Source organism: bacterium, from assembly GCA_016708025.1.
In the GTDB taxonomy this organism is placed as follows: domain Bacteria; phylum Zixibacteria; class MSB-5A5; order GN15; family FEB-12; genus FEB-12.
This window is the reverse complement of the sequence record JADJGQ010000002.1, coordinates 173,015-230,685: the sequence shown is the minus strand read 5'-3', so window position 1 is coordinate 230,685 and position 57,671 is coordinate 173,015. Positions and strand designations below refer to the sequence as shown.

Sequence of the window (57,671 nt, the reverse complement as noted above, 5' to 3'; positions counted from 1 at the left end):
TCGTCAGCTTCTGCGAAATAAACTGGAAGCCAACCATCAGCACGACCAGGACGATATACGGATCGGTAAATCCGGTGGCGCCGCGCGAGAGATCATCGATAAACCAGATCCAGGGAGCATCGCGCAGCAGAATGGTCTGACGAAAAACAGCAAAGAGGCCGAAAAAGAGCGGCATCTGCAAAAGCATCGGCAAACAACCGGAGAAGGGATTCACCCCGACCGTCTTATAGAGCTTCATTGTCTCCTGGTTTAGCGCCTGCGGATTGTTTTTGTGCTTCTTGCGCAGTTCATCGAGTTTGGGCTGAATATCCTTCATCGCCTGCATGGATTTGAAGGATTTCAACGATAGCGGCATGGTGACCAGCTTGACCAACAGCGAGAAGAGAATGATCACCCAGCCGTAATTAGGAATGCACTGGTACATCAGCGGGAGCAACCAGATGACCGCCAGCGCGAACGGCTTGATGATCCATCCGACATAGGCGGTCGTGCCTATACCGAGCATATCCTCGAGACCGATCTGGTAATCCGACATCAGGTCGTAATCGAGAGGACCGACAAAGATGGTGAAGCTGTCGGTGACTGCGCCTGCTCCGGCGAATGGCAACTCCAGGCCGAGCGTCAGTAGTTTGGCGGTAGTGTTCCCGAGAGAGGAAACAACCGGCTTGAGCTGTCCTTTGGCGAAAACGCCCTCGGCCGGACGGCTGCGCGGGATCATCACGGCGGCGAAATATTTGGCGCGGAGTCCCGCCCACTCGGTACTGCCGGTCAGCGACTGATTCAGCGTGTTGTCATCGAAATCATTCAGGTTGGTCCGCTGCTTTGACATCATCGCGACCGCTTCCATTGCTTCATAATCAGAGGCGGAGTCAGGCTCGGTCGGCTGCAGCGGTGTATTCCAGACAAGGTCATACTGTCTGTCGAAGCCGAGAGTACTCAAATTGGGGAGTTCGATCGCAAACCCGTAATCATACCGATCCGGGGAAAAATGGAAGCGTTTGATGATCTGGCCACCGGACGGAGTGGTATGTGTGTAGATGATATCCAACGGAGAACTGGTGGCATCGTACTTCCCCGGCGGCAGGTTGCCGACAAAGTTCATGCGACCGGTCGAAACGGTCCCGCCGGCAAACAGCGCCTCTGGCGTGGACGGAAGATTCCCGACCAGCATCTCCACCTGCTCCTGATTGCGGTAGGTGTGCTCCCTAAGTTGCAATGAGACCGGACCGCCGCCATAGCTGGAAAGGGTTACCAGATACTTCTGGGTCGTGACAACAATTGTGTCATGCGTGATGACCGAATCACCCACAGTCGGTGCAGCAGCAGTCAGGGTATCCATAGCGGCTGAGCCGGGAGGGGTGGTGTCGACGGCCGTACTTTCGGTGGCTGCCACCTGGCTGGTGTCGGTCACTCCGGCTGGGACGACCGGTTTCGGTTTCACAAAGCCAAGCCACTGCATGGCCGGCCAGAAGACCAGAATAGCGATAACCAGCAGGATGACAATCGGGAGAGTCTTTTTATCCACAGGAATTTCCTTATTCGTGGCTTCGAGTCATTCGACCGGGTCGAAGCCTCCTTGGTGCCAGGGGTGACATTTCGCCAGACGTTTCATCGCCATCCAACTGCCGCGCGCGGCACCATACTTGCGGAGGGCATCCTCGGCATAGTGTGAGCAGGTCGGATAAAAGCGACAGGAACGTCCGATAAACGGCGATAATGTGAAGCGATACAGATAGATAACTGCGATCAGGGGATAGGCAAACAGCGATGTTCGCTCAGGCGTTGCGATCGATCTGTTCGAACAGTCGTGTGACATCAGCTTTGATCTCATCCAGCGTCGGTAACTTCACTCCCGCTCTCGGGAGAATTGCCAGCGTGACCGGGAGGGTCAGGCCGGCGCGGGTCAGTCGGATCGCCTCACGGAACATCCGCTTGATACGGTTGCGGTCGTGGGCTTTACCATGACGACGCCCCAGGAAAATGCCGTATCTGAATCCTTCCGATGGGAGCCAGACCGCAGTATAAGAGGGGCTAGAATGACGACGGCCCTGTTTGAGCAGGACCGATACTTCTACCCGACTTTTCAGGGTCAAGCTTCGTGGAAGATTATTTCTTACGGCCAACGCTGACGGTCAGACGCTTACGACCTTTGGCGCGGCGACGACTCAACACCTTTCGGCCGTTCTTGGTCGCCATCCTGGCACGGAAGCCGTGGTCGTTCAATTTCTTACGATTGGACGGCTGAAATGTTCTTTTCATCTTTACTCCAAAATACTTTCTTACTTAGCCGCCTAATATAGCAGTCTGAAAGGGGAGGTCAAGGGGAATGTGGAGAAGTTGGAGCGGGGCTTGTGACCAATTTCCCCTCACCCGTCCGCCCAAGGCGGACACCCTCTCCCTGGGTGAGAGGGGATTATTTCAGCAGAATCAGCTTCCTGGTCTCCGTTTTGTCTCCAAAACTAGCCTTCATCAGGTAGATGCCTGAGGGGTGGCCGGTGGCATTCCAGCTAAGTCGGCTCTCCCCCGACGATAATCGGCCGTCTACCAAGGTCACAACCGTCTGGCCGAGCAGATTGTAGATCTCAACTTTGACATGTGCGGCGTTCGGGAGACTGATCGGGATAGACAGCTCGGCATTAAACGGGTTCGGATATGGTTGACCAAGAACGAACTGATCTGGCAGAGAGGTTGGTGGCTCATCTTCGACCGCGGTCGTAATATCGAGTGAATAGATGTCCACCTGATTCCCGTTCATGACGACCAGACGCGGGATGCTGTCCGGCCAATCAGTTTCCCAATAACGCTGACCGTGTGGAATATCTGACATTTGATATCGAATCGATCCATTCTCTCCACGGAACATAAACAGCGTATCATCGGCAATCCCGAAAAAATAGCCTGGGAGATTTGGGTGGATCATGAAATTGCCGAGACCAGGCAATTGATTCTGATATGAAACTGACCAGAGTTCGTCGAACGGGCCGTTCGGGCCAATTGACGATTGGCCGAATAGAACCAACTCAACGGTCAGCTCTCCTGCAGGGGGAGCAGGACAAAAAAGTGAGTAACCTCGAAGGCCAATCACCTCGTCACCCTCGGATGAGCCGATCAGATTGCCACTTTCCCAAGCGTAGTATACGCAGTCTCGAAATCCTCCTCCACCACAGCCAGTGTCGACACATTCCGGAGAGAGGGTTGTTAGTTGGCCCAGAGAATCACAATCAACCAATCGTATTTCAGTGTTTGATTCATCGCTAGTCTCTAGAGAACTACCATCCAATTCGCGACAAATCAGTCTGCGAGAATTGTTGGCTCGTTCAATGCTCAGAGCGTCCATGGCCATGAATGGCTCGGTCCACTGAATGGAATCCGGAAAACGCGCGTACAGAATGGTAAACCCTCCTTCGAAACTTGACCACTGGTCAAAGGAGAGGTAGCGGTGCGAATAGAAAAGCTCGCACTCGCCATCCCCGTCGATGTCTTCTATCATAAGAAAGTCCAACCCCTGTGAATACTCAATTGGGCTCCAAGGTGCCCACGAGTGGTGGACAGCGAATGTGGAATCAGTGAATCCTAATGCACCATCAAAGCAGATTATTTGCCAGTCTGTCGGGACAGGAATTAGATTGAGATAGGCTGTGTCAGGAACTGCCACCACCAAAACCAGATCAGGAATGCTATCCCGATTTACATCACCCACAACAGCTCGCGTGTGCGGATGCAATGTATCTGTTGCATGGCTGAATATCACGGAATCACCGGTGATATCCCAGAGTACCACTAGTGTGTCATTAACCGCCAGCAATTCAGGCTGACCGTCGCTATTGTAATCGACAAAGTTAACACGAGAAATGTCCGGTGCAAACTGCGGGAAAGTGAAGGTGCTTTCATGCACAAAGCCGACTGAGGCCACTGCGGTTGCCGACATCGTCAAGAGCGTTAGTAGTGCCGCAAACCAGATTCGCATACGTTCTCCCCTCACTTTAAGAGCATCAATTTGCGGGAAACAGAACCCTTTAAGGATACCGCCCTGACCAGGTAGACCCCCGATGAGTGGGCCGAGGCTTCCCATGTCAGCTTGTTCTCCCCGGCAGGAAAGTCCCGATCGGCCAGGGTGACGACAGATTGCCCGAGGAGATTAAATATCTCAACTCTCAGATGACCACCCGTTGGAAGACTAAATGGAATTGTCGTCTCGGCATTAAATGGGTTCGGATACGGTTGACCAAGAACGAACTGATCTGGCAGAGAGGTTGGCGGCTCATCCTCGACCGCGGTCGTAATATCGAGTGAATAAATGTCCACCTGATTCCCGTTCACGACGGCCAGACGCGGGATGCTGTCGGGCCAGTTCGACTCCCAGTACCGTTGGCCAGCTGGGATATCGGTAGTCGTAGTCCTGATCGAACCATTCTCTCCATTGAACATAATGAGAGTGTCGCCGGCAATCCCGAAAAAATAGCCGGGGAGATTCGGGTGGATCATGAAATTGGCGAGTTTAATGAGGTGAGCAGGATAGGGGATCGACCAGATCTCATGCATGACGCCGGTTGGAGACGATGCATTGAGCCCCAAGAGCACCAGTTCAATGGAACTACTTGAGCCGCCATCGTACGGACAATAAAATCCACGACTGCGATCACAGAGCAACTCTTCACCGGCGTATTGGTTCGAAATATCCCCTATCCTTTTCGGTCGATAGGCGCACGAATTAAAACCGCCTCCGCCATCGCACCCAGTATCAATGCAGGCTGGGCTGATCTGGTTCAACGATCCGTTGTCGCCCAAAAGCTCGATCGCCCAGTCTGTGTGCTCAGTGTCCGGACCAAATTCCATGTGCCAGAAATAGTACGTGAGCAAGAGGCTTTGGGTGGCGTGATCAGCGTCTTCGATCTCGTAGTCCCCCACTGTCATGTACGATCTTGCCCAGCGCAGGGAATCGGGGAAACGATCGTAGACTTTTGTATATCCACTGACAGTGACATCGAAACTCACATCCACTGTTCTAGTATATGCGAAGAGAAGTTCCGCCCGGCCGTCGAAATCAAGATCTCTCGCTGAAAGATAACAGGCAGCACCCGTAGCCGCGACCGGCGAAGGAAATGTGCTGGAGACAAAAGTGATTGAGTTGGAGTCGACAAGTCCACTCTCACCGTCGAAGCAAGTGAGGCGCCACTTGGTGGAATCTGTCATTATGTCCTGCACAAAGGCTGCAGCGAGATCAACTGCACTGTTACCGGTGAAGTCACCAGTGACAACCGACATGATCATTTCACCTGAATCTGCCGTGTGGTGGAAAAGGACGGAATCATTCGCCGGATCATACAACTGAATCTCACTTTCAGTAAATCGAAGGAAGCCCAGAGAGCCAAGACTATCCAATTGAACCAATCGTGAGTTGCTGGTCGAAGGACTAAACGGCGTGACTGAAAACCCGCTCTCATGCACAAACCCGACTCCCGCCCAGAGCGACAATGGCAACAGCAGTAGAAACGTGGCAAGAAATAGCGTACGCATGATCCCTCCCAGGGATTGGTAGTCTATTGGAAATCTATTATCCGAAGACGAATTCAGCTACAAGAATGTGGAAAGTGGGAGTGAATTGGTGGTGGATACGGGAGAAGAATAGATCCTTGCCTGCGCAGGATGAGGTTTGGTGCCGTTAGGTGCGATTTCGATGGAGAATCAGTTTCGCAACTTTGGCGGAGGAGAAATAAATTACGGGGAGAGCATATAGCCGACACCGCGGATCGAATGGATCAACGCCGGATGTTTACCATTGTCGCCAAGTTTTCGCCGGAGGCGCGCGATACGGATATCGATCGCCCGGTCAAAGCCGTTGTATTCGAAACCGCGTAGTTGCTTGAAGACCTGCTCGCGCGGCACAACTCTCCCCGCCTGTTCCGCCAGCATCCAGAGAAGATCGAACTCACCCGAGGTAAGCGGGATCATGTTCTCCCCCATTTTCACTCCCTGTTGCGCAGCATCGATAGTCATCGAAGTGAGGCGGATCCGTTGAGGTGTGCCGCCGATACGAATGCAGCGGCTCAACAGCGCGTTCACACGCGCCAGAAGTAAGCGGGGCTGTACCGGGAGGTCGAGGAAATCATCGGCGCCGGACTCCAGCGCATCCATTTCAACCTCCTCCGATCGTTGCGAGCTGACGATCAGGAGGGGACGGTCGATTTGCGGGCGAAGGTGACGGCAGAGCGCGAGGCCGTTGCCGTTGGCGAGGGAGGTATCAATGATCACCATATCAGGTTTGAGTTGGATCGCCTGGTCGGCCGCCGACTGGGTATGCTCGCAACTGAGCACGCGGTATCCGGACTCGCGAAGAAGGCGGCGCATTTCGGTGCAGAGAATAGTGCCGCTTTCGACCAACAGGATGATTGATTCCGTACCGACCATAGGTCCTTTACTACTCCCACGCTGACTGTGACGGTAAGACCGGTGGTCGGGGTAGTTGGATTAATTCTTAGCGGCGGAGATTGTATCGAATTGTTGCCTGGGTCGGTCGGAACTGGAAAGAGGCCGAGCCGGTGACCCGGCCTCAATCGCGCGGGGGATCAGCCGAGCAGATCAAGAAGCTGCTTGCTGAGTTGGGCGGAAGACTGGTCGTACCAGACGTTGGCCGTGCTGTCCTCTTCTTCCTCCTGATTATTAAGATAATCAACCAGAGAGGGTTGCGAGGATGACTCGGTCTGTTGAGCGCGCATCTCTTCCATCCGTGCACGCATCGTCTCCTCATGGGCCGACATCTCAGCCTTGGTGATAGAGCCGTCGCCATCGGTGTCGATCTCGGCGAAGATCTCTTCGGCGGTAGGTCCGCCGGAGGGGGCATCGGGTGGGGTGGGGCGGTTAGCGTGCATCGCCGAAAATTCGGCGATATCGAGTGCGCCGTCGCCGCTGGTGTCGGCATCCGTGAACATCTGTTCGCGACGCTGCGCCATCTGGGTTGGGTCGAACTGCCGCTGCATCAGTGCCAGTGATCCGGACTGAATTGAGCTGACCATGGTACTTTCCTCCTGAGTGAACGGTTAAGGTCTGCGAAATCATTTCGCATGTAGGATGCATCGGTCAGTCAAACGTGGACTTAATAGACAGGACAGTTACGGTTTGTTTCGAGATGGGATACGGAGTTGATACGAAGAGAGAATTTGTTGTAGGTCAGGCGCGGTTGACAAGAGTTGCGCAGTCAATTATCTGCGCGCCTGACGTTGTGATTTCTGAAAAGTAAGATGTCAGGCCCGTTCGCTTCGCTCACCGTCAATCTGGCGATTGCCGGAGCGGGCCTGACCTACAACGAACCTTTCAACGCGATCTTACATCGTCATTGGCGGAGTTTCAGGCGGTACACCCGGCTGAGTGATCGCTTCCGGATGCATCGCACTGAGCTTCACATACATCCGGCCAAACGCGACAAACAGAAACGGCCCAAAAATGAGTGCCGGGATTATCAGGGCAATGAACAGTGCCACCATAATGAACCAACTGGCGATAGCCAGCAAGATGACATTGTGGCTGTTGTATTTGGTGATATCGGCGCTTCGCTGTAACGCATCAAACAATCGACGGCGCGGGTCATCCATGATGACAAAATAAGTCAGCCAGTAACGGACCAGGCCGAATATCAGGAGCATACCATTGAGGAAAGCGACCAGGAAAAGCGACCATGGAAAGTTCTCTGGACCGATCTCATTGTTGAAGATCTTGATGAAAACGGTGAATCCGTAGATGATCGTGGGGAGCATACCGATGATGAAAATCCCCATATAAAGGAAGTTCATTCCGATGATCGTACCGTAGCGGTTGAAGCCGGCGAATAGATCTTCGATCCGTGGATTGCTGTCCCGTGCGACATTGAGAAAAAGGAGATAAAGTCCAGAACCAAAAACCGGGGCAACCAACAGGCTGAAGAGAAAACCGATAAAGGGGATCATGCCGATCAGACCGCCGATGATGGCAATGACCAGATAGATCACGAGTGTGCCGATCGTCAGCCAGAAATTACGCTTATAGTATTCCCAGCCTTCGGAGAGGCATTCGCCGACAGAAACTTCCTGGATCATGTAAGCACTCCGCCCTAATGATGATGTCTGGTTTGATGAGCAATGAATACGACGTTCAACGCCAGAGCGCAAGGGGGATGTTGTTTTTGGGGGCAGCCAGGGCAACGAGCCGAATGATCCAGTAAAAGAAGTGAGCCAACGTCGGAAGGCTCACGACGAACAGAGAAAAGAGAATACCAGTCTTCAAGAGTGATGGCCCAAATTTGACTGACCAATCACCACCAAATTTGAGCACAAAAATCTCGACTATCCATCCGGCGGTATAGAAAACGTTGGCCATTGCTAAACCGAGAAAGATGCCAAGCACAGCCAGACCCTCTACAGGGTACTCGTCAAGTTGCGGGGGGAGGTAATAAATCGCAGTTAACAGAAGGAGGCTTATAAAGCCTCCCGTAACGAGAATCAAGTTGTATACGATACGGCGCATCTCCCACCAGATTATTGGATACCACCATTTGGCGGATTCCTTTCGATGAAAGAGCCGTCCGAAAGTCGCTTTCACTCTTCCCCCCTACATCCTCTCGACGCACCCCGCGATCAAGTCACGCAATTTCGGTTCGGTCCGCGAGGCTGTCCCGATCACATCCTCCAATGAGCAGGGATGCATATTATCCGCCAACCCCATATCGGTCACGATCGAAAATCCAAGCACCCGATTCCGCTGATGGTGCGCCACCAAAACCTCAGGGACAGTCGACATCCCGACTGCATCGGCGCCTATGATCCGGAAGAACCGATACTCCGCCGCCGTCTCCAGGCATGGTCCGGTCAAACCAAGATAGGTTCCGGTCTGCATCGGCAATTTCAGCTCGAGCGCTACCTGCTTGGCTATATCCTGCAGCGCGAACGTGTACGTCTCGTACATATCCGGGAAACGGTCACCCCAGTCGTTGTCGTTCGGGCCGATCAACGGATTGCCGGGGAAGAAATTGATATGGTCTTTGATCAGCATGATATCGCCGGGCTTGAAATTCGGGTTGAGGCCGCCGGCAGCGTTGGAGACGATCAGCGTTTCCATGCCGAGCGCTTTCATCACGCGGACCGGGAATGCGATCTGCTTGAAGCTGTACCCTTCGTAATAGTGGAACCGCCCCTGCATGCAGACGACCGGTTTGCCGCGAAGGTTACCGAAGAGGAGCCGTCCGGCGTGCGACTCGACTGTCGAGACCGGGAAATGCGGGATCTGATCGTACGGGACCGTGTCGACCAGCTCGATCCCATCGACCAGCGAGCCGAGGCCGGTGCCGAGGATGATACCGATAGTCGGTTTGAAATCGGTCCGTGACCGGATGAAGGTGACAGCGTTATTCAGCTTCTCTTTGAATTCAGCGATAGTCTCCATACGTGACTCCCTATGAGATGGTCGATTTGTTTCAGTGGGGGGAATATATACGATTAGAGGAGGTGGGACAAGTGGCTCTAATCCCCACCATAAATGGTGGGGTACGCAGGTAAAGGTGGGCCCGCTCTCGCAGAGGCGGGGGATGACCAAGTGAAAAAAAGCTATGCTGCTTTGGCGATCGGGCTCTTGCTTCTCAGCAGTCGGACACTAGTCAGCAGAGCAATTGTCACAGCACTTGCCGCGAAGAAATACTGCAGATGAATGCCCGACAATTCCCCTGTAATCGGATCACCTGATCCGACAAGCCAGGTGCCATGCCCGATAAATGGGGCAAGCAGAAGCGAGATAAGCGACACAATGGCAGCCAACCAGAAGTTAATCCGGTGTAACCCTGTACCAACGAGCAGTCCAGCCAGAGCGCCGGTTACCAATGAAAGAATCAGGCTGATGAGATCAATAGACGGAAACATGAAGAACCTCCCTATTGTATCGTGGACACCGTTAGCCACGCATGAGTAAGATATGCCTGCTTGTCGTGAGGATGCAAGGGGAAATTCAAGCGTCAGTGAACTCCATCTGGATACCCGCCTGCGCGGTATGAGGCGTAGCTGGTGTTGTCAAATTCTGCTGTGCGAACGGCTCATACCGGCACACAAGGGGGAAGGCTCTGTGCAGGTCTGCTATCGCTTACTGCGTTTTCCCAGGTACCCGCCGAGAAGTGCGCCAAAGACAATTACTCCTCCGCCCAGAATCCAGTTAGAGAGAATCGCGAGGCCGATCATGCCACACGAATCCAACCGTGGAGCGATCAGATAAAACGAGACGGCCAATGATGCCCATGAAAAGACGGCTCCAAGAATGGCCCGACGCGGATCGATTATGGCAAAACAGACTGCACCTAGAAAATACAGATACAAGGGCATGAAAGCGGGGTCAAAGAGCAGAGGAGTATTGTACCCCATTTGCTCGCCAAAATAGGATGGGGTGAATAGTCCGATAGCACAGTAAAAGAGTCCAACACCGACAGAAATGAGGAAGAAAACGAGTGTAGATGCAGACTGTAGAAAGTTCATGTGCAATCAATCCCCGTGATGCCGCCGCTAAATTCTGTCCTACGGCTTCCCCAGTATCTCCGCGACCGACTCATGCAACTGCGCGCGGTAGTGCAGGCCGGCGGTGTCGGTCGTTCGCATGATCTTCCCATACTCCGCAAACTGCTCCCAGTCGACTACCTTCACTTCGCGGATTTCATCATGATCGGTGTAATTGAAATCACCGTCGAGATAAGTCGCAAGAAAAACCCAGGAGCGCCAGTGGATGGGCGTTTGATTTGCATCAGTCGGAGTAACCGGCTCGAGGAAAAACTCAACATCGGTTTTGAGCAGAAACCGATCCACTCGTATTCTGCATCCCAACTCTTCCGCCACCTCGCGATTGATCCCAGTGAGAAAATCCTCACCCGGATGCAGCCCCCCCGAGGGAGACCGAAAGAGCCCTTCCGGATAGGCATGTTTCGCGATAACGATCCACTTCTCCCCCATCTGCACATAGAGCGTCACATCATGATTGCGGCCGGATTTCTGCGAAGACGCGATCCGCTGAAGTTCCGTGGTAGTCGAAGGAATGCGAAACGATTTTGCGACCGGCACGCCAAAGCGCTCCTCCATCTCGCGGATCAGCTCATCAGTGACAAACATCAGAAGAGCGCCGTGATCTCGGTTTGCAGCGGAAGCGTCGTTACTTCGATACCGTCATGGCCGATCAATACATCGATCTCTGTCCGGAAGCCGCAATCCGCAAAATAAACTCCCGGTTCGATCGAGAAAAGGTGTCCCGGTTGCAGCAGGCGACGGTCCTCCGTCTCGAGATTATCGATATTCGGCCCCGGACCGTGTGTGGCGACATGGATGGAGTGACCGGTCCGATGAGTGAAGTACTGCCCAAGGTTCGCATCGACTATCACTTTGCGCGTGGCATCGTCAACATCGTAACCGTAGACCGGATGCTTCCCGTAATTTTCGCGAAGATATGCAACCGCGCGATCGCGGGCATCGCGGATGACATTAAAGCGCGTATTGTATTCGGCGGGGATTGCGGGCTTGGCACCGGCGAATCCCATCCAGGTGATATCCGCATACACCGCTTTGTCGGTTTTGAGTTTGGCCCAGATATCCAAAAGGACCAGTTGGTCGCGCTGAATAATCTCAGACTTTTCCGGCGTCGGTTCGTAGTGTGGATTGCCGGCATTGGCGCCAACCGAGCAGTTCGGACCGGCATCGGTCTCCATATCGGTCTGCTCGAACAGCTTGAGCATGTACGCGCAGACATCCCATTCGGTGATCTTCTTGCCGGCGGCGAGAGAGTCGCGGATCAGCGCAAACGCTTTGGTTTTGATCTCGATCAGGTTACGCGCGGCGATACGGTGGCTGGCCATCTGCTCAACCGTCAGCCGAGCCTGAAAATTGGCGACCAGATCGGCCGAAGAAACAATCTCATACCCCAGGCCGCGGACAAATTCGATCGTCCCGGCATCCACCAGGCCGATATACGGCAACCGCCCAAAGGGGGAGTATTCCATGGCGATCCGTTTGGCTCCGGTCAGCATCTTGGCGACTCCTTCCTCCAGCATCTTGTAGCTGGAGAACGGGGTAAGGCGGCCCGGAACATGGCCGAACTTGGCCTTTTCGATCTGGTGAACCAGACCGGTTGGCTCCCCGTTTGCCGGTATATAATAGAAGAACCGGCGGGTCAGATGGGTCGGCAGGCTGAGCATCTCAACCGCGACCGTGTTGCGGGAGTGGAAATCGGCCATCAGCCAGCCATCGAGCTGGTGATCACGTAAATAGCTTTGAATTGCTTGGATATTCATGCGTGCTCCAACGTTTTAGATAACATACGGCATTTGCGGGGCGGATTCAACCAATTTGGGTAGTGAATCCCTCACCCGTCCGCCAAAGTCGGACACCCTCTCCCAGAGGGAGAGGGGATATCCCTTCTCCCTTTGGGAGAAGGGGTCGCGAAGCGACGGATGAGGGTTTGATTCAATTTGGCCGCCTTGACAGCCAGTCTTATGAAGAATAGATTCCCTGCATTGAACCAGCAAACGACTATCCCCCGCATTGTCATTACCGGAGCACCCGGCTCCGGGAAGACCGACTGTCTGGAACGGATCCGGCAGGATGTCGCATTTGCACAGTTTGTTTTCATGGATGAGCTGGCGCGACAGCTACTGGAAGAAGATCCTACTTATCGTCAACGCTGGCCCGAGTTTCATCGCGAGATTTACAAACGACAAACCGCCCGCGAGCTTGCCACGGCTACCCGGCCATTTATCAGCGATCGTGGGACGGTCGATGCCTTCGCGTTTCATCCGGAGACGGCCGCCGATGTCGGCACCACCGTCGAGCGGGAGTATAACCGCTACAGTGGCGTGATCCATCTTGGATCGGCAGCATCGCTGGGCGAGCAACACTATCGGACGGACCGGATCCGGTTCGAGTCAATCGAGGAAGCACTGGTAATTGAGCGGGCGATCGGATCCGTCTGGAATCGGCATCCGGGGTATCACTGGATCGCGGCAGAGATTGATTTTGAGTCAAAAGTTCGCCAGTTTAGACAGACCATAGAACGATTGGCGGGAATTGTCCGCCAGCGGGTATAACTTTAGAGATGACAGTTGGTAATAGACGGAGCAATGACATGACAAAACTACTAATGCTGATCTTCTGCGCGCTGTTAGCGGGGAACGCGGGCGCGGAATCCAGTTTTTTCAAGCAGTTCAAGGATGATTACACCACGCTTGATCAGGATCTGCTCAATAACCCCGGCGAGGTCGGAACTATCCGCGATTTCGTCTACCAGAAGGATGTTCTCACGCTGACTCTCACCGAGGGTCAGATCTTTTTCCTGCGGTATGTGAACAATCGTCCGACAACGGCTATTTTCATCGGGAAAGGGAAAGCGACGATTGCGGTTCCTTCGCATGTCGAGCGGCAGTCATTGATCTATGCTTCGGGCGATTCAACCGTCAGCAATGAGTTTGAGATCTGCTTCCTGCGCTTTGCCGATGACTTCGACATCCTGCTCAAAGAGAAATTCCCCCTGACCCAGAAGATGCTCGGCTGGAAAGATTTTACGGTGGCCAAGCAGGCGCAGGGAGAGTTCTTCTTCCGCCCCGTCATCGGCCATACGTATGATAACTACTTCGAGCTCTTGCGCTCCTGTTACGAGCGATCGGCCGATGGCTTCTTCTTCTGCGACTTCAACCGCTACACGTATATTTTCGATCCGAACCGCCCGGAAGAAGTGATTGTCGGCTATGAAAAGGAAGGCGGCGCGGCACAGATCACGGATGCCAGTGTATTCCAGCGACAAGAGCATGCGATCTACGACGACTCGCTGATGTCGAGCATTCCATATTTGAACACGATCGTCAGCCAGGATGCAACGTTATACCTGAGCGGCGCTGAAGGAAACAATATCGACAGCGCTGTGGCGGCGCTTTCACTTCAGGTCAAGCGCGACAGCGCCAGGTTTGTCAATGTCTTCCTCCATTACAATCTGGATCTCGATTCAGTTTTACTCGGCGACGAGCGGATCGATTTCCATCGCCGGAAAGATTTCTCCTGTGTGGGACTGATCTTACCGACATATCACCGCAGGAATGACACACTCGCGCTCAAGCTGTACTATCACGGCAAAAACTACCTGTCACCGCTGCCGTATACTGCCGACCCGACTCCGGCGCCATGCAAAGTTACGCTGGTCGCGCCGAAGGACTTCAATTACGTTGTCGCCGGAATGGGGACGCCGGAAGAGATCGGCAAGGGGAAACAGAAGATAGTCTGCGAGCCATCTCAGCCGATCACGATGTTGCAGATCAGGAGCTATGCGAAGTCATATACCGGCGTCGAGGGATCATCGCTGAGCGGCCTGTCACTGACATTTCTCAAGTCGCCACAGATAACCAAGAAGAACTTCGACTGTTTTGTGCCGGATGAGATCTACCAACCGGCGGTGACCGGTGCGCTCGATTTTGCGGCCGCGAGACTGGGGAATCCGCCGAATGCGTTTGCGATGTCTGTGCACCCGGAAGGAAATATCTCCATCCCAGGTCATGCCGAAGTGAGCCAGGTCTATTGTCTCCGTGACGGTACCGGCGGCATTCAACTGGTAGCCGGGACGGAAATGGGGCGCCAGTGGTTCGGACCTTCGGCGCGTCCGTCGACAGATCGTGAATCCTGGTTGGCTGATGCTGCCGCACTCTACCTTGGGCTGATGTATACCCAGAACTCGATTTCCGGGTCGACCTTCTATGCCGAGCTGTTGTATCGCCGCGATGTTCTCATCACGGAATTGGATCGCCAGCGCGATCAACCGCTGGCCACCGGCGATCGGGTCGCGGACAGCGTGCGCGTCTACAAAGGGGCCTGGGTGATGCATATGCTTCGGCAGATGATGTTCGATCTGGAAAAACGCTCCGATCGGGTATTCATGAAATTTTTGCAGGAACTGTCCAGCCTGATCAATACGGGGACGTTCACCAACGCGGATTTCATTCGACTGGCCGAAAAGCATGCCGGGATCGATCTTGATCCGTTTTTTGCGGTTTGGCTGTATGGAGTCGGTGTGCCGGAGTTTGATGTCATCTATACGATCGTCCCACAGGGAGCCGAATGGAATGTGAATGTTTCGGTCACAACCACCAAGGTGCCGGAATCTTTCACCATGCCGGTAACGATCCAGGTGGGAAGTGAAGACGGGACGCGGCAATTCCTCCGACAGACGGTGAACGGCAAGCAGACCTCGTTTGTGCTGGGTCCATTTACTTCTCAGCCGAAGGAAGTCGTTTTCAACGAGTTTGCCTCGATTCTGTCCAAAGACAAGGTCTCCAAAGGAAAGGGATGAAATTGCGACAGATGTATCGGCCGGGAGGGACATACCTCCGTCAATGGTGATCGAATATGGAAAGCCGGAGCGAGAACGGGCAATCCTGATCGGTTTGGCGCTTGATTCGCGCAAGCGTTCCGAGGTTGCTGAATCGCTCGATGAACTGGCGCAATTGACAATATCGGCCGGAGCGCAAGTGGTGGGACAGCGGATCCAGGTGAAGCCGCATCCGAATCCGGCGACGTTTGTCGGTAAAGGTTTGGTAGATGAACTAAAGACGCAGCTTGCCGATCTCAACGGCAACTGCGTCATTTTCGATGATCCCCTCTCCCCTGCGCAACAGCGGAATCTCGAGGAAGCGCTTGAGATAAAAGTCATCGACCGTTCGATTCTTATCCTGGATATTTTTGCGACGCGCGCCCGCACAGCGTCGGCGCGACTTCAGGTGGAACTGGCACAACTTGAGTATACGCTCCCCCGTCTGACCGGCGCCTGGGTACACTTCTCCCGACAGTACGGCGGTATCGGCGCAAAGGGGCCGGGAGAAACGCAGCTCGAAGTGGACCGTCGACAGATTCGCACCAAGATCGCGCACCTCAAAGAGAAACTGAAAAAACTGGCGACACAACGTCAGACGCAGCGATCCTCACGGCAGGAGCTTTTCAAGGTTGCATTGGTCGGATATACCAATGCCGGCAAGTCGACACTCTTTAACCAGCTTACCAAGGCAGAGGTACGTTCGGCGGATCAACTATTCACGACGCTGGACTCAACAACGCGCCTGATGGCTATCGATCACCCCAAGCAGATCGTCCTTTCGGACACCGTGGGGTTCATCAAGAAGTTGCCGCACCAGTTGGTCGAGTCGTTTAAATCGACGCTGGAGGAGGTGCGGCAATCTGATCTGTTACTGCACATTATAGATTCTTCGGATCCGCGGATCGAGGAGCGGATCAGTCAGACGCGCGAGGTCCTCAAGGAGATCGGTGCGGATGAGGTGGATTACCTTATGGTCTACAACAAGATAGACCTTTGCCCGGAGTTCCTCCCACCCCCCTCAAACGGCCACAAGGCGATCACTATTTCTGCCCAACAGAAGCTCGGTTTGGCGGCCCTGAAGGCCGAGATCGTGGCGATGGCGGACCGTTTTCAGCAGGTTCGTCAGTCCCGCTAAACTTCGTCTAAGTTTTTGCCGATACAACGCTTAGAGGAAGGTACTATGGCCAAGAAGATTCTGATCGTCGATGACAATCCCAACATGTCGTCTCTGTTGTGCGAGATGCTCGAAGTTTTTGATTATGAATCTGTCCGGGCGAATGACGGTCACCAGGCGCTTGATGCCCTGGCCAAAGAGCCGTTCGCCATGGTCATCACCGACATGCGGATGCCGAACATGACCGGACTGGAGTTGCTCAAAGAAGTCAAGGATCGACATCCGAAGATCCCCGTGGTTCTGATCTCCGGCTATTCTGTCGCGGAGATCGAGGCCGGCGCCAATGGACTGAAGCCGGATGGCTTTCTCGGCAAACCGCTGATGATGTCGGATATCGAGAGACTACTGAACACGTTGCTGTAAAGCGACCCAACGTTACCGAGCCCGCGATGCAAGTCGCGGGTTTTTTTATTGGGAAAACGGGGAGCAAGATGTATATTATGGGCGGAGGGTAAGAATGAGATTCCGACTTTTCTGCTCGCTTTGGATTCTTCTGTTGGTTCCCGCCGCCTTTGGTGCCGATGTCCGACTGGTCTATTCCGGAGTAGTTCCAAACATACGTATAGCCAAACATGTGGAGCCGATTCTCGATGCCAGTAGGCAATTGGAGGGGTTCGCGCTCTCAGACACAAGCAAGGCACTTCGACTGATCTGGCTGGATGGCCGACCTGAGGATACAATTCCGTTGACTGCCTGGCCGCACAGGACGATCAACTATCGTTCCGACGATACTCTGTACCTTTATGTCTACGGAGAGAGAAGCGAGAACTATGATTACTCCGGCACACTTCCCCGAGTTATCCGAATAGCCTATACTGCGGGCAGTTGGACAATCAACGAGGTCGATCCGCTGCTTTTCAACGGTGTGCCGTGGGAAGAATATGTGAGCGACTTCCCCATGTCAGAAGCGCTCGACTTTGAGTACGATAACCTGGGAGAAGTTGTCGGCGTCGTTTTCCAGAGTAGAGTCTATTGGAATGGATATATATTTACGATCGGCTCGCATGCTGAAATTGTCGGCACAAGTATTGTCTACACCCCTGATCTTTCGACGCGGCTCCTTCGAACCTCGAACGATATCGCTATTCCCGGCCACTTTACTACCGAATCAGAGAGGGAATACCTAACAGCCAGTGTGCGCTATTCTTACCGGGATGCATGGTGTGATGGTTGTCCACCATCGGTCGGAGACTGGGCCACAATTTCAATTCGCGATTGGACAGGGGTTCAGCAACTCGCCTATGCACGATCGTCTGCAAGATACGAGAATATCTTTGTAGGAAACTTCGCGCCGGAAGAGCCAGAGGACGAAGTGGTCATCTACGGCAGTACGCCGATCATTGATACCTTCCTCCCGACACAGAATCACCTGATCTGCTACAACTTCGTCAACGGCGAACGAGAGCAAGTGTGGTACCGCCCGATGGAAGCGAGATTCGTTCAACGTCATTTATACCTGAGATTCTATTCCCGGAAACTGAACGTCTTGATCGGAACATCTAACACAAGCGTCTTCTATTTGAGCGGCCGCACAGGCGAACTTGCCGATTCCGCCGCCCCTGTCAGTTATCTCGCCACAGCTCAATTTTATGAGAGTGAACTGGATTCTTCGAAGTTGGAACTGCTTACCAAATCTTACGATACTGTATTCATCCATCAATTCGACGCTATCACCGATGCACCGGAGGATCGGGCTGATCTTCCCTCCTCCTTCACCCTCTCCCAAAACTACCCCAATCCGTTTAACTCGTCGACAGAGATACGGTTCTCACTTGCGCGTGCCAGTGAAGTCTCAGTGACGGTCTACAATCTGCTGGGCCAGGAAGTGAAGAGATTAGTCGATGGGCAGGTCACGGCGGGGGAACATCGGGTGACATGGGACGGGACCGACAGGAACGGAGCAGACTGCGCCTCTGGGATCTATCTCTGCCGACTCTCGACAGGAAATAATGAGCAGTGCCGAAAGATGGTTCTGCTGAAGTAGAGAAAGAGGGATGGATCGATGATTCGCACTATCGCTACATTCGGACTGTTGCTTTTTGCGACAGCATTTGGGGCGGACATACAGATCACGCACCAGCTTTCGATCCCGAACTCGAATGATTACGGCATTCTGGACCCGATTCTCGATTCGGATCTTGTGCTCAAGGGATTCGTACTTGCCGATACGGCGAACAAGTCGCTGGCGATCGGGTGGCTGGATAGCGACTCTCTTGTTCGCATTGCACTCTCAAATAGACCGACTTCAGTGGCGAACTATTTTTCCGGTGATACGTTGGTGATCTTCTGTCTGCAGCACGAGTACACTGGTCAATATCTACTTACGCGCTTTCTTTCGGTAGCAGGTACACTGAGTACCGACACGGCGATCGTGCCTCAACTCTACTATGTAGGGCTGCTGGCCTCCGAAGAAGCGTCGAAGCTTCGCCTTGAACGAAATGAAGCAGGTGCGATCAGCGGTGTTGCGCTCGAAGCCATGTTCGTGGACGAGTCTGATTTCCATATCTGGATCACGTACCAGAATATGTCCACCTCTGTTGTTTACTCCCCCGATCTGCGTGCCACGCTATTTCGACGTCAACTGACACAGTGTGTAGCCGGCGATTTCACCGATTCAAACGGAGTCGAACGAGCTGGAGTTCTGGATGCGGACGGCTACACCTATGACATGTATACATACGAGACCACCTGGAGTCAGGATATTACCTACCTCCGCGCCTATAGACAGGATACCGCAAGATTCGTCAATGTCTCGGCTTCAATTGCCAGGACCCATGAATTGTTCGCCGGAGATTTCATGTCGTGGTTGCCTCATGATGAGATCATCTACTTTGGATCAGCCCCGGACTTCACCGGAGTCCATTCGAATTCCACATCCCACCTTGCGTGTTATTCTCTGGCCGACGACCAACTCACGCAGGTCTGGTACCGGCCATTTTCCGGCGCGAGCCTCTGTTATGCGCATAGCGCCGGTGAAGTAATCGCCGGATTCAGGAACGACAGTACCGCGTTGTTTGTCAATGTCGCGCATGGCGAGGTATCAGACAGCGCCTCCTTTGGGCGTGACCTTCGTTTAATCACCTACTTTGAGACAGGTCAGAACGGAAATACGCTGAATGCCATCGGAATTGCGAATGACACTTTGTTTGCCTACCAGTTCGATGTCATCACCGATATTCAGGACGACGAGCCGATAGTCCCTTCCGCTTTTACCCTCTCCCAAAACTACCCCAACCCGTTTAACTCGTCGACTGAGATACGGTTCTCACTTGCGCGCGCGGGTGAGGTGACGCTGACGATCTACAATCTGCTTGGTCAGGAGGTGCGGACTCTGATTACTGGAAGACTCACCGCAGGGGAGCATCGTGTCAGTTGGGATGGGTTCGCCAACAACGGACATACGTGCGCCACAGGCATTTATCTATTTCGATTGGAGGCAGAAATCGGGTCTCAGAGTCGCAAGATGGTGTTGCTAAAGTAATTAGAGGGGAGCACAATGATCGTTCTGTACACACTCTTGGTTTCGGTGCTTTGTCTTCCCGTGGTTTCCTTTGCCACTGAATATCGAGTGCTTCATAGCGATTGGATCCCGGAAGCCAATTATGTGCAGGCAATTGACCCGATCCTCTCCCCGTCAGAGGAAATGCTCGGAGTTGTCTGTCTCAAATTCGACCGACTGGAAATTCTCCTGTATGATCGGGACACGTTGATCACCATCATCTTCAACCCCGATCCGTATATCTCTGAATTCCCTGCATCCATGGCCAATCTGGTGCGAGGGGATACGATAGTTTTCTACATCGATTATGACATCGGCTTCTACGATTCAGACAGTACCATTCTGGAAAAGGTAACACTGGTCGGCAACTCGGTCTCTTTTGACACTGCGAGCTACACCATTCCGGTCATGTGGAACTGTCGCGGCCGACAGCCGCATCGCCAGGTGGTTCGATTTGAAAAGGACGAACAGGGCAGGCCGATCAGACTGATCGTTGAAAAACATATGACATACTATAACTTCAGTTCCGGGGGTGCCGAATGGTGGGAGGAAGACATGTCGATAAACCTGTTTGTCGACCTCAACTCTCTGGACCTGCTAGAACACTTTTCTTTTCCATTCATGGAACCCGCCACGCTTAGCGCCTCGCCAAATCGGCAGTTCGCCGGCTTTGGCATGCACTATCTGAACTTTAACGAGCCGTTCAGTTCCGGCTACTACAAGTTTTCATCCATGCAGTTACTCGATTCAATCGGACAGACTGTCTTTCAGGTTGTCTTTACTTACGGCGACCAGTGGTTGGCGGTTCTCGATGCGACCAGTCAATATTCCTATGACGAAGTTATCTACTATGGAGTCAACTCCGGTCTGGATGGAGCCCATCCCCCTGCCGAATGGAATTTGAGTTGTTACAACTTCTCCTCGGGTTCACCTGTCGAGGTATGGCACCGACCGATCTCCGGCATTCAGCCGGACTACATTTTCGAACGGGCCAGTGTTTTAATGGCCTGGCGCGGCGATAGTACGTTGCTTTTTGTTAATGCGTCGAACGGCGACATCTTTGACTCCACGGTCATTTTGAGTCATCCATCGATCAAGAAGGCATTTGGTTATTGGAGTGACTCGCCGCTCCATGCGGCGGTGCTGGTCGGCGACTCGGTGATGGTGCTGGAGTTCGATGCGATTGTTGACGTGCCTTCTGATGAACCGCTGACTCCATCCGCTTTCACCCTTTCCCAAAACTACCCAAACCCGTTTAACGCCACGACCGAGATCAGCTTCTCGCTGGCGAGAACCGGCGATGTTCGCCTGACTGTTTATAATCTTCTCGGACAAGAGGTGAAAACGCTCCTCGATGAAAAAACCACTGCTGGTGAACATCGAGTGACATGGGACGGAAGAGATAACTCGAGTAACCTCTGCGCCACTGGCATTTATCTCTACCTGCTGCAAAATGAAAACACGACGCAGGCGCGCAAAATGGTGATGCTCAAATGATTAACCAAATCAGATTCTCTTCGTCATTCTATGGTATTGTAATCTCAATTCTGCTTGTCGGCGTCATCCAGGCTACCGAGCTAAGACTTGTCCAGACGAACTATGTTCCAAACGCCGGCCGCCTGACCCACTTCAAGCCGTTCATCGACACACGGGGTGTGGCAACTGGATTTGTCGCGTGTGACGCGAGCACCCAAGCGCTACGTATAGAGCGATTTGATAGTCCTTCGCTCTCGAGGATAATACAGCTCCCCGGCGAACCGTACGATATTACCTACTATTTCAGCGGTGACTCTCTGATAGTCTATGCCGCATACTATACGGTGTACAATCTGCGCATTGGTCGTTTTGTATTGGCCAATGATACCATAGTACAGAATGATATTCCCGTTCAGTATGTCAACCATCCTGAGTATTGGTCGGACTTCTTTGAAATGGAATATCTGAGCATTCATTTGGACAGCAGTAACGCACTGGCTCCAGTTTCTGTAGTTCTCGAGTGGTATTGCACGTACAGTTGGTATGACGCTACACAGGGATATGAGGATATGACCAAGTCGCATTCTATGGTCACATCGCTTGATCTAAGCCAGGTATTCTCCAAGGGGTCGAATAAATACCATTTGCAGGGGGAGTTTCTGCCTCGCCCTGGCCGAGAGACATTTGGAATAATAGCTTCGACAGGAGTTGGTTCCTACTGTGACCCTTGGGACTGCCGGTCCTGGTATTATGTCAGAAACTCGGTAATCCTTTGGGACGCTGCTGACAGTGCTATATATGAGAGGTATTTCGACACTAGTATCGTCTCCGGGGCGCTGAGCGGCGATCTGGACGATTCGCGCGATGGGGAGGAAGTAGTCGTAGCAGGGTATCACAGAGGTCTTGATAATGAGGCAATAAGTGGCGACAATTTTGTCGCCGCGTATTCGTTTGCTTCTGGCAGACCACAGGAGATCTGGCGAAAGCAGCCGATGAACGGACAGGTCACTTTCACCCCTCTCTGCTTCTGGGAAGGCCCAGACTTACTGCTCCTTCAACGCCCAAGCATTCCGCGGGTCATCCTGATCTGGCATGCCGATACCGGTGAGAAGTTTGACTCACTCTATTTCTACGGACCGCTGGTGCCCCGGGATTTTCTCATTCTACCTGATCGTCAATCCGGGTTTTCCGTTTTCGGGGGTGCAGGCGACAGCACATATTATTATGTGTTGGACATCATGACTGATGTTGATGACGACCTGCCGCCTCTCCCATCCGCTTTCACCCTCTCCCAAAACTACCCCAACCCGTTTAATGCGTCGACGGAGATATGCTTCTCGCTTGAACGGGCGGCTGATGTGACGCTCACCGTCCATAATCTCCTCGGTCAGGGAGTGAAAACGCTGGTTGACGGGAGAACCAGCGCCGGTGAGCATCGGGTTACGTGGGATGGCACAGACGACTCGGGAGAATCTTGTGCTACCGGTGTCTATCTCTATCGCCTGCAGACCGAAGATCGGTCGGAATCGCGGAAGATGCTGCTGCTCAAGTAAATCAGGCGTGAGAACTTCGCGGCCACTTGATTCCCCGCGTCAACCTGCTATCTTCCGGCATGCGCCAATACCTCAGACAATCCCAGTTGTTCGCCCAGCTTGATGACCGTTCGCTTGAAGAGATCGGCGCGGCAGCCTCGCTCAAAAATAGCGCCAAAAACGAACTGATCTTCTATCAAGGGGATGTCGCGTACGCGTTTTTTATTGTCGCCACCGGCAAAGTGAAGGTCTTCAAAATGTCTCCCGAGGGTAAAGAGCAGATCCTGTTGATCGCCAATCCGGGTGATTCGTTTGCGGAGGCGGCGCTTTTTTCCGGCGGACGATTCCCGGCCTCGGCTCAGGCGCTCGAGGATTCCGTGCTGATCGTCATCAGCCGGGAACGGTTTGTCGCGCTGATAGAACATAATCCGGATATAGCGGTTAACCTGATCGCGAGGCTGGCCGGACTGCTGCGCAAAATGACCTCGCTGGTCGAAGAGCTCTCTTTGACCGATGTTACCACTCGATTGGCGCACTATCTGGCGGATCAGGTGGATGGTTCGCCGAACGGGCCGGTGACAATTCAGCTTGAAGAGAAAAAGGGGGTACTGGCGGCGCAGTTGGGGACGATCCCCGAAACTCTTTCCCGCTCCTTTGCCAGGCTGGTCCGGGAGAAGATGATCGTGATGGAAGGCGCGGAGATCAGGATACTCGACTTACAACGGATGCGCGAACTGGCCGGCATCGATTGACCAATCACAAGAGGCAACAGATCTATGGAACTCGGCAATATTAAGATCAGAATCAACCAGAACGGCTCGGCCAAGATCGAGTGTCTTCAGGCGGAGATAACGCTTCCCGATGGCTCGGTCGTCGTGAAAGAGGGTGCCTTCTCGCTCTGCCGCTGCGGCCTTTCAGCGAAAAAACCATTCTGCGACGGCACACACAAAACGAGCGACTTCCAGGGCTGATCGTCGCTAACCGATCAATTTCTCCAACGCGGCTTTGAACCGTGGGTGACGGTTCATCAGCGTCACGTACTCTCGTTCCGCGGTTCCCCCCTTGGCGCGAATAAGATCGATCGTCAATTGCTTGTCCGATCTGCTCCAGCGCGAAAGATCAGGTATCAGGTCAATTAGTGGAGCCAACCGGCTCAACGCGAGTTTCTCCCCATCGGACCATCGAGCAGTATGCTGAATGCCGAGCTTTCGGCCGACAGAAGCGACGGCTGACTCAATGCCCCGCGACCGGTCACCATCGTATAGTTTTCCATATGATTCAGTCACACGGTAGCCGAGCTTAATAATGGAAAGTTCGCGGTATTCCTTCATACCCGACGGATCGACCGTCTGAAATACATCGGTCATGGAAAGCTTACGCATAGTCGAGGTAGGAACACGGAATGCGGGATTGCGCAACATCCGCTGGGCCAACTCATCGGACAGCTTGCGAATCCGCTTGTCGACCGCGCGGAACCCCATTTTATAGTAGAACCAGAAAGCTCCGGAGAGGAGCGCTTCATCCTCGCCATACCCCATCTGTCGCGCGCGAACCACAAAGGTGCGTGAGCCGAAATGATGGCAGAAGATCCGGAAGAACTGCTCGAAGAAGTATGGCGACTCACCGCCACGGTAGGTCGGAAAGATATTGATAGCGATCTCGGCGCGATCGAACAGAAGTGCCGCGACCCCATAGCCAACGGGCATGCCATTTCGAAGCAATAGCGCGCCGAAATTGGATTCGAGCGGAAGGCGTGCTTCGGGAATTGAACCGTACAAAACGATGCCACATCCTCTTCCCGGCTGAACGACATAGACCTCGGACGGACTCCCAAACGTCAGCGGGAAAAGCTCTCGATTCCGGATCCCCAGTGCCTCATTGATGTCGGATAGCAGACGCTCTCCCTCACGTCGAGTGACATGGCGGAGCGGTGATGGAGATGCCGCGATCTCCTGCCGGAGATCCCGCGTGCGCGGTCTGAGCGGTTCGGTCTGGTAAAATCGGGGAGCAGTACCGACTCGATGCAGATTTCGGGCAGACGACATGCGCGTGAGATCCCAGTCGATCAGCAACCCAAGGCTCTCCCACTGGTCGCGGATCACTTTGAGGGGCAGGGATGATCCAGCAAAGAGGTTGACCAGCGTTTGCAGTTCGTTTTTGTCTCCGCCGGAGGATCTGAAAAATTGCTCGATATCAAATTCTTCGTCATTGTCAATTGGGTCATTCTCCTGCCAACTGACCAACAGGCCAATGAGATTGCTCAAACGACTCCAGATGTCTTCGGCACTGTGCTCCCAGTTGATGCGAATGGAGTTGGGATAATGAGCGAGCAGATAGCGCGTGATATCGTAGTTAAACTGGTAACAGGTGACCGAGCCTTCAATCCCGGTGTCATCGAGTTTGCCTGCCTTTTTGTCGCGAGTGGATCGCTTGTAATCGATGACCCGACGGCCAAACGACTTCAGTTCTTTCTCGGCAAGCTGGAATATCGCTGGATCATCAGGATATGCCCGAACGACACAGAGCAGGTCGTGGTAGCGGATCAGGTCAGCCGGACTGAGGATCTGTCGGCGGGCGAGTTGCCGGATGAGCCGCAGTCGTTCGGACGCGGCCGTTGCTCCGAAGACCGAGCGCAATCGCTCAAGCTGGTTGAGCAATGCATGGGTCGAGAGTACTGGTTTTGCGGTCTGTCGTGAAGTTGTCGTCTTGCGCATGCCGTCACAGTCCTTTGCCTGAAATGATAGAGATAATGTAGGAGATTGTGGGCCGATGCACAGTAGAATTTCGGGCCGGGAGGAAACGGCGAGGTCACGGGCATATCCCGTATAGCCTACCGCATAAAGATTCCGGGATCTTGAACGGCAGAGACCGGCTAGACCAATCCGGCCTGTTCATCGGCGAGCGTCATGATATCGCTGACCAGCACCGGCTCTACCGCATAAAACCCCTGGCCATATTTGCAGCGAGCCTGTAGACCAAATGATCTGGCCATGGCAGTCAGGTTTTCGATATAGTCGCGCGACTTTTCCGGATTAAGAAACTGCGATCGATGTGCGGAGAAGGCCGCGATCCACTGCTCGAAATGCGGCGTGATATTTACCACGAAATTGGGCGTCACTCCCGGCGGAAGGAAGTAGTGGAAGATCCTGGTCACGAGGTGTGGCTCGCCCGGGATGTCGACTTTCTTCAGTGCCGCCAGGTTGGCCGCATTAAGCGCGATAACCCCGCTGGCGACATGATCAGGGTGTGATTGACGCCGTCCATGTCCGACATGGGGGTATGGAGCTAGGATGATCTTGGGGCGGGTTTGCCGGATGATCCGGGCCAGTTCCAGCCGCTTATCGTAGCTGTCTTCCAGTCGGGTATCTCCCCAGTCGAAAGTCTGGACGATATCTGCTCCGAGAATAGCCGCAGCATCCTTGACTTCCTGCTTCCTGATCTCAACCGTGCCTCCGGTCCCCATCTCCCCCTGGGTCAGGATCACCAGGCCGCACTTGTAACCCCGCTTCTGCAGGTCGATCAGCACGCCACCGGTGCCGACCTCCACATCGTCCGGGTGTGCCCCGATCGATAACAGGTCGTATCTGGAATTCTCGGTCATGTTTTACCTCACGAATAGAAAACCCGGAGAATCATCTTCTCCGGGTCTTAACAATCAGGTCTCTGAAAAGGTTCAGCTACATATCAGCGCGGAAATGAGCGGCGTGATACTGTATCATCTGGCGAAGCAGGTGGAACAGGTATTCGTTGTCATGCGCCGGATTTCCGGGATAGCCTTCATAGCTGACGGTGTCGATCGCCAGATCCATATCTTCAGTCAGGAAACGCTCGAACGAAACGGTCTGCTCGTGGAACGAGTAGCGGGCTTCCGGAGTCGAGGCGATCCAGATACTGGTGTTGTCAAGCGCGGTGCCACCCTGCTTGACCAGGAGTGTATCCAGATTGTTGGCCAACCACCGGCGCCAGGTCGGCGCGTGGGTCTTGGAGATCGAGTCGAACGGCAGGTGGAAGCTGAATTCCAGAGCCGCAGTCTTCGGGAACGGTCCGCCCAGGCGCTGGCCGGTCAACAAATGCGTGATCAGCGTCGTGCTGTCGGCGAGTTGCTCACGTTCGATGATCTCGAGATTGCCGAAATGACGAGCGCCGGAAATAGTCAGGCCGGTATCATGCGGCGAGAAAGCGACCGAGCCGCCAATAAACATACGAGTGATCGGATTGGCCGAAGATGAATCGATCTGGCGAGCCGTATCCAGGCGGCTGTAACCGGTCGTCAGATTCAGACCATTCTCGTACAACGCATCGTTGAACAGGGTCATAAAGCCGCTGTTGCCGTTGGCGCCGTCGAAGTCAAGCGGACCATCAATGGCGGTGATCGACGTAAACGTTCCCGGATTCTGGATCGCCGCGCGGAACGCGCCATATGCACCTTGGCCAACGCCGCCGATAGCCTGATGATTGGCATCGGTGATCAGGCTGGGGTAGCGGAAGCGAAGCGTCTGGATCAGTTCGTCGCCAAGGACATAGTCATACAGACCGCCGGGGATGCTGTTACCGTAGAAATAGCCGCCGTAGAGACGATCGTTAGCCACGCAGGCGATGACCATCGGGTCCATTTCGCCATTGGCAATCATCTCGTTGCAGATCTTGTGGAGACCATGCTCAAAGTAGAACCACTGGTCCTCTTCGCCGGGGGCGAGCAGGATCAACAGCGAAGCCGGAGCATTGTCACGAACAACTGATTCAGGCGCCCAGACAGTCATGCGGATCTGGCCATCCGGATTGGCGCGCTGATAAGTCAGCCACGGGGCGAACGGCGGTGTTTCCTGGGGGAGCCAGGTCCAGCCGAACGTATCCGTGCGGGTGGGAATGTTGGAGCCCCGGTCCGAACAGCCGGCCAGGACCAGGATAATGAGCGCGGCCATGACCGCAAATATCGTAAGCAGACGTTGCATGATCATCCTCTCCTAGAACCGATAGTTGAACGACAGGATCGTTTCGTAGGTTGCGGCTTTGTACGATCCAGGGAACCCTTCAAACTGGTCATCCTGATCTTTGTCCAGCGACGTAATGGTCGCATCATCATACTTGATATAACTGGAAGCCAGGCCGAGGTCCCAGCGATCAACATGGAACTGGAGTCCAGCACTCACGCCGATCTTGTCGCCGGTATCATCAAACTGCGGAATATACGCGTTACCGTCGCGATTGGCGCCCTGATCGTAGGCGAGGCCGCCAAACAGGGAAAGGTAGGGAAGCGCCAGGTACGACGCGCCGAGTGCCGCTTTGATCGTATTGCGGAACTCAACTTTGCTCTCCTGATTCTCGGAGAAGAACGCAATTTCAGTTGCCGGATCATCAGTGATCGGCGGGAAGTCCCGAACATCAGTATAGGTGAACTCAAAACCGTCGAAACGAGACCAGACCGTGTATTCGGCATCAAACGCCACAGTCAGCTTTTCAGTTACTGTGCGGGCGAGGCCGACACCGATGGACGGCGGCAGTTTGAGTTTGGTCTCAAATGAGGCCGGCAGATCGATGTTTTCGCCATTGGCAAACAGATAGCCGAGCTCGCCCGGTCCGATCGGAGATCCCGGTACCAGCAGGGCGTTGATCTTCGGCATCAGGAACTGGAGGGCAACATCTCCCTTGATCGTGATGTCTTTCAAGGGGAGATCCAGGGTGACCGCCACGTTGGTCTTTTCATTCAGCTTGTAGAGCATACCGGCATTGATGCCGAATCCCCAGCCGTTACCGTCGTGGGTAGTCAGTTCGGGGATCTTGCGGTACGGCTCATCCACCCACGGGTCTTCGGTCATGGGGGTAGTGCGGAAATAGATGTTGTTGAACTTCAAGTCGGCGCGCTGGAGCTGCAAGCCAATTCCAACCGAGAGTTTCTCGGGGATGAACTCGCGAGCGGCGGTCAACTGGAAATTAACTACATCCAGATTGTTGCTGTACTGTTCGGTAGACAAGTACGAGTCGACCGAGTCATTGTACGCGCGAATCGGGCTGAAGAGCTGCCAGCTAATGTTGTAGTCGAAGCGCTGATAGGCGGAGAAGCCGAAAACGGTCTCGCCCCAGACCGGCAGGCGGAGGACGATTCCGGCCGACGGATTGGAGAGCACTTCATGCTGGTTGTACATGGTGACGTCGTTGAATACCCCCAGTTCATACTGGCCATCGATCCGGTAGTTCGGCGTCAATTCGTTGCGCAGGTGAAGGAAGGCAGCGTTGCCACCTACCTGGTTGTCCTCGAGAAAGGCATATCCGGCCGGGTTGTACATAGCGGCACTCCAATCGTCCGCAACAGCGCGGAACGCCCCACCCATTGCGCGGGCTTTAACGCCGACGCCGGTATTTTCGAAACCAGCGGCCAGAATCGACGAGCCAAGCAGGGCGAGGGCCAGGACTGAAGTAACAGCAATTCGACGAATCCCCATCCTAGTCTCCATGAGCTATACAAATACCATTGATTCTCAGTGAATTAAACAGGACACACATTCGTGTGCGGCGGGACGCATTCCGTGGCAATCTATTCATTAACTCTAACGTAGCTCACCAACATGCACACCCAACTCGTGTGCGCCTATCATTCTAAAAAAACAGAGTGGCAAGGTACAGTGGGGGGGTGGAATTGTCAAGGGGCATCGGACCGATTTTGGTCCGGCATGGAGCGAATAACCCACTATACGTTCGCTACTTATCTCCTCTTTTGAGAGACGCACAGGGGGCTGGTTCGTGAAAAGAATCTCTGGGCAGACCACTCTCTAAACTTAAGAAATCTCAACTCACTTGAACCGGTTACGGTTACTCCGGCCAAACGGCAGGAGAAGAGCCAGCTGACCTTCGCCGATTTTCCACCGCCCAGAGAGAATATTCGGAAGAGTTTTCCACCATCTCAGGTAAAAGCTGCCCGAACTGGTCGCATTGGTCGTCTGCCCACACGAGCGAACGCCCTCTCTATAACGCTACCCAACATACGGTTACGGGAGTGCGACGAGTCCCGGCATCGACCTTGCTATAGCCTCAGGCGAGAGTGCGACAGGATGTCGCGAGAAAGTTGCTAGAGGAAGGTGACAATGAAGAAACTGCTTCTACTCATTATCCTGGTGATCATACTGGTTTCCCTGAACTGGTTCACCAAGGCTCATGCCCAGGATCTGGGCCAGATGAGCGAAGATGACAAGGCCGCGTTGCTCCAGAAGTACCAATCAATGGCGCGCAGTCAGACTTCGACTACTACGTACGAAACCCCCGACATGTATGACAGCACTTCGGTGATTCGGCTTCCTGAAAGCCAGCCGCCAAAGACTGCAACCAAGCCGAAAAGCAAAGCACAGCCGCTGGATGCGACTGGAAGGCCATTGCCGACGGTGAAGGCCGACAATCAGAATTCGCCGGCAGATGATCTGCCGTCGTTTGAAGAATTGCGGCCATTCGGTCTCGAACTATTTGCCGGCCCTCGCGAGAGTGCGCCTCCGGATGATATCGCTTCCGCGGGTGATTACATTCTGGGTCCCGGAGACAACGTTGTTATCAGCTTGTGGGGACGAGTCGAAGGGGAATACAATTTGACTGTCGATCGGGAAGGGAAAGTTTTCATCCCGAAGGTGGGCGAATTGTCGGTTTGGGGGAAAAAGCTGGATGACTTTCGCGACTACGCGCACAATCGTTTCAGTCAGGTCTATTCAGAGTTTCAATTGAATGTCTCGCTGGGAAAGATCCGGTCGATCCGCATTTATCTGACCGGCGAAGTGAATCATCCCGGCGCGTACACTGTATCCTCGCTCACCTCGCTCTTTAACGCACTGTATCTCGCGGGCGGTCCGAATGAAAACGGGTCGATGCGCGATATCCGATTGATGCGCGGCGGGAAGCAGGTTGTATCGATGGACCTCTACAAATTTCTTTTGGAGGGAGATAATCGCTCCGATCTTCGTTTGGAATCAGGCGATGCAATTTTCGTTCCGGTGGCCGGCCCGCGTGTCGGTATTCGCGGTGAGATCCGCCGTCCGGCGATTTATGAACTGACCCACAATGAGACCTCGCTCGAGCTGGTCAAGCTGGCAGGGAATGCTCTGCCCCAGGCCCATCTCGATCGAGTGCTTTTGGAACGGATAACCCCCAAAGGGGCATGGGAGGTTCGAGATCTGAATCTCAACGCCACGGCCGGACCCAAACTTACCGATATCGCCCTGACTGATGGCGACCGGATGACCGTTTACTCTATCTTTGATTTCAAGAAAAACGTGGTCTCGGTGGCCGGTCAGGTGAAACATCCGGGAGTATACGAGCGTGGCGAAGCTACCCGTGTTCTTGACCTGGTGTTGCGCGGTGAACTTCAGGATTACGATGTTTATTTCGATCGCGCCGACCTGTTCCGTCGCTTTGCTGACTATCGGGTCGAGGTGATCCCGATCAGTCTGACCGCTATCCTGGCGGGAGATTCCACTCAAAATATCATGCTGACCGATCGCGACTCTCTCTATGTCTATCGGATACAGGATGTCGAACGTGAGCGGACGGTGTTCATCGGCGGTGAAGTTGACCGCCCCGGCATCTATCCACTCTATGACCAGATGACGGTGGGAGACCTGATCTTTCTCGCCGGTTCCTATACGCGTGCGGCATCCCGACTTCAGGGAGAGATCGCGCGGATCGATTCATTGGGCGAAGTCAGTCTTGAGTATGTCAACCTGACGGATTCCGTCAGTCTGGCCTCGGTGCTGGATGAGGATGACCGGGTGTACGTACGGACCATTCCGGAATGGCGCCTTCACCGCACGATCAGGATCGATGGTGAGGTGATGTTCCCGGGCGAGTACGTGATGTCGTCGCGGGACGAAACACTCTCGAACCTGCTCAGACGAGTCGGCGGATTCACCAGCAATGCGTTCCCCAAAGGAGCGATCTTTGAACGTCGTTCGATCAATCGGAAGCTGGATCAGATGCAGGTGGCCAAAGTGCTGGAGAACAGCGCGCCTATCATTGAGGATTCGCTGGGACGTCTGCATACCGAACTGATCGTCAATTATGATTCCACTCAGGTGAACCGGATCATTATCGATCTGGATAAAGTACTGGCCTCGGACGGAGAACTAGGCGATCTGGTACTCCAGCCCGGAGATCAGATCCATATCCCGCCGCGGCCGTCAGGGATCACGGTGGTGGGAGCGGTCGGCGCGACTGGAACGATCAAATACGCTGGTGGGCACGATGTGCGACACTACGTGCGCCAGGCGGGAAATTTCACTCCGCGAGCCGACAAAAAAGGGACTCGCCTGATCAAAGCCAATGGTGCCGTCTACTCCGGCGGCGATGTTTTGGGGAAACGAGTTGAAGAGGGGGATGTGATCGTGGTGCCGGCAAAGATTGAAAAGGAATCGAACTGGCTGAGAACCGCGACCACCGCACTCGCTGCAACCTCGAGCGTACTCACGACCGTGCTCGTGATAGACAAGTTATAAGGAAGATGTTTTTCTCTTAGCAGTATTCTTTCTCTACACTCTCACCTTCCTACCGCCATCGGAGCGACCGACAAGTCGCTCCGATGGTTTTTTGTGCCGGGTTGTCGTGGCGAAGAAACTTCCGCGTGTGACAGAAAAAAGTTCTCAATTGTTTGCGTGTGAGGAGCGCACGCACGAGTTGGCCTCACTGTTTCACTCCTGTTTCACTTTGAAATACAAGGGGTTAACGATCCTTACCGGATTTGTCGCACTTTCGGCATGGCACTTGAGATACATCAAGGAGAGAAAACCCAACATGGATGTTGAAAGAAGGATCTGACAGATGCGTACAATCCCGACGGTCACAGAGAGCCAGGTCACAGAGTTGACCCGTACGCTCGGCCATCGTTTGATGGTGACCCCAGAATCGATCTACCCCTTCATGGATTTCGACGAATTCCTTCCTGAATTAGTCTCACTGGTAACTCGAGGCACAAGCCGCATGGTCGGCGGAGGGCACCTCTCCCCGGATATTCTGATCGCGGCCGACCGGGCCAATCAATCGATCCACGAGACGCTGTGTGTCTCCCCGTTCTCGATCGACTGCGATACGATCGCCGGCGCGATAACCTCGCCACGCGATGTCGTCTACATAGCCAATCCCAATCGAATCACCGGAGCCAATGTTGGCCTGAATGATCTGCGCCAACTGATCGAACGGATCCCGGAAGGGATACTGATCGTCGACGAGTACTATTTCGACTATTACGGCATCACCGCGCTGCCGTTGTTGCAGAATTATGCCAATGTCGTGGTATTGCGGTCGTTCACGGCGTCATTTGGCGTTGGTTCATCCGACTCCGGATTCCTGATCGGCTCTCCGACCATCGTCGAACACCTGGCAGAGCGGATGCATGTCAGCAGCGTGAGCGCTACCAAATACAAATTACTGTCGACCGCGATGAGCAATGACGAAGTGCTGGTCAACCGCTTGCGCGGCTTGCATGACGAAATGCTCCGTATCTCGACTGTCCTGACCCGGATGGGGATCCAGAATCGCATCAGCGCGGCGGATTTCCTTTTGATCCGAGTCGCCGATGTGGTCGCCACCGGCAATTATCTGGCGAAGATGCGTATTCCGTTCGACAATCTGGATGGCTACCCGCAACTCAAAGGATATCTCCGTTACCAGGTTCAGTCCGAGTTCAACAATGAGCAGTTGATCAACGCGTTCTCCCGCATGCCGCTGGACAATTATCGCGTGGCCGGTGTGGATGTCCGGTTGACGACGCTCAAGCGTCCAAGCGAAACAGTGGTAGAAGACCCGATGCCGGTGCGCCGTTCGGTACGCGAGACGGTTTCTGAACAGCCGCGTTCCGTGCGCACGCGAGGAAACAGACAGAAGCAGGTCACCAAATAACCGGCAGTTGCCGTAACCGATAGACTCAAGGCGGAGATCGCTGATGACTAATCGTGTCAACGCACTGTCGCGGATAGAGCAGACGAATCATTCCAGCCGGACGGCTACGCTTTCGCCGCCCGGCGAAGTCGACAATTTTTCCAACCCTCTCGGCGAACCATTGCGCCAGACGGTCAGAGTTGAGCAATCTAATGAGCGCTCAACACAGACCCCCCTGATATCAATGGCCGACCAACCGAAACGGCGAGCCAAGAACGATTTTCGTCAGCTCTGGTTGCTGCTGTGCGGCGAAACCGGAGCGATCGTTGTCTCCCTGGTATCGCTGGCCGCTGCTGTTAATCTGGTATCGGTGTCGGGAGGGTGGCTACTCGAAGCGATGGTCTCGCTGATCGGGATACGGTTTGTGATCGCATTCCGTAAGCAGTATCGCTCAGTACTGAAAACTCGATTGCTGCGGACTCATGTCAAAGCGATGATCGTCGAAGAGGTCGGTATCTCGCTGATCTTTATAGCCGCCTGTTTTGCCATGGAATGGCCGATCGGGCGAGTTGCCGCTGGTCTTTTTGTCACAATTAACCTGGCCGGTCAGGCCGGGCTGTTCCTGACCACTCAGGTTGTCTCTCGTTGGATCACGAGACTTAGAAAAACTGAAAAGCCCTTACGGTACGAGCGTCACGCGGTGATCGCCGGTACCGGACCCAGGGCATTCAAGGTGGCCGATGCCATCATGCATGCGCCGGAACTCGGCACGCATCTGCTGGGTTTTCTCGACTATCACAAAACCGGATTCTGGCGTTACCATGATGCCCCCCTTATCGGCCATCCTGACTGCCTTGAGCGAGTCATAATCGATGGACAGGTGGATGCGCTGTTTCTCGCGCTGGAGCCCGATGATATCCCTCGGTCGGCCGAATTGTTTCAGGTTGCTGAACGGACGGGTGTCGAGATCTACCTGATGCCTGACATCTATCAACCGACCCTGGCTCGCCCGGGTCTGGCCCATTTGAACGGCTTCTCAACACTGGTTTACCGGACGACCTCGGAACGGAAGATCTCCCTGTTGGGCAAAGCGCTGGTCGACCGGATCGGAGCGATGATCGGGATCATTCTCGCCTCTCCCATCATGCTGGCAGTGGCAATTGCGATCAAGCTGGATTCTGCCGGTCCGATCCTGTTCAAGCAGGAACGTTCTGGATTAAACGGCCGGAGATTCCCGCTCTACAAATTCCGGACCATGTGTACCGATGCAGAAAAACGAAAGGCCGATCTGGCCGCGCAGAATGAGATGAGCGGACCGGTCTTTAAGATCAAAGCCGATCCCCGCATCACCCACTTCGGGAAATTCCTGCGCAAATATTCGATCGACGAACTCCCCCAATTATTCAATATCCTTGCCGGCGATATGTCGCTGGTCGGGCCACGCCCGCCACTTCCGGCAGAGGTCTCCAAATTTCAGGGCTGGCAACGACGCAAACTCTCGGTCAAACCGGGGCTGACCTGTCTCTGGCAGGTGAATGGCCGGAATGCGATCGACTTTGAGGACTGGATGCGACTCGACCTTGAATATATCGATAACTGGTCGCTGATGTTGGACGCCAAGATACTCCTGAAGACCGTCCCGACAGTGTTGAAAGGGTCCGGCCATTGAATGCTCTGTTCAAAGGCGGAATTGCCGGACTGGTGTTGCTTGCCGCATCGGCGATCGCCGCGCCGGGTTTAATTCCCGCAGGACAACAGTCAACTTCGTTATTGTACGACCGGATGGCACGCGATCGGGCACTGACGCTCAATCGATTTGACTATCAGCTTGGACCTTATCCGATCGACAAATTCAACCTGACAGGTACACCTTACTCTTCATGGAATGAACTGGCTGATTATCGCCTGAGTTTGTTTTCTTCACTCGGCGAGAATTTCAGTGCTGCGCGGCAATCGCGCCCGCTTGCTTACGAAGCAATCCGCGGAGGGCTGGCGTTCCGACCCACGAAACATCTCTTTGTTTATGGAAATTTCCTCCTCGATGAAGAACTGGCCAATGACCCCGGATATCTCGGCAAAAAATGGCGCGGTCTGGCGGGCGATGTGGAACATGCGTTTGCTCATTGGCAAACCGAGAGATTCGACCTGACAGCCGGCCGGTTTGCTTCATTCTGGGGGACACAGAATTCACTCGTGCTTGGACCAAACAGCCCGCTTGATGGATTCGGTTATAGCTACCGCTGGGGAAGACTAACCCTCTCATATCGTTTGGCGAGGCTCGACCCGTTGAAGCGATGGGTCAATGACAGCAGCCAGGTGATCGAAAACAGATATTTCGCGGGGCATCGCCTGGATATTCATCTCTCCAAACGGCTCCGTGTCGGCCTCTTTGAAACAGTGGTCTTCGGTGGCGAGGGACGTCAGATCGAGCTATACTATCTCAACCCGCTGATCTTTTTCCATGGCTCGCAGGTGAATGAGGGAAGTAACGACAATACGTTTGTCGGATTCGACTTTTCGATCAAGCCATTTACCGGATACCATTTCTATGGGCAACTCATGATCGACGATATGCAGGTCGAGAGCAAGTCGCAGTCGGATCAGGAGCCGAATGAGATCGGTTTCTTGATCGGCGGTTACCTGGCAGATCTGGCACCATCGCTGGACCTCAAGATGGAATATAGCCGGGTTACCAACTGGACATTTAATCAGGATCTCCCCCGCAATCGATACCTTTTCAAGAACAACCTGATCAGCGCGGCGATGGGAAATGATTACGATCTGACCGATGTAAGCTTACTTCGATGGTTTGGAGAACTGACTGTCGCCTCTCTGAACTTCTCCTATATGCGCCAGGGAGAAGGCTCAGTCGCAGCCGAATGGTCAGAGCCCTGGCTGAATCAGGATGGCAGTTATGATGAGCCATTCCCGACCGGCATTGTTGAGAAGTCGATGAGTCTTTCAGTCGGGCTCAAGGGGTATCTTCGCTCAGTCGCGGCCTATGATATAGAGGCCGGATTCAATCGGATCACGAATTTCGGGCATATCGAGTCCGATGACCGAACGATCCCGTTTCTCAAGCTTTCATTGTCGGCCACGTTTTCGACCATTCTCGACGCTCGCTGAAATATCGCTGCCACAAATCCCCGAAACCTTCCCCCCGGCTCATTGTTGTAGCTCCGTATGGAGTTGACCCTGCCTACCTAACCGGTTATGCTGGGTGAGAATCAACCTTCGACCCGAAAGAGAAGAGCATGACCGCCGGATCTCCACATACCAATCATTTGATCAACGAAAGCTCACCCTATTTGCTGAGCCATGCGCACAATCCGGTCAACTGGTATCCGTGGGGGGATGAAGCGATCGAGCGGGCAAAGTCCGAAGATAAGCCGATTTTTCTGTCTATTGGGTATGCGGCCTGCCACTGGTGTCATGTGATGGAGCGAGAGTCATTTGAGAATGAAGCGATCGCCAATCTTCTCAACGAAAAGTTCATCTGTATCAAAGTTGACCGCGAGCAACGCCCGGATATTGACCACATCTATATGACCTTTACGCAGGCGATGACCGGCCATGGTGGCTGGCCGATGTCGGTTTTTCTGACATCGAGCCTGAGGCCGTTTTTTGCGGGGACCTATTTTCCGCCGGACAATCAAGGGGGGCGGCCCGGATTTCTGCATATCATCACCGAATTGGCGAGTGCATATGCGGAAAGCAAGGCGCAGGTAGTTGAGTCGGCCGATGCGATCTACGATGAGATCTACCGGCATGTCAATATGACCGGCGACCGGACGCGGCTGGATGAAGGGATGCTGACGGCGGCGGTGGGCTATTTGATGCAGAATTTCGATCATGCGCATGGCGGAATCGGGGCGGCACCGAAATTCCCGCATCCGCTGGAGATGTCGCTATTCCTTCGTTTCAGCAGGCGGTCGGGGGATCTGACGTTTATGCTGGCGGCCGAAAAGGCGCTGGCGTCAATGGCCCGCGGCGGCATATACGATCAGATCGGTGGCGGCTTCGCCCGCTACTCAACCGACGCATTCTGGCTGGTGCCGCACTTTGAGAAGATGCTGTATGATAATGCGCTGCTCGTACCGACCTACGTCGAAGCGTACCAGGTCTCCGAAAATGAGCTTTATCGCGATACGGTACGCGGTACACTCGACTTTATCCTGAGGGAATTAACGGATCCATCCGGCGGTTTTTATTCCGCGCTGGATGCCGACTCCGAGGGAGTCGAAGGGAAATATTATGTCTGGTCGATAGCCGAGCTAAAAGAGATTCTCGGTGAAGATGCCGACACGGTGATCCAATACTACAATGCGACGACGATTGGGAATTTCGAGGGGGAGAATATCCTGCATGTTACGTTGCAGTCGGATCGGATGGAGGTCTCTGTCGGCGAAGAGAAGTTAAGAGAGATTCTGGCGCGTGCCAAAGAGAGATTGTTCGAGGCCCGCAGTAGACGTGTCCGTCCCTTGACCGATGACAAGATCCTGACCTCGTGGAATGGGCTGGCTGTCACCGCACTCTGCAGAGGGTATCAGGTGACCGGTGAGCGGCGCTATCTCGAGGCGGCGATCCGCAATGCCGAATTTGTACAGCGCGAGCTGTTCCGCGACGGTGCCTTAACGCATGCGTATCGTCAAGCAGTTCATTCAAGCGGTGAATTTCTCGAGGACTACGCATACTATATCCGCGGATTGATCGACCTGTATGAGTCCGACAACAGCGGCGACAACAACCGATGGCTCCAGTTTGCCCTGATCCTGGCAGAGAAGGCAGGACAGTTTATGGATGCAGACGGAGCATTCTATCTCCGACCGGATAACCAGCCAGATCTGATCTTCAGACCCAAAGAAGAGACGGATGGTTCCATGCCGGCGCCCGGGTCGGTGATGCTGTTGAACCTGCTCAAACTGCACCGTCTGACCGAACGGAAAGAGATGCAGGAGATGGCGGAGCGTGGCTTGCGCTTTCTTTCCGGTCTATTGGCGCGGTATCCAAGCGGCATGACCTCCGCGCTGTTTGCGGTTGATTTCCAGCTTTCGCGCAAGATCGAGATAGTGATCGTGGGCGAGGGAGAAGTGCGCGATGGAATGCTGGCGGAGGCATACAAGCGGTTTATGCCCAATCGAGTGATCGCGTTCGCTTCGCATGCGCAGGCAGAGGGCCCGTTGTTTGAAGGCAGGAAATCCTCCGATGGCGCCACGCGCGGCTATGTCTGTATTGATTCAGTCTGTTCGCTCCCAGCGTTAACAGTCGAGGATTTTGTGAAGAGATTGGGCGAGATATAGCGTATTCCGCATGAGTGGCCCGTGTGTCCGCGGGTATAGAAGCAGGCATGTTGCTTGTCTGTAGCGGCGATCTCCTTGTTGTGTCACTGTTTAAGATGGCAGCGCATTTTCTTTGCGCGGAACAACTCCCCACGTACAGCGTTCAAGAATGTGGATAAACGAGGAATAGTTTTCACGTTGAACGAAGTCGTACCGTATATAACGGCACAAAGGAGATAGAGAATGACATTTGGTAAATTGGCTCGTGTATCACCGGTGATGTTACTTCTGGCTGGAGTAGTTTTGTCGACTGCTTCAATGACGAACGCGCAGGAGCAGCGGTTATCAATGTTGACTGATCCGCGGATGGTTGTGATCCCGACCCGCACCGTAGATGAGATAAATAACGATATGGAGAATGCGAGAGCGGGGAAGCAACTGGCTGATTATCGCCGTGTTCAGGCGGAGACCCGCCTGGCGCAGGTAGACGGCACGATCGAGGGGCGTAAAGTCACTCTCGGCGATGTTGACCGTCGCAAAAACGAAGCCAAGAAGGCAAAAAGAGAGACCGAGGTGATGGCACTTGAGATCGAAAAAAAGGCCAACGAACAGGCGATCAATCTGCTTAACAAGTTGAAGGATCTTCGTAAGACCGAGGTGGACGAAGCCAAGGCGGATGCCGAGTGGGCGGAGATAGATTTCACGGCTCTGCAACTTGAAACCGAACTGGTCCGCAAGCGGACAGAGTTCGACTCGCTCAACGCGGCCGGAGCCGGCGATCTGACCCTTACCACCTCGCAACAGGTGCTCCGCGAACTCGAAGTTAGATTGCTGAAACTACAACAGCAAAGAGCTGAATCGACACAGAAACTGGCCTCGAAGCAAAAAGATATCATCTCGCGCCGGATGAAATTGCATGAAGCGCAGTTGAAACTAGGGATGCCGAGATAACCAGGCGTGCGTGAGGGCAGACACGGATGTTTGCTCCTCACCTTTTGATATACAAGGACCGGCGAGGCGACAAGCCCCGCCGGCTTTTTTGGTGACAACGGAGTTTCGAGGACTGGCGTGAGCTGAAAGAGAATCGGCAGACGAGTTCGTCTGCCGGTCACAGTGTTCAAGAATGCGGTGATCTAAAACGAATCGCTTATCGCGGAATTTTTTCGCCGGTCATGGCTTCGATCTCATCGAGCAGATTTCGCTCGAGATCGGCTTCATCCATCCGCGCGACGATCTCCCCTTTTTTGATCAGGATCCCCTTCCCTGCGCCGCCGGCAATGCCGACATCGGCCGCGGCAGCTTCACCGGGGCCATTCACCGCACACCCCATCACCGCAACTTTGAGCGGCGTTTTGATATGGCGGGTCTTGGCAGAGATTGACTCAGCCAGCGGGATCATGTCGATCTGGCAACGTCCGCAGGTCGGACAGGCGATCACTTCGACTCCTTCGTTGACCAGCGCGCAGCTCTGCAATATCTGTTTGGCGACACGCGGTTCATGGATCGGGTCAGCCGCCAGGGAAACGCGAATCGTATCGCCTATGCCGGTTAGAAGAATCGCTCCGATGCCGACGGATGATTTGATCGTGCCGGTCTCCAGAATTCCCGCCTCGGTAATGCCGATATGCAGCGGGTAATCACATCGCTGGGCCAGGAGATGGTACGACCAAAAGGCGATATTCACATTGGTCGACTTGACCGAAAGAACGATATCCTGAAAATTCATATCCTCGAGAATGGCAGCTTCGCGCAGGGCCGCCTCAACAAAAGCGCGGGGATCATCGTGGCCGTACTGGTCGAGCAAGTCTTTCGGGAGTGAACCGGAGTTGACGCCGATTCGGATCGGCACTCCTTTATCTTTGGCCGCCTGGGTAACTTCGCGGACTTTCCACTCAGCGCCAATATTCCCCGGATTGATGCGGATCTTGTCGAAACCGGCCTCTATCGCTTTGAGCGCCAGCTTATACTGGAAATGGATATCGGCGACGATAGGCTTGTTGGGGACGCGGTCCTTGATCGCTTTCAGGCAGTCACCTGCCTGGTGGTTGAGGACGGAAATGCGTACAATATCGCAGCCGGCATCAAAGAGTTGAGTGATCTGGCCGACTGTCGCGTCCACATCGCGGGTGTCCGTGGTGGTCATAGACTGGATGGCAATCGGAAAACCGCCCCCAATCAGGACATCACCAATCTTGACAGCGCGGCTTTTGCGACGCTTTATTGGGTAAGTGAGTTGTAAGTCCATATCCGTACGAAAGTTGAAATGTTGCTACTATCGACCCATAATGTAGATGTTGTACGTCGGATGGCAACCGAAAGTTGAAAGAACTATGATCTGGCTCAAACGGCTACTTCCGATCGTGGTCATCCTTCTCGGTTGGTTTACCTGGAAGGGAATAACGAGCGCGCAGCAGGAAAAGGCAACAGCGATCGATAATCAGTATGCACTGGTCACCGCGCAGGTCTGGCTTGCCTCGGCGACATATCGCGAGGAGAAAGCGAAGTTCCTCAGCTATCGTGATTCCCTTATGCAAGCCAATAACATAACATCGGATGATCTGTTCCATTACCTGACGGTGTTTGAACAGGATCTGGGGCGCGAACTGCTTTTTTCCCAGTTGGTTAGCAGGAAGATAGATTCTCTGCTTAAGGCGACGCCCAGCGTCTCTGCGCCGCCGTCCGGCACGGACTCAGTCACGGTGAAGCCGACAGTTCAGCCAGCGGAGGTGGACTCCGCCGTATCGTCCAGGAAGATCCCGTTACCCATTGCGGACAGCTCAAAATGATAAACCTGAGTCCGGACAGAAACGTATCATGAGTGCGATGGATTTCGAGAATGTATATCAGGATGCGCAGCGCGCCGAAGCATACGCGCGACTGGAGTTTCCCGGCACCTATTATCTGGCATACCGGGATCTCCCGACACTTTTTGCCACGCATGTGAGCGGGAAACGGGCACTTGATTTTGGATGTGGGACCGGTCGCTCCACCCGTTTTCTTAAGGGGCTCGGCTTTGAGACGATCGGCGTTGATATTTCGGCCGACATGCTCAAGCTTGCGCAAACAAAGGATCGCTCCGGCAAATATCTGTTGGTGAATGATTCTCCTCTTGAGCTCCTTGCCGGATACCATTTCGATCTGATCCTGGCCGCGTTTACATTCGACAATGTCCCGACACTAGAGAAGAAATTCAATCTCTTTACTCAGCTAGCCTCGATTTTGGCCGACGATGGCCGAATCATAAATCTGGTTTCCGCACCGGAGATTTACACCCATGAGTGGGCATCCTTCACCACCAAGGAATTTCCGGAGAACAGGTTTGCCAAGCTGGGAGATCGGGTGAAGATCGTCATGACCGATGTCGAGGACCGTCGACCGGTCGAAGATGTTCTCTGGACGGATGAAGGGTACCGTGATATCTACGAGCAGGCCTCACTTGAAGTGATCGACCTGCACCAGCCGCTGGCGCACGAGACCGAACCATTCAAGTGGGTGAATGAAACGCGCCTCTCCCCCTGGTCGATCTATGTGCTGGGAAAAGTCTAACGCCGTTTCAACTGAGCATGATCAGCAGTGAAACAATGATCTGGGCCAACACGATCTTGGCGATCATTGAGGCCGGATAGACAGTCGCATACCAGATATTCGGAAGTTCATTCTGGGATTGTTGATTTGCATACGCGAGACAGGCCGGCTGCGTCTGCATCCCGGACATCATCCCCATCACGGCCGCCATCGGAAGTTTCAGATAGCGATACCCCAGATAAATTGTCAGTATGGTCACAGTCGTCGTTATCAGGCCGCCAGCGAGGATCAGGCTCCAGCCTCCCTCGTGGAAAGTGGTGCCAAATCCCTGTCCGGCGCGGGTACCAATTGCCGCGAGGAAAAAGACGAGGCCGATCTGGCGAAGCACCAGGTTGGCGTTAAACGGCATTCCCCAGATGATCGGGCCGGTCCGCTCGAGACGTCCGAGAATCAAACCGACCACCAGTGGTCCACCCGCAAAGCCGAGCTTGAAAGTCATGCCGTTCGGTAGAGGGAACGGGATCATCCCGACAAACACACCGATCACAATACCAAGCGAGAGGGAAAGGTAATCTGCTTCGGAGATCGACTTGATCGAATCGCCGAAAAACTCGGCCACCTTGTCGGCATCCTCGCGACGCGAGACTACCAGAATACGGTCGCCGCGTTCGAGAATAGTCGATTGGGTCGGTACAAATTCTACATCGCCGCGACGTAAGCGGGTGATCGCTCCCTGGAATGGTTCCAGCGCGCGGACCTCATCGATCGTTTTGCCGATCACCGCCTTATTCGAAACAAAAACGCGCCGGTAGCTCATGTCATCGCGCTGTTCCGGAATATGCTCGCTGGCTTCTTCGCCAAAGAGGAGCCGGGCTATTTCCTGACCACGCTCTGAGCCGACCGCTACAATCAGGTCATTGGATTGAATGATGGTGGTCGGTTGAACCACCTGAATATCGTTACCACGCTTGATACGGCTCAACACAAAACCGGTATGGCCAAATGACGCGAGGACTTTCTCGATAGAGCGTCCAATGATCGCCGGATTGGTGATGCGATAAGTGACACTGAAGATCCGTTCTTCGCCGGCTTCCTGCAGCCGCTGGGCCTCTTCGTGCGCCAGATCAACTTTGAACAGCTTGGTGAAGATATAAAAGTAGAGAATGACGCCGAACACACCGAACGGATACGCGAGGCCGTACGTGACCACCGGCACCGCGGCGAACAGCTCGGCAGAACCGGCCGGCAGTTGCTCGGCCATCGACTTGATGACTTCAATGGTAGCCGCAAGGGCGGGTGTATTGGTCAAAGCACCGCAGAAAAGACCGGCGGTCTGGGGGGCAGAGAAATCCATCAGCCACCAGAGGAGAACGGAGACGAGCCCTCCAATGCCAAGCAGAGTAACTGCCAGCAGACTAAAGCGAAGGCCGTGTGAGCGGAAGGACGCAAAAAATCCTGGGCCGGCTTGCAGACCGATCGCATAGACGAAAAGCACCAGACCGATGATGTAGATATATTCCGGGAGTTGCAGGCGCGGGTCAATAGCGCCGAAGGCCATGCCGACAAAAAGGACCGCGGCTACGCCGAGATTAAAGCCAAAGATCTTGATCGAGCCGATCAAGTATCCCAAGCCGATCACCATGAATAACAACAACAGGTGATTGCCAGCCAGCAGATTGGTCAGGCTATCCATCGATCAGCTCTCTTTCTCCGCAGTCTTCTTTCCGAACCGATGCCGCACAAACTCGAATGCGATTGGAATCACGGAGATCGCCACAATCGCTAGCGCGACCAGACTGAAATGCTCTTTGACGAACGGATGTTGTCCAAAAATGTAGCCGATCCAGACAAAGGACGAAACCCAGAGGCCCGCGCCGATGACTATATATAAGGCGAATTTGCGTACCGGCATTTTGCCGACCCCGGCCATGAACGGGGCGAAGGTCCTGACTATCGGGACGAAGCGTGCGACGACCATTGTTTTGGCGCCGTACTTATCATAAAACTGCTGAGTTTTGTCGACATACTTCCGTTTGAGGATTTTACTGTTGCTCTTGAGAATCCGGTCACCCAGTTTGCGGCCGATCGTGTAATTGAGCGAGTCTCCACAGATCGAGGCAAGTGCCAAAAGCGGATAAATGATCTCGATCCGCATCGCCCCGGCTCCCGCCAGTGCGCCAGCGGCAAACAGAAGAGAATCTCCCGGAAGGAACGGCGTGATCACCAGTCCGGTCTCGCAGAAAATGACAGCGAACAGAATGGCGTAGGTCCAGGTCCCATAGGTCTGGATGATCTCAAGCAGATGCTGGTCGAGATGCAGGAAAACGTCGATGACCGACTGCAAAAACTCCATTCACCATCCTTCGTTCCGGTTAGCAGAGAAGGCAGGAGTATTCCCGCCTTCGCGCAGGAAACCTAGTCTAGTTTAGCGGGCATGGCAAGGGAAAACGGACTTTTCGAGGCTCGGAACTGGCAGCCGCTTGTCCGTTCAAACTGATTGTCCTGAAACCGGATAACAGAGCTCCGCCAGCCGGTTTTCTGCGTGCGGATTGAACCACTGCTTGTCGTTTCGCTATCAAAACAGCTTATTTGCAGGTATGCCGGAACGACTCCCTGAAGTATCCCCATCTTTCGCGCGGCGCGCGATCGACTTTTTCGCGCTCAAGCAAGGGATGGTAGCGCTTCTCTCCATGGTGATTCTGGTCGGCATGGGAGAGAAAATGGCGGAGCGGTTTCTGCCGATCTATATCCTGGCGCTGGGTGGCGGTGCAATTGCGATCGGTCTGCTCAATGGCCTCGACAATCTTCTCTCCGCACTCTACTCCTTCCCTGGCGGCTATCTCTCGGATCGTTTCGGCACTAAACGCGCGCTGCTGATTTTCAACCTGATGGCGATGGCCGGCTTTCTGGTGGTCATTCTGGTTCCATCGGTTTACGCGGTGATCGGCGGCTCGATCCTTTTTCTCTCCTGGACAGCCATCTCGCTCCCTGCCACTATGGGGCTGGTCGCCAAACTGCTTCCGAAATCAAAACGGACAATGGGCGTTTCGGTCCACTCGCTGGTTCGACGGATCCCCATGGCACTCGGCCCGGTGGTCGGCGGTCTCTTTATCGCCGGATGGGGAGAATCAACCGGCGTGCGACTCGCCTTCTGCGCTGCGCTGCTGATGGCGATCATCGCCGCAGTGATCCAGCAGATCCTGATTCAGGATGACGCATCTGGCGCCGACAAAGGCAACGGGAATGCGGAGAAAAATCCGCTCAAGATGTTCCGATTGATGTCGCCGCAGTTGAAGCACCTACTCGTCGCCGATATCCTGATCCGTTTTGCCGAACAGATCCCATACGCTTTTGTCGTAGTCTGGGCGATGAAAGAAGTGATTCACCCGGTCAGCGCGCTCGAGTTTGGGCTGTTGACCACTATCGAGATGGTGGTTGCGGTCCTCTGCTATATTCCGGTCGCCTACTGGGCGGACAAAACGAGCAAGAAGCCGTTTGTGGTGATGACGTTTATCAATTTCACGTTGTTCCCGCTGGTGCTTTTGTTCTCGCAATCTTTCTGGATGCTGGTTGTCGCGTTTGTCGTGCGTGGACTGAAGGAGTTTGGGGAGCCGACCCGCAAAGCGATGATCATGGATCTTGCGCCGGAGGGTCGCGAGGCCGCGATGTTCGGGCTGTACTATCTTATCCGCGACTCGATCGTCTCGATCGCAGCCTTCGGCGGAGCGTTTTTGTGGCTGATCTCCCCGTCGACGAATTTCATGGTCGCTTTCATCTGCGGGGCAATAGGGACGATTTGGTTTGCCTGGAAGGGGCAGGAGGGGGGTGAGGCAAGTACCGCCGACCTCGCGAGCACCGCCCAAGTCTTAAGGCCAGCTCTCAATGGGCAAAGAATCTCCGCCCTTCGAGCTTTTATGCCAGGGGATCCGCGACAACGACACCGCCCGGAGCCCTAGAAAATGAACGACCGGAGTTTATGGAGCGCATCACGCGCACTAACGAATGAGCATCACCCTCTTCTCTCGCTATCTTACCAACAGCTCCTCCCATTCCGTCTTCTCAAGATAAATGCCATTTACCTGGAGCCAGTGCTTCTCCATAAATGGCCTGGTCAGTCCAACCGCAAGTATGACGTCTTCCGTACCCTCAAATAACCCATTGACGGCATTCACCGCCTTTTGATCAATGCGAAAATCCGGGAGCGAATAGAACCGAAGGTCGGTTACCGGCAAATGAAATGTCCGGTCGTGCACCACATACCGGAGCTTCAGGCGTTCTTCATTCTCGAAATGATCCATCTCGAGATGAAGCCGGAAACGGTACACCGGATGAACATATCCAAGTGAACCCGCACCTTCATGGGCCGGAGTTGAAAAAGTCTTGCCCGTGGGCTGAAGCTCCTTCCCGAAGATTGCCTGCAATCCCGGTTTGACCATTTTGGTCAACATCGGCCAGAGTTCGGAGTGCAGCAATTGCTTTTTCTCCACGAGATGTCCCAGCAGACACTCGTGATCCTCAACTTCCGGCTTTTCACCGCACGGCCTGGGTGAATGCAGATAAAGGACAGAGCGAACACGCAAGCGAGGCGGCCTCCCCTGGCATAAACGTACGGGCAGAAGTTGCGGTCGCTCAAGGACCGGGCGAATTGGGCGCAATGTGGCCGGATCAAATCCGGCCGCACACACGTGCCCCGGATTCATCCGCGTAAGATGACTGATGACGACTTCCATGCTCCCTCCCCAGGGATGCTATAGATGATTGATCTGAATGTCTCCCCAATGTTCCGACAGGTATTCCGCCACTAAACGGCGGTGACACTGGTCGGCCGTCGATTCGCTGCATAGCATCACAGCGCGACTCGAAAACAACGCTTTGTCCAGAACCTCCGCGACTCGTCGCTCCACCAGAAGTTCCTGGTACTTTTGCTCAAACTGAGCCCACTCGATCTCGCCATGTTTATAGCTGTCGAGGATTTCTTTGGTGGGAGCGAGCAAAGGCTCATGCACATAATCGATATCGCAAAGCTCTTTGAGAAAATACGGTAGATTGTCAACCTTGGTGAATCCGGCTAATTGCGAACTATTGTTCAACCGGATATCGATCAACCGTCGAATGCCTGCCGACTTCAGAAGTCCGAAGAACTCGGCGGCTGACTTCCCCGCAAAACCGATCGTATAGATTTCCATTCAAGCTCCCTCGCATTCCCGAACAGATCTTCCTGATGTCGCTCCGGATGAGCCGATTCCTCTTTCGAAGCCAGCCCACTGTACGGCTCAATCAGCCCGTTCCCCCGAATATGCTGTAAGTCGATTTGTTGCTCATACAAAACATGGCCGATCAGCAAATGACGGTGACAAACCGAGGGATCCTCCTCGCTGCACATGATCACCGTGCGTTCCTTTTCGGCCTGCATCGTCAGCGTATCCAGGCCGGTGACGAAGAAACTGGCGCGGGCAAGTTTGTAGTAAAGCACGCGTCCATCGGCATCGTAATACTCCGCACCATCCGGACGCCCTCCCAAAACATCTCCCATGTAGCGATAGCGAATCTTGAAGCCGGGCAACTTGTTCTCAAGCACCACCTTGTCGAACTGCGGCACAAAACCGGAGCGCGGAGAAGTACGTACATCGACCAACAGCTCGATCTGGTGCCGATGCAGCAGCGCAACAAACGCTTCCAGCGTCTGGTTCGAATGTCCCACGGAGTACAACATCACTACAAGATATCCCCACATTTCCTACGATGCAATCACTTACCGATCTCGCCAGCCATCCCGCGAAATCATACTTCGGATGTCTCAATTGTCGCTATGAAAAATATACAACCCCCCACTGACAGCTGCTGTCAGTGAAAATTCAGATTTTTCGGAGCACTGCCAGCAGGCGGACGGAGTCATCGGAGTCCAGGCGGCGGCCGATATCGAAATCCCCATATGTCGCGGCTAGTTCAAATCTTCCCGATTGTTTGATCAACGCCAGGAAGGTCTGATACGAAAGGCGGCGCAAACGCTCCGTCGACTCAAACCGTTCGCTGTTCCCATCGGTCGTGACCGTATAGCTGATAGTCAGTTCATCGATCTCGGCCAGCGGGTCGAAGCGTTGGTTCTCCCCTCCCCAGTCGGTCTCCACCGTGATCCCATCCCGCTCGGCGACCCAGGTCCGCTCGATCGAGGGCTCACCGCTTCCATAAAAATCGCGCGGGTGTGCATGGGAAATAATGTAGATACCGCCGGGCGAAAGCAGATTCGCCACACAACTGAAATGCGCGAGAATATCGTCGTTGGTCAACAGATGGGCAAACGAGACCAGCAGGCAATAGGCGAGGTCATACTTTCGCGGAGCGGCCCACTGCCGCATATCCCCCTCGAACGCCGTCGCGGTCAACCTCTCTTTGGCGGCAAGCTGATTGGCGTAGGCGACCATCTCGGGAGAAAGGTCCATGCCGTCTGAGAGAATGCCGGTCTTGGCCATCGCTCTGAAATGCGCTCCCGGTCCGCAGGCAAGTTCCAGCGCGGATTCAACCGGTCGGCCGAGATGGATCTCTGATGCATTCAGCAGGAAATCGCATTCCCCTTCGACATTCCGGTCGCCGAACGCGATGTCATAGATAAGCGGCATGGAATAGGTGCTGGACATGGAGATAGTATAACCGAGTTGACTAAGCCGATGCAACGGCCAAAGAGGCTAGTGCTTCCGCTGTTTGCGGATCTTCGACCAGAACCACCAGTCGGTCTGTTCGGCGGGAAGCTGTGGGTCTTTGGCCTGGGCGATAGCGCAGGAGAAAACATCGAGGACACAAGGGTCCATCCGCTGACCCGCAATCTTACAGAGTTGGTCATACAACTTTTGCGCGTTTTTCGACTTTAGCTGTGCAACCGATGTTATCCCGAGTTTCTGAAAATCCTCGAGCATCGCGGGGCCGACCGAGCGAAGGTCTTTGAGTTGGCGTTTGTCCGACATGGGAGAAAAATACGGTGCGCGGGCGTGACGGGCAATCATATCTCGCACAAAAGTGATGGTACGCTTTATAAGGGGATGCCGGGCTGGAATGATCATGTTGTTGCGGGGAAGCGGTTTGATGCTTTGGGAGGAGTGATCGATTTTCTGATTGGCGAAAGAGAAAGGCATCTGACCTCGCTTCTCCCCTCTATTAATGGGGGTGGGTCCGGGAGTAGTGAGAGTTGTAATACGGGGCGGTGTAGGACGGGCAGACGGGGACGTCTGCCGCGCAAAGAATGTCCGTCCACTGCCGGGCAAGGCTCGCGATGACGAAAAGAAGATGGATTCCCGCCTGCGCGGAATGAGGCATTATAGGAAGGATGTTTGTCAGGAACCGGCGTCGACGCCCTTCGGGTGAAGTTCCTGAACTAAAGCCCAAAAAAAAACCGGCGAATTGCTTCGCCGGTCTCTACCTGATCAACTGCTAGTCATGAAGCGCTTAAACGCGCAGGAAAATCACATTTCACTATCTTAGCTGCGGGCGGCCTTGTCCATCTCTTCCTCGAATTTGTGCACGACATTGTCGAGCACGTTGGCGAGTGAGTTTGGATCGGGCGCAACCGCGGGGGTTGCTGCAACAACAGGTTCGGCCGGTTCATCCACCGGTTCATCGATATTAACTGTTGCATGCTCGTAATTGCCGCGAGCGACTTTGTCGGTCGAAACATGGAAATCGGGCTGGGATGCTTTTCCCTGATATTCGGACGGGATATCGATCCGGGTCGTTTCTTTATTCCGTTTTGGCTGGGTCGGTTTTCCCTCGGCATCAGCAGCGTGCTGATAGTTGCTTAACGCGGCGGCCAATTCAGGATCGATCGGCGCATCCGATTTAGGTGCGTCGGCCTCAGAAGAGATCTGGTCAACAGTGACCACTCGGCTGGCGGCGTTGGCATCTTCGGTCCGGGGAGCGCGTTCTTTAGGCGGCTGAGTGGCGATCGTTTCGCGTGATTTCGTGGTGATCTCGGAGCGGGACTCAACATGCAGACGCTCAGAGACGGCAGTCTGTTTTGGCGGCTGCATCGGCATAACGGAGATCTGGTCGATCTCCTGAGCCGGAAGCTCCGACTTGGTCATTTCCTGGACCCACTCGAGATGCGACTGGATCAGGCCCTGTAATTTAGAGAGGTAAGTTTTCTTGAGCAGTTCGAGTTTGGCAACCTGGGCCTGGAGAGCGGTTTTCTGTTCATCGAGATGGGAAGTCTGTTTGTCGGCCTCGGCCTGCGCTTTGGCGATGATCTCTTCAGCTTCCTTTTTGGCTCCGGCCATGGTTGAGTCGGCATTACGGCGGGCATCGATGGCAGCATTTTTAATGGCATCTTCGAATTGCTTCAAACCGGTCAATTGGGTTTTGAGCGATTCAATTTCCATCGACAGTTTCAGGTTGTCCTGTTTGACATGTTCGAGAGTGAGGGCGACCTGTTCGCGGAAGTTGTCAACGGCGTCTTTGTCATAGCCGCGGACTTTGCCGGGGAACTCGAAATTCCGGATGTCGTTGGGTGTTAACTCCATGGTCCTTCTCTCTTCTTTATGAGTCCTGAAACCGACGGCGTGAACGAATTGGCGCACACCGCCTGAAGTTGTTCAGATCGTTGTATTTACTGGATATATCGAACAAAAAAGAGAAAAGCTTAACCTTGGGAGGAGGGAAATTGTGTCGGAGTTGAGGAGCAGAAAGAGCTTTTACTCGCTGTCGGACAGCGTATTACCTTTGGTCCCGCGAGGACCGAAAATCCCGCTGCCGATTCGGATCATCGTGGACCCCTCTGCGATAGCCAGAGGGAAGTCACCGGACATGCCCATCGACAAAACATCAAACTGTTCACCCGCCGATTCCTGCGCCTGATGAAAGAGCTCGTGGACCATGCGGAAGGCGTCGCGGACCGTATCGGGGTCATCGGTGAGCGGCCCGACCGTCATAAGTCCGGATAACTTAATGTGGGGCAATTCGATAACTTGTTTGACCAGGTCAATGGTCCGGTCCGGCGCGATGCCGTACTTTTGCGGTTCACCAGAGCTGTTGACCTCTATATAGCATTCCATCACGCGATCCAGCTCGCCAGCCCGTCGACTGATCTCTTTAGCCAGTTCGAAAGAATCAACCGACTGGATCACATCGAAAAGCTGGACGGCCTTTTTGATCTTGTTGGATTGGAGGTGGCCGATCAGGTGATAGCGGGCGATATGTCCAACCTCGGTGATCTTGGTCTCAGCTTCCTGGATCTTGGATTCGCCGATATCATAGAGACCGACAGCGACGGATTTTTTGATGATGTCGGAGGGGAAGGTTTTGGTCACGGCGACGATGGTAATCTCGTCAGCGTCGCGGTCGAATTCTTCACATGCCTCGGCAATTTGTCCGCGCAGTTCGCGGAGGTTGTCGGCAATGGTGTGTTTCATATAGGCAGATGCAAAATACAGCCGGTGGGAAACGGCGCAACAGAAATATTGGAGAAGATGCGCGAAGATTAGAATGGTCGATTTGGTTGTCCAGGTGTCGGTTAGGCGGGTTGATCTGTCGGGAAACGTGGATAGAGCTCCTCAGTATTACCTTGACAGAACGCGAATTGTTTCCCTATTTGAGTATCAAAGGCCGGACTACTTCGCCGGCTGTTCAACCACGACATATTCCAGACCGATACACTCCTCACTGTGTGTCAGAGGACACCAACCGCAAGTTGCGAGGATTTATGCGTCACGCCACCATCATACGCTTGTTCTGCCTGTTGACCATGGTTTGTTCTGCGTTGTTTTTCACTGCAGAGCAAAGTGCCGCTGCATCGGTTCGGATCGAGCCGTTCGCTCCAGCAATAGACAGTCAGCAGACGGCCGGATTAGAAGCTTCGGTCACCAGCAATCTGTATCAAGAGCTTCGCGATGGTTCATATGAACGGACGATGAGCTTACCGGTTTCATCGACCGAGTCGATCGAGCTGGAGTTGACGCGGTTTTCTGTCCTGGCGCCGGATGTCAAGTTTGTGATCGGCGGGAGCGACGAACCGTTGGCTAATCCGGAGGTGGTGCTGTTCCGCGGGAAAGTGGCGGGAGATCCCGGTTCGCATTGTTATGTCAGCGTGTCACCATCGGGGATGATCAACGGGTTCGTGCAATCGACGAAAGGTCGATATGCGATGGCGACACCGCTGGAAGAGAGGGTGATCGATCGGTCGCGTGTTTTGATCCGGGCGATCAGCGGGAGCGGCAGTATGGAGCCGGAGGTATTTTGCGGTGTAGAGTATGATCCGCATGAAGTGCTCGATCTCGAGCAGATGGTTTTGACTCCCAGTGATAACAAAGGTCCGCTCCTGTTTAATGTCGCGCTGGAGATGGATCAGGCGATGGTCAACATCTTCCCCACGGTGAATGATTGCCGCGACTATGTGGTGCAGTTGCTCGGGGCGGTGAGTTCGATCTATATCGATGAGCTGCAGATCAGGCTGGCGTTGCGGTATGCCCGTTTCTGGACGACGCCCGCGCCATTTAATGCGTACGATCTGGGGGGATTCCGCGACTGGTGGAAATTGAACCAGGATGATTCGCACTTTGACCTGGTGCATATGCTGTCCGGTGAGCGGACGACCAGTTATGCTGGAATAGCCTTTATCTCCAATACATGCACGCACGAAGCGTACGGGATCGACGCGTTTATGAACGGGAGTTTTGTGCACCCGCTCCGCTATCCGGATAACGGGAATTGGGATATCAATGTAGTGGCGCATGAAATGGGGCACAATCTCGGGACGTACCATACGCATGATATCAGTCAGTATTCACCGGTGATCGACAACTGCGGCAATGGGACGCCGTCGATCGGGACGATCATGAGTTATTGTCATACGCATCCCGGGTACCAGTTGAATATCGACCTGCGGATGCACCGTCGGGTCTACATGTTGGTGCGGAGCATCATCGATGGGGCCGACTGCCATCCCTTCGACTGTAACGGCAACAATGTCGATGACTCCGTCGATATCGCGCTGGGATCGAGTATCGACAGCAATAGCGACGGTATCCCGGATGAATGTCAGGACTGCAACGCCAACCTGGTACTCGACCCACAGGATATCGTTCTGGGGGCAGCGGATATCGATCTGAATGGCGTGCCGGATATGTGCGAGCCGGATTGCAACGGGAACAGTTATCCCGATCGCGCCGAGACGGTGAATGGGGTCTCGGTCGATGCCGACGGGGATTTCCAGCCGGATGTCTGCAATGCGGACTGCAACAACAACGCCGTGATGGACTTCAATGAGATCAATGCCAACCTGACGCTGGATATCAATCGGAACCGGATATTGGATGGTTGCGAAGACTGCGACAATAATGCGGTGGTCGATTGGGAGGATTTGCAGTACCAGGGCTTTTTGTACGCGGGAGATTTGAATCTTCCGCTGAATACGGATGTCGGGGAGTTCCATAGTGTCAGCGGAGTAGTGAACCGGACTTCCGGGACAAGCATGGGGAGTGTTTTCGATGTAAAGATCAATCCGCAGAGCCGTTTGGTAACTTACACGCCGTTGAATTCAGGAGAGGTCTGGACATTCGATCCGATGACCGGCAACAGTGCGGTATTGGTGGCTCAAGGGACACTCAATTCACCCGCCGGAATAGTGTTCCGGGAGATCAGCGGGACATTGTATCTGCTGGTTTGCGATATGCTGAGCAATCGGATCGTGCGGTTTGATGCGACCACCGGGTCATTTGTCAATGTTTTCATACCGCCAGGCGGCAGTTCACTAAATCTGCCGATCGCGATGACGTACGGGCCGGACGGAAATCTGTATGTGGCAAACTCCGGCAGCAACACGGTCCACCGCTTCAATGGAACGACTGGTGCATCGATGGGGACATTTGTCACGGCAAGTTCGGGGACGCTCAGTGCGCCACATGGGCTGGTCTTTAATCCGGCCAATGGGCATTTGCTGGTGACCAGTTACGGAAATGACAAGATACTGGAGTATGACGGAACCACCGGCGCATTCATCCGAACCTTCAATGAACCTACGCCGGTACCGGATGCTCCGTGGGGGATCACAGTCGGGCCGAACGGGAATCTGTTTGTGGCGGCGGGTGGGGCAACCAAGCGGATCTATGAATATCAGCCGTTGTCCGGCAAGTATTACCGGGCGTTCGTGCGCGGCTCGGCCAATATGCAGGATCCGACTGGCATCGATTTCATGCCGGCATCCGCATTGGATCTCAATCAGAATCTGATTCCCGATGTCTGTGAGGGTGGGGATATGGATGGGGACGGGGTGGCGGATTATGCGGATAACTGTCCGGCGATCGCCAACCCATCGCAGACCGACAGTGATGGCGATGGTGACGGTGATGCGTGCGACAACTGCCAATTTGTGGCAAATCCGGATCAGCGGGATGTTGACAGCGATGGACTTGGCGATGAATGCGATGGATGTCCGGCGAATGCAAATCCGACACAAGCAGATAGTGACGCGGACGGCCGACAGGATGCGTGCGATAATTGCCCGAGCATGGCCAATGTTTCGCAAGCGGACACCGATGCCGACTTGATCGGCGATGCCTGCGACCCTTGCCCGCTCGATTATTACAATGATATCGACGGCGACGGGATCTGTGCGAATGTCGACAATTGCCCAAATGTATTCAATCCGTTGCAGGAGGATAGCGATCTCGACGGTAAAGGAGATCCGTGTGATTTCGAAGATGCGTTTGTCGACACGGTCGCAACCTCGCTGACCAAACTGGCAGTGAAAAACAACGGCAATTTCGGCAACAGCGGCTCACAGGGACTTGGCGGTGCCAACATGGATTACTCGCAGTCGACCGACTGCAATCCATCCGCGACAACCTATCTCTACGAGGGGTCATCGGTGGTGGGATTTGTGTCAGGAGCGGATACGATCGTCGCAATGATGATGTTCAATAATGCATCGGTCATCAATGTCTCGACCGGCAATCCGATGCTTTCGACGACGACCACTGCCGATTATGATAAATTCGGGTCGGGGACTTTTGTGACGCAGGATTCATCGATCGGGATCGAGAAGTACTATTGGGCGCCGAAGGCGGCGGATTCGAGCCAGTTTATCATACAGGCGATCAAGATCTATTCGTTTGACGGAGGGACGCACAGCGGGCTGACGATCGGCGAAGTGATCGACTGGGATATACCCTCGGATATCAGTGGCAATGGCTCCGGAGTGAATGGAGCGCTGAATCTGGTCTACCAGATCGGCGTGGAATCAACCAATGAACCGGGCGAATGCCAGAATAATGATCTTCGCTATGCAGGCATGGCTTGGCTTGGATATTACAGTAACGACACCTGCGCGCTGGTGACGAGTGAGACGGCCCGTAATGGGTATGCGCTGGATAATTCTACCTGGGTCTATCCAAACAACGGATTTGTGCCGGAGCAGCTGTACACAAAAATGCAGACGAGCGGATTCACCGCCTGGGGCGGAGCCTCGACCGATCTGCATTCGGCGCTGACTTTCCACAATAATCGGACAGTCGGGGCGGGTGACACGATCGTCTATTACACGGCGCTGATCTCACTGCGGCAAGGGTCAGCGATCGCGATGCAGACCGAGGTGGCGAAAGCGCATGTCTGGTTGCAGGATCATGTCAGACCATCCTGTGCAGGGAACTGTTGTATTGGAACGCGAGGGAACGTGAACAAGAGCGTTTCAGAAAACCCTGACCTCTCCGATCTGTCGTTGCTTATCTCATATTTGACCGTGACTCCCAAGCCGTCACTGCCATGTATAGATGAGGCAAACGTCAACGGGTCGGTGGCGCAGAATCCGGACCTTTCGGACCTGTCACTGTTGATCTCATATCTCACGGTGACGCCGAAGCCGACATTGCCGAACTGCCCATAAGCGGATAAGATAGCTCTTTCAAGGGAATTACGACGGCTGTCCAGACTGGGCGGCCGTTGTGCTGAAATCAGGAATAGCGACTCGATTTTCTACTGCAAAAGCTGGATTTCGTGCTATATTTGGAAGAACTGTACCAACCGTGATCTGGAGCCATCCATGTATCGTTTTGTCGCGAGTCTATTGATCTGTGTCTGCCTGGTTCTTTCCTCAACCTCAATGATCTATGCCGCCGATTCCGCCAATTGGTGGCAGTTGGTTTTTGCATATTCGGACAATAGCCTGGTCTTACAGCAGGCCACGCCGATCGCTCCGACCGGCAAAGCAATCACCACACCCGGCCTTGGGGGGGCGCCAGTGACGCTGACCTATGATGCTGAATGGCAGGATCAGTCCGGTGCGGTGATCGCGCGGAGCTCGATGGTGATGCCGCTCGGGATGCGCTCTGCACCAGCCGAGGATGGGCCTTGCACGATGGTGATCCCACAGAGCGGTCTGATTGTTGTGCGAACAACGGGACCATCCCCTGATCAGGTGCCGGCATCGCTTAGGTTGACCTCGTCAGCAGCGCCGAAGATTCGGCAGTCCGATCTGACTCTCCCCGGCGCATTTTCCTTTCAGGAGAAGACAGTGTCGGTGGAACTGAGTCAGGCTCGCCCGATGCAAGGGCCGATCGGCGTGACCAAGTTGAAAGACACTGGCCCCGACAATAACCGGCTGGTGATCGTCATTTTGAGCGAAGGATACACGCCGACCTCGCTGAGTTCCGGCGCCTTCGTTACGCATACCAACAATGTTTTATCAGCGTTTAATTCCACGATACCGTGGAATGTGATGTTTTTGGGGACCAACGTTTACCGAATCGATGTCGAGAGCAATCAGGATGGCGCCGATCAGGATCCGGTGGGGACATTCAAGGATACCTATTTCAATTCTACCTTCTGGGGAGGCGGGATCGAGCGAGCGCTGGTGATCGATCAGGTTGGTTACAACCGGGCGATTTCTGCCGCAGACAATTTGGTTGGACCGGGGCTATGGGATGAACTGGTTGTGCTGGTTAACTCCACGAAGTATGGCGGAACAGGCGGATCGATCTCTGTCATCTCCGCACACAGCGCAGGGCCGCAGGTGATTTTACATGAAC

At 54.1% G+C, this 57,671-nt stretch carries 50 protein-coding genes (2 of these 50 running past the window's edge); 21 read left to right on the top strand and 29 right to left on the bottom strand.

Annotation, left to right across the window (positions count from 1 at the left end):
* The 15 genes from yidC to IPH75_07190 all read right to left on the bottom strand — a co-directional run.
* Positions 1-1,525, bottom strand: the 5' portion of a protein-coding gene (gene yidC / locus IPH75_07260) for a membrane protein insertase YidC (GenBank protein MBK7141861.1). Its footprint begins 182 nt before the window's first position; 1,525 of the gene's 1,707 nt are visible here — the first part of the coding sequence; the start codon lies at positions 1,523-1,525; its stop codon lies off the left edge, out of view.
* Positions 1,526-1,552: 27 nt separating this feature from the next.
* Positions 1,553-1,816, bottom strand: coding sequence for a membrane protein insertion efficiency factor YidD (yidD, locus tag IPH75_07255; GenBank protein MBK7141860.1), 264 nt, complete (start codon positions 1,814-1,816; stop codon positions 1,553-1,555).
* Positions 1,776-2,093, bottom strand: coding sequence for a ribonuclease P protein component (gene rnpA / locus IPH75_07250; protein ID MBK7141859.1), 318 nt, complete (start codon positions 2,091-2,093; stop codon positions 1,776-1,778). Before rnpA ends, yidD begins: the two co-directional genes overlap by 41 nt.
* A gap of 13 nt (positions 2,094-2,106) precedes the next feature.
* On the bottom strand, positions 2,107-2,259 hold the full coding sequence (gene rpmH, locus IPH75_07245; protein ID MBK7141858.1) for a 50S ribosomal protein L34: 153 nt from the start codon (positions 2,257-2,259) through the stop codon (positions 2,107-2,109).
* A gap of 154 nt (positions 2,260-2,413) precedes the next feature.
* Entirely contained in the window at positions 2,414-3,967 is a 1,554-nt protein-coding gene (locus IPH75_07240) for a T9SS type A sorting domain-containing protein (GenBank protein MBK7141857.1), read from the bottom strand.
* A gap of 11 nt (positions 3,968-3,978) precedes the next feature.
* The gene (locus IPH75_07235) at positions 3,979-5,517 is read right to left on the bottom strand and encodes a T9SS type A sorting domain-containing protein (GenBank protein MBK7141856.1); all 1,539 of its coding nucleotides are present in this window, start codon (positions 5,515-5,517) and stop codon (positions 3,979-3,981) included.
* Positions 5,518-5,718: 201 nt separating this feature from the next.
* Positions 5,719-6,408: a response regulator transcription factor gene (locus IPH75_07230; protein MBK7141855.1), complete on the bottom strand. Its 690-nt coding sequence runs from the start codon at positions 6,406-6,408 to the stop codon at positions 5,719-5,721.
* A gap of 158 nt (positions 6,409-6,566) precedes the next feature.
* Complete coding sequence (locus IPH75_07225) at positions 6,567-7,013, bottom strand: EF-hand domain-containing protein (protein ID MBK7141854.1); 447 nt, start codon at positions 7,011-7,013, stop codon at positions 6,567-6,569.
* A 309-nt stretch (positions 7,014-7,322) separates the two neighbouring features.
* Positions 7,323-8,069, bottom strand: a complete 747-nt coding sequence (locus IPH75_07220) for a hypothetical protein (protein MBK7141853.1) — start codon at positions 8,067-8,069, stop codon at positions 7,323-7,325.
* A 55-nt stretch (positions 8,070-8,124) separates the two neighbouring features.
* Positions 8,125-8,496 carry a hypothetical protein gene (locus IPH75_07215; GenBank protein ID MBK7141852.1) on the bottom strand — a complete coding sequence of 124 codons (372 nt, stop codon included), beginning with the start codon at positions 8,494-8,496 and terminating at the stop codon, positions 8,125-8,127.
* Positions 8,497-8,580: 84 nt separating this feature from the next.
* Positions 8,581-9,411, bottom strand: coding sequence for a purine-nucleoside phosphorylase (locus tag IPH75_07210; protein ID MBK7141851.1), 831 nt, complete (start codon positions 9,409-9,411; stop codon positions 8,581-8,583).
* A 161-nt stretch (positions 9,412-9,572) separates the two neighbouring features.
* Positions 9,573-9,881 (bottom strand): hypothetical protein, encoded by a 309-nt coding sequence (locus tag IPH75_07205; GenBank protein MBK7141850.1) that lies wholly within the window; start codon positions 9,879-9,881, stop codon positions 9,573-9,575.
* Positions 9,882-10,091: 210 nt separating this feature from the next.
* Positions 10,092-10,484, bottom strand: a complete 393-nt coding sequence (locus IPH75_07200; protein MBK7141849.1) for a hypothetical protein — start codon at positions 10,482-10,484, stop codon at positions 10,092-10,094.
* A gap of 39 nt (positions 10,485-10,523) precedes the next feature.
* Positions 10,524-11,108, bottom strand: a complete 585-nt coding sequence (locus IPH75_07195; GenBank protein MBK7141848.1) for an NUDIX hydrolase — start codon at positions 11,106-11,108, stop codon at positions 10,524-10,526.
* Positions 11,108-12,280 carry an aminopeptidase P family protein gene (locus IPH75_07190; GenBank protein MBK7141847.1) on the bottom strand — a complete coding sequence of 391 codons (1,173 nt, stop codon included), beginning with the start codon at positions 12,278-12,280 and terminating at the stop codon, positions 11,108-11,110. Before IPH75_07190 ends, IPH75_07195 begins: the two co-directional genes overlap by 1 nt.
* 201 nt (positions 12,281-12,481) lie before the next feature.
* On the opposite strand from IPH75_07190, the gene IPH75_07185 reads away from it, so the two are divergent.
* The 10 genes from IPH75_07185 (at position 12,482) to IPH75_07140 (ending at position 23,991) form a co-directional block, all read left to right on the top strand.
* The gene (locus IPH75_07185; GenBank protein ID MBK7141846.1) at positions 12,482-13,072 is read left to right on the top strand and encodes an AAA family ATPase; all 591 of its coding nucleotides are present in this window, start codon (positions 12,482-12,484) and stop codon (positions 13,070-13,072) included.
* Positions 13,073-13,110: 38 nt separating this feature from the next.
* On the top strand, positions 13,111-15,318 hold the full coding sequence (locus IPH75_07180) for a hypothetical protein (GenBank protein MBK7141845.1): 2,208 nt from the start codon (positions 13,111-13,113) through the stop codon (positions 15,316-15,318).
* A gap of 43 nt (positions 15,319-15,361) precedes the next feature.
* A complete protein-coding gene (gene hflX, locus IPH75_07175; GenBank protein ID MBK7141844.1) occupies positions 15,362-16,474 on the top strand; it encodes a GTPase HflX in 1,113 nt (370 codons plus the stop codon).
* Positions 16,475-16,519: 45 nt separating this feature from the next.
* On the top strand, positions 16,520-16,876 hold the full coding sequence (locus tag IPH75_07170; protein MBK7141843.1) for a response regulator: 357 nt from the start codon (positions 16,520-16,522) through the stop codon (positions 16,874-16,876).
* Positions 16,877-16,970: 94 nt separating this feature from the next.
* Positions 16,971-18,497: a T9SS type A sorting domain-containing protein gene (locus IPH75_07165; protein ID MBK7141842.1), complete on the top strand. Its 1,527-nt coding sequence runs from the start codon at positions 16,971-16,973 to the stop codon at positions 18,495-18,497.
* 18 nt (positions 18,498-18,515) lie between these two features.
* Complete coding sequence (locus tag IPH75_07160) at positions 18,516-19,994, top strand: T9SS type A sorting domain-containing protein (GenBank protein ID MBK7141841.1); 1,479 nt, start codon at positions 18,516-18,518, stop codon at positions 19,992-19,994.
* Positions 19,995-20,009: 15 nt separating this feature from the next.
* A complete protein-coding gene (locus IPH75_07155) occupies positions 20,010-21,509 on the top strand; it encodes a T9SS type A sorting domain-containing protein (protein MBK7141840.1) in 1,500 nt (499 codons plus the stop codon).
* Positions 21,506-23,041, top strand: coding sequence for a T9SS type A sorting domain-containing protein (locus IPH75_07150; protein ID MBK7141839.1), 1,536 nt, complete (start codon positions 21,506-21,508; stop codon positions 23,039-23,041). The genes IPH75_07155 and IPH75_07150 overlap by 4 nt, the downstream gene beginning before the upstream one ends.
* A 59-nt stretch (positions 23,042-23,100) precedes the next feature.
* Positions 23,101-23,772, top strand: a complete 672-nt coding sequence (locus IPH75_07145; protein MBK7141838.1) for a Crp/Fnr family transcriptional regulator — start codon at positions 23,101-23,103, stop codon at positions 23,770-23,772.
* 24 nt (positions 23,773-23,796) lie between these two features.
* Entirely contained in the window at positions 23,797-23,991 is a 195-nt protein-coding gene (locus tag IPH75_07140; GenBank protein ID MBK7141837.1) for a CDGSH iron-sulfur domain-containing protein, read from the top strand.
* Between the two features lie 6 nt (positions 23,992-23,997).
* On the opposite strand, the gene IPH75_07135 is transcribed toward IPH75_07140, so the two are convergent.
* From IPH75_07135 to IPH75_07120, 4 genes are all read right to left on the bottom strand, one after another.
* Complete coding sequence (locus IPH75_07135; protein ID MBK7141836.1) at positions 23,998-25,734, bottom strand: hypothetical protein; 1,737 nt, start codon at positions 25,732-25,734, stop codon at positions 23,998-24,000.
* 158 nt (positions 25,735-25,892) lie between these two features.
* A complete protein-coding gene (locus IPH75_07130) occupies positions 25,893-26,621 on the bottom strand; it encodes a PIG-L family deacetylase (protein MBK7141835.1) in 729 nt (242 codons plus the stop codon).
* Between the two features lie 76 nt (positions 26,622-26,697).
* On the bottom strand, positions 26,698-27,972 hold the full coding sequence (locus IPH75_07125; GenBank protein ID MBK7141834.1) for a hypothetical protein: 1,275 nt from the start codon (positions 27,970-27,972) through the stop codon (positions 26,698-26,700).
* A 12-nt stretch (positions 27,973-27,984) separates the two neighbouring features.
* Positions 27,985-29,460 (bottom strand): outer membrane protein transport protein, encoded by a 1,476-nt coding sequence (locus IPH75_07120; GenBank protein MBK7141833.1) that lies wholly within the window; start codon positions 29,458-29,460, stop codon positions 27,985-27,987.
* A gap of 639 nt (positions 29,461-30,099) precedes the next feature.
* Between IPH75_07120 and IPH75_07115 the strand changes: the two genes are divergently transcribed.
* The 6 genes from IPH75_07115 to IPH75_07090 all read left to right on the top strand — a co-directional run bounded on the left by IPH75_07115 (position 30,100) and on the right by IPH75_07090 (position 40,095).
* Positions 30,100-32,487: an SLBB domain-containing protein gene (locus tag IPH75_07115; protein ID MBK7141832.1), complete on the top strand. Its 2,388-nt coding sequence runs from the start codon at positions 30,100-30,102 to the stop codon at positions 32,485-32,487.
* A gap of 322 nt (positions 32,488-32,809) precedes the next feature.
* On the top strand, positions 32,810-33,886 hold the full coding sequence (locus IPH75_07110) for an aminotransferase class I/II-fold pyridoxal phosphate-dependent enzyme (protein MBK7141831.1): 1,077 nt from the start codon (positions 32,810-32,812) through the stop codon (positions 33,884-33,886).
* Positions 33,887-33,929: 43 nt separating this feature from the next.
* Positions 33,930-35,534: a sugar transferase gene (locus IPH75_07105; protein ID MBK7141830.1), complete on the top strand. Its 1,605-nt coding sequence runs from the start codon at positions 33,930-33,932 to the stop codon at positions 35,532-35,534.
* Entirely contained in the window at positions 35,531-36,991 is a 1,461-nt protein-coding gene (locus IPH75_07100; protein ID MBK7141829.1) for a hypothetical protein, read from the top strand. The genes IPH75_07105 and IPH75_07100 overlap by 4 nt, the downstream gene beginning before the upstream one ends.
* A gap of 128 nt (positions 36,992-37,119) precedes the next feature.
* Positions 37,120-39,165 (top strand): thioredoxin domain-containing protein, encoded by a 2,046-nt coding sequence (locus IPH75_07095; GenBank protein MBK7141828.1) that lies wholly within the window; start codon positions 37,120-37,122, stop codon positions 39,163-39,165.
* A 222-nt stretch (positions 39,166-39,387) separates the two neighbouring features.
* A complete protein-coding gene (locus tag IPH75_07090) occupies positions 39,388-40,095 on the top strand; it encodes a hypothetical protein (protein ID MBK7141827.1) in 708 nt (235 codons plus the stop codon).
* A gap of 196 nt (positions 40,096-40,291) precedes the next feature.
* On the opposite strand, the gene ispG is transcribed toward IPH75_07090, so the two are convergent.
* The gene (gene ispG / locus IPH75_07085) at positions 40,292-41,389 is read right to left on the bottom strand and encodes a flavodoxin-dependent (E)-4-hydroxy-3-methylbut-2-enyl-diphosphate synthase (protein ID MBK7141826.1); all 1,098 of its coding nucleotides are present in this window, start codon (positions 41,387-41,389) and stop codon (positions 40,292-40,294) included.
* An 85-nt stretch (positions 41,390-41,474) separates the two neighbouring features.
* Between ispG and IPH75_07080 the strand changes: the two genes are divergently transcribed.
* Positions 41,475-41,930, top strand: coding sequence for a hypothetical protein (locus IPH75_07080; protein MBK7141825.1), 456 nt, complete (start codon positions 41,475-41,477; stop codon positions 41,928-41,930).
* Positions 41,931-41,967: 37 nt separating this feature from the next.
* Positions 41,968-42,690: a class I SAM-dependent methyltransferase gene (locus tag IPH75_07075; protein MBK7141824.1), complete on the top strand. Its 723-nt coding sequence runs from the start codon at positions 41,968-41,970 to the stop codon at positions 42,688-42,690.
* Positions 42,691-42,697: 7 nt separating this feature from the next.
* On the opposite strand, the gene IPH75_07070 is transcribed toward IPH75_07075, so the two are convergent.
* Positions 42,698-44,362 carry a transporter gene (locus IPH75_07070; protein ID MBK7141823.1) on the bottom strand — a complete coding sequence of 555 codons (1,665 nt, stop codon included), beginning with the start codon at positions 44,360-44,362 and terminating at the stop codon, positions 42,698-42,700.
* Positions 44,363-44,365: 3 nt separating this feature from the next.
* A complete protein-coding gene (locus IPH75_07065) occupies positions 44,366-45,022 on the bottom strand; it encodes a DedA family protein (GenBank protein MBK7141822.1) in 657 nt (218 codons plus the stop codon).
* Positions 45,023-45,266: 244 nt separating this feature from the next.
* On the opposite strand from IPH75_07065, the gene IPH75_07060 reads away from it, so the two are divergent.
* Entirely contained in the window at positions 45,267-46,625 is a 1,359-nt protein-coding gene (locus IPH75_07060; protein MBK7141821.1) for an MFS transporter, read from the top strand.
* 69 nt (positions 46,626-46,694) lie between these two features.
* On the opposite strand, the gene IPH75_07055 is transcribed toward IPH75_07060, so the two are convergent.
* From IPH75_07055 to IPH75_07025, 7 genes are all read right to left on the bottom strand, one after another.
* Positions 46,695-47,249 carry a hypothetical protein gene (locus IPH75_07055; GenBank protein MBK7141820.1) on the bottom strand — a complete coding sequence of 185 codons (555 nt, stop codon included), beginning with the start codon at positions 47,247-47,249 and terminating at the stop codon, positions 46,695-46,697.
* Positions 47,250-47,417: 168 nt separating this feature from the next.
* A complete protein-coding gene (locus tag IPH75_07050) occupies positions 47,418-47,855 on the bottom strand; it encodes a DUF488 domain-containing protein (protein ID MBK7141819.1) in 438 nt (145 codons plus the stop codon).
* Positions 47,795-48,382, bottom strand: a complete 588-nt coding sequence (locus IPH75_07045; protein MBK7141818.1) for a DUF488 domain-containing protein — start codon at positions 48,380-48,382, stop codon at positions 47,795-47,797. Before IPH75_07045 ends, IPH75_07050 begins: the two co-directional genes overlap by 61 nt.
* Positions 48,383-48,524: 142 nt before the next feature.
* Entirely contained in the window at positions 48,525-49,304 is a 780-nt protein-coding gene (locus tag IPH75_07040; GenBank protein MBK7141817.1) for a class I SAM-dependent methyltransferase, read from the bottom strand.
* A 48-nt stretch (positions 49,305-49,352) separates the two neighbouring features.
* Entirely contained in the window at positions 49,353-49,628 is a 276-nt protein-coding gene (locus IPH75_07035; GenBank protein MBK7141816.1) for a TfoX/Sxy family DNA transformation protein, read from the bottom strand.
* Between the two features lie 510 nt (positions 49,629-50,138).
* Positions 50,139-51,176 (bottom strand): DivIVA domain-containing protein, encoded by a 1,038-nt coding sequence (locus IPH75_07030; protein ID MBK7141815.1) that lies wholly within the window; start codon positions 51,174-51,176, stop codon positions 50,139-50,141.
* Between the two features lie 171 nt (positions 51,177-51,347).
* Positions 51,348-52,064 (bottom strand): YggS family pyridoxal phosphate-dependent enzyme, encoded by a 717-nt coding sequence (locus IPH75_07025; GenBank protein ID MBK7141814.1) that lies wholly within the window; start codon positions 52,062-52,064, stop codon positions 51,348-51,350.
* Between the two features lie 1,322 nt (positions 52,065-53,386).
* On the opposite strand from IPH75_07025, the gene IPH75_07020 reads away from it, so the two are divergent.
* Together IPH75_07020 and IPH75_07015 are read left to right on the top strand one after the other, a co-directional pair.
* Complete coding sequence (locus tag IPH75_07020; protein MBK7141813.1) at positions 53,387-56,530, top strand: thrombospondin type 3 repeat-containing protein; 3,144 nt, start codon at positions 53,387-53,389, stop codon at positions 56,528-56,530.
* A gap of 156 nt (positions 56,531-56,686) precedes the next feature.
* Positions 56,687-57,671 carry the 5' portion of a hypothetical protein gene (locus tag IPH75_07015; protein ID MBK7141812.1) on the top strand. Its footprint extends 926 nt past the window's final position, so 985 of the gene's 1,911 nt are visible here — the first part of the coding sequence; the start codon lies at positions 56,687-56,689; its stop codon lies off the right edge, out of view.

Coding starts and splice junctions, on each gene's coding strand:
- IPH75_07190 (MBK7141847.1), bottom strand. CDS start 12,280: ATGAATATCCAAGCAATTCAAAGCTATTTACGTGATCACCAGCTCGAT.
- IPH75_07070 (MBK7141823.1), bottom strand. CDS start 44,362: ATGGATAGCCTGACCAATCTGCTGGCTGGCAATCACCTGTTGTTGTTA.
- IPH75_07195 (MBK7141848.1), bottom strand. CDS start 11,108: ATGTTTGTCACTGATGAGCTGATCCGCGAGATGGAGGAGCGCTTTGGC.
- IPH75_07020 (MBK7141813.1), top strand. CDS start 53,387: ATGGGGCACAATCTCGGGACGTACCATACGCATGATATCAGTCAGTAT.
- IPH75_07040 (MBK7141817.1), bottom strand. CDS start 49,304: ATGTCCAGCACCTATTCCATGCCGCTTATCTATGACATCGCGTTCGGC.
- IPH75_07140 (MBK7141837.1), top strand. CDS start 23,797: ATGGAACTCGGCAATATTAAGATCAGAATCAACCAGAACGGCTCGGCC.
- hflX (MBK7141844.1), top strand. CDS start 15,362: ATGGTGATCGAATATGGAAAGCCGGAGCGAGAACGGGCAATCCTGATC.
- IPH75_07105 (MBK7141830.1), top strand. CDS start 33,930: ATGACTAATCGTGTCAACGCACTGTCGCGGATAGAGCAGACGAATCAT.
- IPH75_07225 (MBK7141854.1), bottom strand. CDS start 7,013: ATGGTCAGCTCAATTCAGTCCGGATCACTGGCACTGATGCAGCGGCAG.
- IPH75_07165 (MBK7141842.1), top strand. CDS start 16,971: ATGAGATTCCGACTTTTCTGCTCGCTTTGGATTCTTCTGTTGGTTCCC.
- IPH75_07150 (MBK7141839.1), top strand. CDS start 21,506: ATGATTAACCAAATCAGATTCTCTTCGTCATTCTATGGTATTGTAATC.
- IPH75_07185 (MBK7141846.1), top strand. CDS start 12,482: ATGAAGAATAGATTCCCTGCATTGAACCAGCAAACGACTATCCCCCGC.
- IPH75_07220 (MBK7141853.1), bottom strand. CDS start 8,069: ATGATCCAGGAAGTTTCTGTCGGCGAATGCCTCTCCGAAGGCTGGGAA.
- IPH75_07065 (MBK7141822.1), bottom strand. CDS start 45,022: ATGGAGTTTTTGCAGTCGGTCATCGACGTTTTCCTGCATCTCGACCAG.
- IPH75_07090 (MBK7141827.1), top strand. CDS start 39,388: ATGACATTTGGTAAATTGGCTCGTGTATCACCGGTGATGTTACTTCTG.
- IPH75_07120 (MBK7141833.1), bottom strand. CDS start 29,460: ATGGGGATTCGTCGAATTGCTGTTACTTCAGTCCTGGCCCTCGCCCTG.
- IPH75_07045 (MBK7141818.1), bottom strand. CDS start 48,382: ATGTTGTACTCCGTGGGACATTCGAACCAGACGCTGGAAGCGTTTGTT.
- IPH75_07230 (MBK7141855.1), bottom strand. CDS start 6,408: ATGGTCGGTACGGAATCAATCATCCTGTTGGTCGAAAGCGGCACTATT.
- IPH75_07125 (MBK7141834.1), bottom strand. CDS start 27,972: ATGCAACGTCTGCTTACGATATTTGCGGTCATGGCCGCGCTCATTATC.
- IPH75_07135 (MBK7141836.1), bottom strand. CDS start 25,734: ATGCGCAAGACGACAACTTCACGACAGACCGCAAAACCAGTACTCTCG.
- IPH75_07080 (MBK7141825.1), top strand. CDS start 41,475: ATGATCTGGCTCAAACGGCTACTTCCGATCGTGGTCATCCTTCTCGGT.
- rpmH (MBK7141858.1), bottom strand. CDS start 2,259: ATGAAAAGAACATTTCAGCCGTCCAATCGTAAGAAATTGAACGACCAC.
- IPH75_07210 (MBK7141851.1), bottom strand. CDS start 9,411: ATGGAGACTATCGCTGAATTCAAAGAGAAGCTGAATAACGCTGTCACC.
- IPH75_07095 (MBK7141828.1), top strand. CDS start 37,120: ATGACCGCCGGATCTCCACATACCAATCATTTGATCAACGAAAGCTCA.
- IPH75_07235 (MBK7141856.1), bottom strand. CDS start 5,517: ATGCGTACGCTATTTCTTGCCACGTTTCTACTGCTGTTGCCATTGTCG.
- IPH75_07155 (MBK7141840.1), top strand. CDS start 20,010: ATGATCGTTCTGTACACACTCTTGGTTTCGGTGCTTTGTCTTCCCGTG.
- IPH75_07160 (MBK7141841.1), top strand. CDS start 18,516: ATGATTCGCACTATCGCTACATTCGGACTGTTGCTTTTTGCGACAGCA.
- IPH75_07060 (MBK7141821.1), top strand. CDS start 45,267: ATGCCGGAACGACTCCCTGAAGTATCCCCATCTTTCGCGCGGCGCGCG.
- IPH75_07030 (MBK7141815.1), bottom strand. CDS start 51,176: ATGGAGTTAACACCCAACGACATCCGGAATTTCGAGTTCCCCGGCAAA.
- ispG (MBK7141826.1), bottom strand. CDS start 41,389: ATGGACTTACAACTCACTTACCCAATAAAGCGTCGCAAAAGCCGCGCT.
- yidD (MBK7141860.1), bottom strand. CDS start 1,816: ATGTCACACGACTGTTCGAACAGATCGATCGCAACGCCTGAGCGAACA.
- IPH75_07180 (MBK7141845.1), top strand. CDS start 13,111: ATGACAAAACTACTAATGCTGATCTTCTGCGCGCTGTTAGCGGGGAAC.
- IPH75_07145 (MBK7141838.1), top strand. CDS start 23,101: ATGCGCCAATACCTCAGACAATCCCAGTTGTTCGCCCAGCTTGATGAC.
- IPH75_07110 (MBK7141831.1), top strand. CDS start 32,810: ATGCGTACAATCCCGACGGTCACAGAGAGCCAGGTCACAGAGTTGACC.
- IPH75_07205 (MBK7141850.1), bottom strand. CDS start 9,881: ATGTTTCCGTCTATTGATCTCATCAGCCTGATTCTTTCATTGGTAACC.
- IPH75_07200 (MBK7141849.1), bottom strand. CDS start 10,484: ATGAACTTTCTACAGTCTGCATCTACACTCGTTTTCTTCCTCATTTCT.
- IPH75_07170 (MBK7141843.1), top strand. CDS start 16,520: ATGGCCAAGAAGATTCTGATCGTCGATGACAATCCCAACATGTCGTCT.
- IPH75_07075 (MBK7141824.1), top strand. CDS start 41,968: ATGGATTTCGAGAATGTATATCAGGATGCGCAGCGCGCCGAAGCATAC.
- IPH75_07025 (MBK7141814.1), bottom strand. CDS start 52,064: ATGAAACACACCATTGCCGACAACCTCCGCGAACTGCGCGGACAAATT.
- IPH75_07035 (MBK7141816.1), bottom strand. CDS start 49,628: ATGTCGGACAAACGCCAACTCAAAGACCTTCGCTCGGTCGGCCCCGCG.
- IPH75_07240 (MBK7141857.1), bottom strand. CDS start 3,967: ATGCGAATCTGGTTTGCGGCACTACTAACGCTCTTGACGATGTCGGCA.
- IPH75_07130 (MBK7141835.1), bottom strand. CDS start 26,621: ATGACCGAGAATTCCAGATACGACCTGTTATCGATCGGGGCACACCCG.
- IPH75_07115 (MBK7141832.1), top strand. CDS start 30,100: ATGAAGAAACTGCTTCTACTCATTATCCTGGTGATCATACTGGTTTCC.
- IPH75_07215 (MBK7141852.1), bottom strand. CDS start 8,496: ATGCGCCGTATCGTATACAACTTGATTCTCGTTACGGGAGGCTTTATA.
- IPH75_07050 (MBK7141819.1), bottom strand. CDS start 47,855: ATGGAAATCTATACGATCGGTTTTGCGGGGAAGTCAGCCGCCGAGTTC.